The organism is Capnocytophaga sp. G1920 (assembly GCF_051417515.1).
Genome location: NZ_JBPRKH010000010.1, coordinates 57,672 through 106,191 on the forward strand (window position 1 = coordinate 57,672; position 48,520 = coordinate 106,191).

A 48,520-nucleotide genomic window follows, 5' to 3' on the forward strand; every position below is an offset into this window, starting at 1 on the left:
GTTTATCTCCATTTTAAATCACTTGCGTGAAAACCAACTTACCTCTGAGGATATCAAACAGTTAGAAAACTATGTACAGCCAGATTTCCCTAAAAAACACCTGAAAGATTATATCACCCTCACCACTCACAACGCCAAAGCCGATGCAATGAACCAACGCGAAATGAGTAAGCTCACCTCTCCCCTATTCTCTTACGAGGCTGATATTGTTGATGATTTTCCTGAATACCTCTACCCTATCGAAAAAGTCATTCAGCTAAAAGAAGGCGCAAGAGTAATGTTCATCAAAAATGACATTTCAGGAGAACATCTGTTTTTCAACGGAAAGATGGGTACAGTAGTCTCTCTTTCCGAAGGTGAAATTACCGTGAAATTAGACGGTGGAAGGGTCATAAACGTCGAACGCTACGAATGGGAAAACGTGCGATATAAACTGAATGAAACAACCAAAGATATAGAAGAAGAGCGCCTGGGCTCGTTTACCCAATACCCATTGCGCTTGGCGTGGGCAATTACCATACACAAAAGTCAAGGGCTCACTTTCGAGAAAGCCATCTTAGATTTGGCAAGCGTATTTGCCTCAGGTCAAGCCTATGTAGCATTTTCGCGCCTGCGTTCGTTAGAAGGCTTGATTTTGCTTTCCTCAGTAAGTACTAATGGTATCAACAACAATGGTGAAGTGATAGGTTATGCCGAGAACAAAGCCTCCGAAAAAGAAGTACAAACCGCTTGTTATACAGGAAAAACCGAATTTTTACAGGAGAATATTCTAAACACTTTCCAATGGAATACTCTTTTAGAAGAATGGGTGTTACACCGCAATAGTTATTCAGGTGAAATTGGCAATAAGAACCTATATAAAGATTGGGCATCACAGCAGTTAGTAAGAGTGCAAGAACTCGTTACCGTCTCCGAGAAATTCATCAAGCAACTCAAAACACTTTTCAATAATGCAACCGATGTTCAGCATATTTTCGAACGCGTAGCCAAAGGTATCACTTATTTTACACCACTCTTAGAACAATTGTGGTATGAAGTGCTATTAGTTGAAGGCAAAATAGCTAATCAGAAAAAAGTTAAACAATTTTTCACCGAACTAAAAGAGTTAGACAATAGCCTTTCCGAAACGCTAAAGAAGCTCTTCCGCTTAGAACAAATGATACAATTAGCACAATCCGACCAACCTTTTGATAAAGAAAAGATACATTCAGCCAAATTAGAAACTTTGTATACTGAACTCACCGGAAAAATTAATAATATTTTAAAGAACGAAAAACTCTTTATAGGCGAATATACTCTCTCCAAAGACGATAAGCCCAAGAAGGAAAAACACTCTACTTATGATATTACACTTCAGCTTTGGAAAGAAGGTAAAACAGTAGCCGAAATAGCTAAAGAGCGTACGCTATCACAGGCTACTATCTATTCTCACATAACCAAATGCATAGAGCAAGATAAAATTGCTATTACTGAGGTACTTCCTGAGGAAACCATCAATGAACTGAATACAATTTTCAAAGAAAACGAAGAACTTACTACCCTGAAAAGTCTTTATGAAAAGACAGAAGAAAGATACAGTTGGGACGAACTGCGTTTATTCAGAGCCTACTTACTAAAAGAAGCTAAAAAAGCATAATAAAAAAGGGACTTCTGAGGAAGTCCCTTTTTTCATTTTTTAAGTTATTAAAATCTATAAGTAACACCTGCTTTAAAACCTCCTGTTGCAAAAGAGTTGTGTTCTACAAACAACTCAGCATTCACACCGAAGTTTTCTGTAAAGAAGTAACGCCCCCCTGTTTGAAGACGCACTGCAAATCCTGAGTCATAATAAGGATCCCAATTGTCATATTTATAATCATTATTCCAATTGTAATATCCCAAACTTAAACCACCGTACAAATCTACGTTTGAAGGAAGTCTTCTTATAAGTTTATTGAAGTGGTAATTACTCGTAGCTAAAACACCTATATTATTGTATTTTACGCTATTGTAGTTTCTACCACGGTAAAATAACTCACCTCCTACAGTTATTTGGTCGTTAATCCCAACGTCCACTGAACCATATATCATAGCTCCTGGACCTGAAACACCAAGACCTCCATTAATTTGTACATCACCAGCTCCAAACGACTGTGCTGAAGCTACTCCTGCACTGAGGAGTAATCCAAAAAGTAAAACGATTTTTCTCATAAATAATTACTATTAACTTGTTTTAATAATGCAAAGGTAATATTTTTATTGATAATAACAAAAAAAGACTACCCTAATTTTTAAGGTAGTCTTTTTAACACAGAAATATGTTTCTTATTTATTTTTGATTCAAAGGAGAACCTTCACGAGCGATATAAGTCAATTTCAAGGCATTAACATCTTGTAATTTCTCACGAATATCACTCACTAATCCCATATTGGTATCAGCATCTACTTTCAAAGCGGTCATAAATACATCTTTTAGTGCATCGCGTAAACCTTCTCTATAATTCAATATATAGTGGCTTACCTCTGAAACATCAATGAATTTATCGTTCACTTGGATTTTAGCGTTTACACCAAACTTAGCCTGATACTTAGGAAGTGGTTTCCCTGCATAAATGTACACAACTGGGTCTTTCTTGTCCAATTTTTGTACCTGGTCTGCCACTGGCAACTTATTTTGTACCATCAAATCACTATCTTTAGATTCTGTTACTGTCATAAAGAAGAACAAAAGCATAAAGATGATATCTGGCAAAGAAGCCGTAGAAACAGCGGGCGTTTCGCCACTTTTCTTTTTTGTAAATTTTGACATATCCTTCTAATTTTAGTGTTTCTTAGGTGCTGTTTCAAGCAATTTTCTTGGGAATAGCTCCTGTAATTTCACGATTTTAGGTTCTAACGCATCTTTCCTATCTTTAGGAGTTCGAGCTGCGTTAAATTCTTCCTCTATCTGAACGTAAGGTACTTCGTTAGGGAACAAACGTCTGCGTTCACGCTCACGTAACTCATTATATGCCTTAATCAATTCATTTTGTACAGCTATATAAGTGTGATATGAAGTTTCACGGTCGTTGCGCAAAGAAATAACTGCTTTATCTGGGTTGTCTGATGATAGAGGGTCTCTTTTACCTTTACAGTAAGTACAAGAACCATCTCCATTGTTATCCAAGAAATTAAGCGCTGTTTCTTTTACGTCTTTAAGTTCCTTAACTTCGTTGTTTATTAACAACTGGTTGTACTTGTTCACTACCACTACCAATACGTTTTTCTCTTTTACTGGTGGAGGTGGTGGCGTATTTTCTTGTGGTTTAGGAGGTAACTTTACAGTAATCCCTGAGTTGCTCTCAATAGTTGTTGTTACCAAAAAGAATATCAACAACAAGAAAGCAATATCAGCCATTGAACCTGCATTTACCTCGGGTGCGGAACGTTTTGCCATAATTTCTTATTTCATTAGTGCTTTTTTCACATTGGAAGCTATAAGAGCTACTACGGCTACCGCTACCAATATGTACAAAGCGATTAAACCTGTGCTTACCCATCTTCTTACAGATTCGCTGGCTTTCTTCACTTCGTCACTGGCATTAGCTTCTACAGCTCCTGATGAGAAGATATAAGCTAAAAGAAGAACTACCACAAATCCTCCTGTATAGATAAGCGTTTTCTTAAGTGCTTTTGGTGAAGCTAAAATGTTTTGTGCCGCTGATATGATTACTGCTAACAAAGCTATTCCTAAAAGAACATATGTGAGCACAAACAAAGCTTGCATAGTACCGTTATTGGGATCCTCTGCGTTTGTAAAGAAAGACAAAACAATCCATAGAATTACCCCAATTACGCCCAAAGCAAGAGCTCCATATTTTGCTATTTTATACATACTTAAAGTTGTTTAATGGGTGAATAAATTATTTCATTTTTCTTGCTACTAAAAGGTCTATCAATGAGATAGAAGCATCTTCCATATCATTTACGATAGCGTCGATTTTAGCAATGATGTAGTTGTAGAATACTTGTAGTATCATCGCTACAATCAAACCAAACACTGTAGTAAGCAAGGCAACCTTGATATCACCAGCAATCAATGATGCGTCCAAACCACCAGCTGAACTAATCTTATCGAACGCTTCAATCATACCAATTACCGTACCCATAAACCCTAACATCGGTGCAATAGCAATAAAGAGCGAAATCCAAGATACGTTCTTTTCTAATTGTCCCATCTGTACACCTCCGTAAGATACTACTGATTTTTCAACCATATCAATACCTTCTGATGAACGGTCAAGACCTTGATAGAAAATAGAGGCAACAGGACCTTTTGTATTACGGCACACTTCTTTAGCTGCCTCAATACCTTTGCTATCCAATGCCTCTTCAATATCGGCAATTAGCTTTTTAGAATTGGTAGTCGCCATATTGAGGTAAATAATTCTCTCAATAGCTACTGCCAAACCAATAATCAAGCAGAGCAAGATAGGAGCCATATACATAGGACCCCCTTCAATAAAACGCTCTTTAAATACTTGGTGGAAGCCTTTGCTTTGTTGCATCGTTTCAGTTGCTTCCTGAGCGCTAACCATAGCCACGTTTAAAATTAACATTGCTACTAGAAGTAGCTTAGATGACATTTTTTTCATTTGTTTAATCTTTTTAAATTGTTAGTTGATAATTTAATGTTTAATAATTATTCTGTTTTTTTTTAGAAAGAAGCAGAGAGGAAGGGATTCGAACCCTCGATACGCTTGTGGCGTATATACACTTTCCAGGCGTACTCCTTCGACCACTCGGACACCTCTCTCTATGCTGTTTCTGAATGCCAAAGTAACAAATTATTTTTCTATCCCACAAGTTTTTTCTTAATTTTTTGCTAAATTTCTCCAGCTATATTTTCTTCAAACTTGATTTTGAATAGTTTATGAGAAATATTTTTTTTAAGCAAAAGCATCAATTTTGTGATTGCCGACTCGGTTGTGAGGTCTTTTCCGTCTATCACTCCCATCTTTTTGAGGGCTTCACTCGCTTCATATTTGCCCATCATCACACTACCTCCAGAACACTGGGTAACATTCACTATATGTATTCCTTTATGAATAGCACTCTGCAAACTCTCTACAAACCACGCATCGGTGGGGGCATTACCTGAACCGTAGGTTTCTAACACTACCCCTTTCAGATTTGGGATATTGAAAATACCATTCAGTATAGGTGCAGTAATGCCTGGGAACATCTTGATAATCGCTACATTAGTTTCAAAATCTTTCCACACTTCTAAGTGTTGCTTTTGCTTGCGGGGTAAAAGGTTCTCTTTCATTACCTTTAAATGTACACCACTTTCTACTAACAGAGGGTAGTTCAGCGAGGCAAAAGCTTGAAAGTGCTCGGCGTTTATTTTGGTAGTACGGTTGCCTCGGTAGAGTTTGTACTCGAAATAGAGTCCTACTTCTTGTATCACTGGCTCACCATTTTCTTTTAGGGCTGCCAGCTGTATAGAGGTAATGAGGTTCTCTTTGGCATCGGTACGCAAATCGCCTATCGGCAGTTGTGAACCGGTAAATATTACAGGTTTAGTAAGCCCTTGTAGCATAAAGCTTAAAGCAGAAGCAGAGTAGCTCATCGTATCACTGCCGTGGAGCACTACAAAACCATCGTAGTGATTATACTCTCTTTCAATCACCTCAGCAATTTCAATCCAATGCTGAGGGTTCATATCCGAGGAGTCTATCACTTTCTCAAACGAGTGCACCGAGATTTCACAATCTAAGTGCGAGAGCTCAGGAATACGCTTGTAAAGATTATCAAACTCGAAAGCTCGCAAGGCTCCTGTTTGGTAGTCCTTTATCATCCCGATAGTCCCCCCCGTATAGATGAGGAACACTTTTGAATTATTGGTTTCCATCGAATTTGTTCTTTACAGGATTGGCGTACATCTCTAAGAACTTCTTTTGTGAAAGGTCTTCAGAATTGCTTCGGTTGTTCATTCGGCGTTCAAAACGTCGAAAATCTTTTTCGTTGTAGTATTCCTTATATATAGAGGTGTCGTTCAGCAAATCATAAGCAATATAATTCGCAGGAAACAACTTGTACTGTTGATGAATAGCTCTGTCCAAACATTCAGCTAAGGCTTGCAATTGCTTATTAAGATGCTGATGTGTGGCTTCTATAGTGTCTATCTGGTCGTACAACGGTTGTCCTACTGAAATATGCACACGTCCTTTTTGTCCCAACAAGCCTTGAATGATGTTCTCAAAATCCTCTTTTTTAGATTTCACGTATTCTACCCCGTTATGTTGGGCAATAAGTGCGGGCAACTTCAACACATCAGTGGGGTCAAACTCATAGGAAATCGACATCGGTACTAAATTAAGTGTCTTCAGGTACTGCAAAGGTGATATATCTTCGGGAGCATTAAGGGTGAGCATCTTCAAAACCCCTTGCTGGGTACGGTCGTCGCCGTTCTTAGTGCGCCCTTCTCGTTGCGCAATCCACACATTGCGATGCTCTTCTGTAATGCAGTGGTAAATATATTCCGATACCAATTTAGAATGCTCCAAAGCCTCTCGTGGGGGCAAACTCCTATATATAATGATATTTCTGTTGAGCATCGCCAATATCTTCAAATACTTTTTCCTGAGCAAATTGTCACCCATAGCCGAAGCCGTCATCGAAAGGTGATTATCGTATAGGGCAACGTTTAATAAGGAAGTATCTAAAACAATATCGCGGTGATTGGAAACAAATACATAAGCTTTGCGCGGGTCTAAACCGTCAAACCCATCACAGGTAAATTCCGAAATACTTTTCTCAATCGCCTTAGTAACCACTTGATACATTATATCCTCCTGAAAATCTGACACCTTTTGGCAAGCAAGCAGTCGTCGCTCTCGCTCCTCGGGAGTTTCATCAGGAAATGCATAAGCCATCATCGCTCGAATCAAAGGATTATCTTTAATTTGCGACAAGGCACGTGCTACTTCGTTGTCGTTAAACGGACGTATGGACTTGAAATAATCGGTCATTTCAGATACTCTATATTCTCTTGTTTTGGATAACGAAAGGCAAAGTAACGAAATATATTTGATAATACCTAATTAAATCTTAAATATATTTGTAGCATTTTCGTCAGTAAGGCGTATAATCTCGCTTTCGGGCAAAGCATATATATCCGATAATTTCTCTACAACTTTCACTATATAAGCACTTTCGTTGCGTTTCCCGCGGTAAGGTACTGGTGCCAAATAAGGTGAATCGGTTTCTAAAACGATATGCTGTAAATCTATATTTTTTAAAAACTGGTCTATCTTTCCGTTCTTAAAAGTTACCACTCCGCCGATACCTAAATGTAAGCCGTAGCCAATAGCGCGCTGAGCTTGCGCTTCTGTACCCGTAAAGCAGTGAAAAATGCCAAAAAGGTCGTCGCTTTTTTCAGTTTCTAAAATCTCAAACACTTCGTCGAAAGCCTCTCGACAGTGAATAACAATAGGCAACTGATGCTTTTTAGCCAACTGTATTTGCCACTGGAAAGCCTCTTGTTGCTCTTTGAGAAAAGTTTTATCCCAATAAAGGTCGATGCCTATTTCGCCAATAGCACAAAAGAAATGCGATTGCATCAAATTCTCAACGTGCGCAAGTTCCTCCTGATAGTTTTCTTTCACGCTACAAGGGTGCAGACCGTTCATTAGGAAAACGTAGTCAGGATAATCGTTTTTCAGCTGAAACATTCGCTGGGTATAGCTCGCATCAATAGCTGGAATAAAACAACGGGTTACGCCAGCTACTTTGGCTCGTGCGATCATCTCGGTACGGTCAGCGTCAAATTCTTCTGAATATAAGTGTGTATGTGTATCTATCATCAGTTGTCAGCCGTTAGTGTTTAGTAGTTATTTACAATTATATAGGTTAAATACATCACAAGTGCAACTCCTTATAGCCAATATTTCTATAACCTTTCTTCGCCTTATCTTCGGTATAGATTCGTCATTTGTTCGTCTTTCCTTCGTCTTTTGTTCGTCCTTTAGCCACTGTAGACCCACTGTAGACCCACTGTAGACCCACTCTTCGTTCACCTTTCCTTCGTCTTTTGTTCGTCATTCGTTATTCCTGTACTTCCCTTTTACCTTTTATCTTTTACCTAAATAAAACGCTACTGCCGATGTTACAAACCTCTCAAAAGCCTCGGTTACTTGGGGAGCATTCTTGGTAGTGAGGGCAAACGGACTCATATGGGTATACGGATAAGGAAAATCTTCTATTTGCACCTCTATATTGATATTTCTGTAACCTCCTTTAAGGGTGTTGAGTGCCTCAATAGGAGGTGTTACCTCGTCCTTCTCCAATACTAAAGCTTTGATTTGCTTCTCCAACTGCAAAAAGCGCTGTTCACGTTCTTTCTGGTAATAGTTGTAGCGCAACATCGTTTTGAACCAACCTTCACCAAAATGAAGGTCACTATCTTGATAATGTCTTAGGCGGTCGTCGTTCTTGAAATTGGTGCTGAGCAGTTCGGCAAAGGTTTTCTGCATTGTTATCGCTGCACGCCCGTCCATTATGTATTTAGAAATGGGGAACATACGGTCGATAGTCATACCTCCGCAGAAGCAAAAGAGTTTGGAATTAGTAAAATAGTCTTTGGGATTTGCCATCATCAATATTACAGAAAGGAAAGAGCCTATGGAATACCCAAAGAGGTCTACCGTAGCCGTAGGTGCAATGGTAGGGAGCAAGCCCGCTTTCAGGTCGGTGATGAGCTGTACTATATCGTTATACGTTTGCAAACCCGACCAAAAGAGACGTTGAGGAAAGGCATCTAAACGCGTAGAAGTCGCCGCATTCACATAAGAGGTTTCCGAATTATCCGGAAACTCATTCATACGCTTTTGTGCAATAATGTACATTTCTTGGCGAGAGCTCCATCGCTCAGGGGCACGACTCATATGGAAGGCTATTGGGAAGAGCATTACTGCCTTACCTGTTTGTGTTGCCAATCCATAAGCCCACGGTAAGTATTTATCCCATTTCTTTTCGTTGAGTCCGTGGAATACAATAATCACCCCTTCAGCTTTTGGAGTTCCCAAAGGTTGTATTATATGATACTGGAAATGAATATTACAATCCACATCATAATCAGCCCAATGAAGGTCGTCTTGCGCATCATTAAGCTGAGAAGGGAACGATAAGTTATGCTCTTGGCAAAACAAATGCGGACTTCCTGGCAAGTAATACTTAGCCCCTTCGGAGAAAAAGCTATTATGCAAAATACGAATACCCAGCTCGGGTAATTCGGTATCGCGCTGGGTATCGAAAACTGTTTTTAGTTTTTTGTATAATTCGTAATATTCCATATTTTTATAAATTAGATAATTAGCAAATTAGCAAATTTTCTCATTTACTAATTTGCTAATTATAGGATTACCAATTAGGATTTTGTTTCCAATTGCCTTGTTCGTAGTCTATATCATCTACTGGTATAGGCCATACTATTTTATAATAGTAATTACTTCCTACCTGAATATTGAGTTCACTATAATCAGAGGCAGGAGTATTCCTGATAGCCGTTACATCCTGAGGAGTACCTCTTTTTACAGGCAATCCCCAGCGATTAAGGTCATACAGGCGGAAATCTTCAAAAGCTAACTCTCTATTGCGCTCGTTTTGTATGTCGGCAAAAAGGTTGCTTCCTGAGGTAGTAATAGCACTGAGCCCTCTTGCAGCACGTAATAGGTTTAAGTACTTTTTAGCATTAGTTTCATCATTGTTTTTATAGGCAGCTTCGGCTGCTATAAGGTAAGTCTCAGCTATGCGGAAAAGCTTAGCCTTATGCCCATAATAAAAATTATAACTATCAATAGGTTCTAATTCTCTATTTCGAGGGTACTTGTTTACAGCATAAAGAGAGCTAAACCCTACGGTTACTTCTTTCAAGAAAACATCTTTTCGCCAATCGTCAGTAGTAAATAAATCTATAAAATCCTGAGTAGGCAACACATTAGGATTTGCGTCTATCTGTCCTGGGAAAAAGAAACTTTCACTTTCGCCTAAATAGAGCTCATTGGTATTATCAGAAGTTTCATAAACTCCTGCATTGACAGCTGCGTATAACTGGATAATACTCTCGGTATTATCATCTTCTGTCCATATTTTCTTGAAAGCATCGGCAGAGGTAGCCAATGGATAGCGATTAGTACTGATAAGTGCTACTGCTACTTGGTAGGCTTGTGCCCAATCATTTTTATAGAGCAAGACTCTTGCTTTGAGAGCTCTGGCAGCATCGAGGGTGAAAGTATCAGCTCCTGCTGCTCCTGTTTGGTTTGCCAATAAGGTTTCGGCTTTCTGAATATCACTGAGTATAAAATCATAGGTTTCGGCTACACTACTGCGCGGAGGAAAGTTCTTGAGCGTAGGAGCTGTAAGCAGAGGTAAACCTAAATCGGTAGTTGCTGTACTACTGTTATAAGGTTTGCAGAAGTGCGTAACCAAATAGGTATAGCAATAAGCACGCCCTAAGTAGAGGGCTCCTGTAAGTTCTTGTATTTCTGATTGCTCAGGTATATTAGGGAAGCCCTTAATACCTGTGTTTATATCTTGAATGATAAGGAAGCGTTCTTTCCATATAGAGGCAGTAGCGTGCTCTGAAGAAGCAAACGTAGACCACCGATGCATATCGGGCAACTTTTCCATTGCTCCCGCAGCTGCATTGAGATAATCGGCTTGGAGGTCTGAGGCATACATCTGTTGCCCCTGATTGTAATCACGCAAAGCGTTATACATCCCGTTTACCCACATTTCAGCATCGCGCTTATTCTTAAAGCTGGTATTCTCACTGGCGTAATTATAGGGGTCTAAGTCCAAACGAGCACAACCCGTAGGCAACGACACCAAAAAAGAACATAAAAGTGCTATATATATTATTTTTTTCATTTTCCCTTTTTAGAATTTAAGTTCTACACCTATAGTAAATTGACGAGCAGGCGGATAACCTCCTCTTGATAACGTATTAGAAAACTCAGGGTCGGCTCCTGAATATTTGGTAATGGTGAAAATATTACGTGCCGATGCATATAGGCGCACTCCTGAAAAGAATCTCATTTGGTCTATTACCTCCTGAGGAAGCGCATAACTTAAACTTATACTCTTCAAGCGCATATAAGAAGCATTTTCGAGTAAGCGAGTATCTTTGCGCATATAATAAGCACTACTGAGTTTAGGCAACTCTGTATCATCACCTTCTTGTTTCCAATAGTTAAACAATTCTCTATTGAAATTCTTACCTCCAAAAGTGCTTTGGTTTAAAGTATAGTATCGGTCTTCATTGATGAGCCATTTGCCCAAAGCATAAGAAAATGCCAAATCGAGTGATACATTCTTATAAGTAGCACTTAGCCCAAAACCACCATTGATAGGTGCAAACATTTTCTTACCTGTAGTTTGTATTAGGTCTTCACTGAATTGGGTCGTAACTTTGGAGTCGTCTTTTTGTTGTATCATAGGGTTATCTTCGTTTCGTTGATACCATTCGGCATCTCCGTCTTTATTGATACCCTTAAATATTGGCAATGCCCATTGTAATGGTTCATTTAGCCTATATCCATTATTAAAAAGTCTATTTACAAAATTATCTTTGCTCAAGAATAGCGAGGTTACCTTCTGTTCATTGTAATTCATATTGAAATAAGGACGTATGCTAAAATCATTGTTCTTACTTCTATATGCAATCGTTGAAATAGTAAGGTCAAAACCTCTATTTTGCATATCACCTATATTATCCGGAATAGAAGTAAAGCCCGACGCTGAGTTTATATAACGTTGTGCAAGAGTTTTATGGGTATTGCGCTCATACACTTCAAAATTGATAGTAGTACCTTTGGCGATACCGATATGCAAGCCGAGTGTTGTTTTCTGTTGTTCTTCCCACATAATATCGGGATTACCGAGCATTGCAATAAAATAACCTGGGGTTTGCTTATATAATTTTGAAGCATCTACCAAAGTTCTATTGCGATAATCACCAATAGAAGAGTTGCCCGAAATACCAGTGCTAAAACGCAAATCTAAGCTGGTAAGCCAATTTACCTTTTGCAAAAACTTCTCTTCTTTGAGTTTCCACATCCCTCCTATCGCCCAGAAATTGGCATAGCGATTATTTGAGCCGAAAGCCGATGAACCATCACGGCGTGCTGATAGGTCTATAAAATAACGGTATTTATAAGAGTATTCTAAGCGAGTAAAATAGGAATTAAATCCTGATTCAGACTGACTATCTCCTACATTATATTCTTTAGTTCCGTGGCTGAGCATTGATAAAGCATCAGAAGGTTGCCCCTTAGACGATGCGTTGAACGAGCGCCACAGCGTTTCGATAGATTCTTGCCCCAATAAAAAGTCAAAATCGTGTACGTTCTTTATATTCCACTTGTATTGCAATAGGTTAGTATAAGTACGCTGTATGTATTTATTGAGATAGCGAAAGGTTTGTGCTACCGTTTTGCTACTATCATTACTATAACGATAATCTATATAAGAAGGCAGAGGCCCTTTACTTTCTGTTTCGTTTACATTATACTGTATCCCTACTTGGCTTTTAAATGTTAAGTTCTTGATAGGTTCTATTAATAAATACCCTATGGGCAATATATCCTCAGTATAATCAATAGAAGGGTATTTTTCAGCCATATAATCAGGGTGAAAAAAGCCATTTTGACGATTAATAAAAGAAGGAATGTAATTTTTTCTCTTCCCATCGCTCTCTTTGGGAGAATAAATAGGAAGCGACAATATATCGGTTTCACTACCAGCATTCGATACTCCTTCGGCAGTGGTAGTTCCTAAGGAGATTGAAAGTCCTGCTTTAAGCCAATCGGTTATTTGTGTGTCTAAATTAGTATTGAGATTATAGCGTTTGTAGTCCGAACGCGCCTTTATACCCTGTTGGTCTAAGTAGCCCAACGAAATGTAATAAGAAGTAGTATTACTTCCTCCCGAAATAGACACATCGGTACGTGAGATAGGAGCAAAATCGCGAAAGAAAACTTTATCCCAACGTGTATTATAAGGATTTGCCGCCAAGATACTATCGGCGATAGCTCTTGCCGTAGTTTGAGTGTAGCCCGAACGCCTACCGAAAGCTACAATAGCATTGGGGTCTTTTTTTACCCAAAAGTCCATATACTCTTGTGGGCTGGCCATATTATCAAAGAATTTGCGAGTTACATTGGTGCGCATTGAGAAGCCCAACTGATGATTAATAGTAATATGAGTGCGCTCATTGCGTTTACCTCTTTTGGTAGTAATTAAAATCACCCCATTGGCAGCACGAGCTCCATAGATAGAAGTAGAAGCAGCGTCTTTGAGTACTGTTACGCTCTCTATATCGGTAGGGTTATACATCGTCATTATATCGCCACTTACAGGGGCACCATCTATTATATACAAAGGTTCTGAGACTATCGTCTTATCAAAAACTGACATAAACGTATTGAGCCCGTGAATGAGTACCGAAGAGCTTGCTCCTGGTCTTCCCGACTCGGTAGTTACCACCATACCTGCCACTTTACCTTGTAGCGCATCGGTGATATTAGCATTAGGAGTTTCGGCAAAATCTTTGCCTTTTACAGTAGCTACCGAAGCCACCGTGCGACTGGCTATTTTTTTTCCTCCATAGCCAGTTACCACTGTACCCTCTAATTGCTGAATATCGTCTTGAAGGACGATATCTATTTGGGTTACACCTGCCGTTACTTTCTTTTCGACGGATTTCATTCCCAAGAATGAATATTTGAGTACATCGCCTACTTGGGCATTGAGAGTATAGTTGCCATCAAAGTCAGTAGAAGTACCGTGTTGGGTGCCTTTTATAAAGACAAAAGCGCCCATCATAGGTTCACCCTTCGTGTCTTTCACCGAGCCCTTAATCGTTACATTTTGCGCTAAGGAAGGTAATACCCAAAGGAAAATACCTACAAAAACTAATAAATTTTTCAAATTCATAAATCGCTTTATTTTTCAGTGCAAAGTTTTCTAAAAAAAAATGAGAAAAACAAACAAAAGAAAAAAGAGATTCCTCTTTTAGAATATTTTTCTAAAAATATACTCTAAAACAGAAAATTAATATGTTTCATAGCCTCTTTATTGACAAAATGGTGTTTTTAGAACTTTGAGAGTTTATATACTGAAAATGTGATGAATATATTTTTTATGAGCGTTTTTTTGGGTAAAAAAAATTTTATATGGAGCTTATAGGAAGCTTATAGGAAGCTTGAACGAATCTTGGACGATAGATATAGGAATGTTACTGAAAGCCTTTGTACACCTTGGTTGAGCGCTATAAGGTAGTTACACTTATGTTCTGTTATTGGTTTTTCTAAAAAAGTGTTATCTTATAGAAAAATACGCCATTGCTTATTGATAAGGTAAGATTTGGCTATTTGTAATTATTTATTATCTTTGCCGAAAAATATAAACATATGAATATGAAGCACTTTTTATCAGCTATCACACTCCTTGTTATGAGCCACTTAGCTTGGTCACAAAGTCCTAACATTTTAGACCCTGATTACCAAAACAGCCGTCCTAACCCTTGGACTTATGGGGGAAATATAGGCATTGGCTACTCTACTTATGGATTGGGGATTGATATATCGCCACGCTTGGGGTACAAAATCACTGAGGATTTAGAGCTTGCTGCTGTGGTGAATGGTTCTTTTCAAAACTCGGAATACTACCGCAGTTTGTTAGTGGGCGTAGGTCCTGCTTTAACCTATTACATAGGTAGGGTGGCGTATGTGAGTAGTTCTTATCAGCATTATTTTATCTCTCAGAAGCATAAAAGCACCAATTACAAATACAATACTGAGGAAGACGCCTTGTATGTGGGAGCTGGTTATATGCAAAATGTGGGGGGTAATGTGTATATACAGATAGGTGTGAGCTACAATGTGCTCTACAAGAAGGACAAAAGTGTTTTCAGCAGTGGTTTTATACCGAGTGTTGGGATAGTGATAGGACTTTAGTGTGAGCCACACAGTGAAGTGCGAGCCACACAGGCAATTAGCACGACAAACAGGTGTGAGCGAATGAACAGTAGAGAAATTTATTTATTTATAATTGTTCATTTATAATTATTTTATACCTTTGCACCGAAAAACATAACAAGAGGACAAATTTGTACTGATTGCAACCTCTTGGGGTACTCCCCGAAAAATGCTAAAACAGTAATCTTTACTTGCTTTTCACGTCGGTTCCCCATTCTTCTTTACAATTGCGTCCTCTACTAAATCATAATTACCAATGGGATATTTATTCACCTCTGAGTCCGTTTCTGAAGGACACCCCGACAAAATCGCAGACCAAATAAGCGATGCTCTAATCGACAACTTTCTTGCTTTCGACCCTCATTCGAAGGTGGCGTGCGAGACTTTAGTTACTACCGGTCAGGTAATATTGGCTGGGGAAGTAAAATCGAACACCTACATAGATGTACAGCAAATTGCGCGCAACGTGATTGAGAAAATTGGCTATACTAAAAGCGACTATATGTTTGAAGCCAAATCGTGTGGTGTGCTTTCGGCAATTCACGAACAATCGCCCGATATCAATCAGGGGGTAGACCGCGGTAACCCCGAAGAACAAGGGGCTGGCGACCAAGGAATGATGTTTGGTTATGCGGTAAACGAAACCGAAAACTATATGCCTCTTGCCTTAGACCTCTCGCACGCTTTGCTGAGAGAATTAGCCGATTTACGTCGTGAAAACAAAGAGATTACCTATTTACGCCCCGATGCGAAAAGCCAAGTAACCCTTGAATACAGCGATGATAACAAACCGGTGCGCGTAAATACGATTGTGATTTCTACCCAACACGACGAATTCGACACGGAAAAGAAGATGCTTCAAAAGATAAAAGAAGACATTGTGAACATTCTCATACCGCGTGTGATTAAAAAGTATCCTCAATATGCGCCATTCTTTGACGACAAGATTATTTACCACATCAACCCTACGGGTATCTTCGTGATAGGAGGCCCTCACGGCGATACGGGCTTAACTGGTCGTAAAATCATCGTAGATACGTATGGCGGTAAAGGAGCTCACGGCGGAGGCGCTTTCTCCGGCAAAGACCCAAGCAAGGTAGACCGCAGTGCAGCTTATGCTATGCGACACATCGCTAAGAACTTAGTAGCCGCAGGAGTAGCCGATGAGATATTGGTGCAAGTGAGTTACGCCATAGGGGTAGCCGAACCTACGGGCGTGTACGTAAATACTTATGGTACAGCTAAGGTAAACCTCACCGATGGTGAAATAGCGAAGAAGATACAAGAAATCTTCCCTTTGCGTCCGTATGATATAGAACAACGCTTGAAACTACGCAATCCTATCTATAGCGAAACAGCATCTTACGGACATATGGGACGTACACCTAAGGTGGTAACCAAAGTGTTCTCGTCTCCTTATCACAAGACAAAAACGATAGAAGTAGAGCTTTTTACTTGGGAAAAGTTAGACTTTGTAGAGAAAGTAAAAAACACTTTTTTTAATGATTAATGATTAGCAGTTAATGTTAATATTAATATAAAGAAGGCTGTCTGATAGAAAACAGACAGCCTTCTTTAATTTTTTAGAAGGTGATATACAATGCAAATTAAATAGTTAGAAGGGAGAATATATGATAGAAAAACGACTTTTCACTATCCAATATTCTCTCTTAAAGCTCTATTTGGTATTGCAATACAAAAGTACCTAAGCGAGTACTTACCTTTTTATCAGTAGCATCGAAGATAGGGCGGTTCTCATAGCCGAAGGAGAGTTTGCTCTTTTGTCCGTTAAAATAAGTATTCACGCCTACTGAATAGATATTCACGTTGCTGTTGAGGGCTTTATAGTTAGCAAATCGCCAGCCTGCATTGGGTTGTACACGGATATTACAATTTTCCCATTTAGGGAGCAAATAGCCTAATTGCAAGAATAAGGTACTACCTGTACCTATGGCGGGAGTAGCATTGCCAGCCCCATTAAGAGAGGTTCCTCCTCCAAAAATGCTATTAGCACCCACACTTCTTACATAATCACTACCAAAATGAGTGCTGTTAAAGCCTAAATAAGCGGTAATAGCGTCGTTGCGTTCAGAAATAGGAGTATCTATAAAGAAGTCGATTCCTAAATTGAAGTAATCGCGATAGGAAGTATTAGTTCCATCAGTAATTTCTCTCATTTTAGCTTGATATTCATAGCCAATACCGAGATTCATTATGTGTTTAGTTCCTAAATAAGTGCCATTACCTCCGCTAGTAGGCAATTTGTTGCTCTCATCGTCCCAAAACTCATATTTTAGGTAAGAGGAAGTAAGCACTTTGGGTTGCCCTTTGCTATAATTAAAAGCTGTACGAACATTATCAGAGGGGGCAGGTGAATTTTGCAAAGACACAAAATAATCAATCTTTCCTAACTGACCTTTGGCGTAAACACCTATCCTACGCCCCATATCATCGAAATGATTAAGGGTGTTAAGATAATAAACGGAAGGGTCGAGAGTGAGCATAGAGCCGTTAGAGAAAGCGTTGGAAAAGCGCCCAGCTCCTGCAAAGGTGGTCTTGGCTACCCCAATGCTCAATTTTTCGCTAAAAGTATACTGACCGAGCACGTCAAGCAGACGGAAATCGGAGCTTTGGAGGGTACTTTGGTTGAGATTATTATTTCCCATTAGGATATAGAACAACCATTTCTTTTCTACTTGGGCGAAGAAGCCTAAGCGATAACGCCGTACAGAAAGGTCGAATACCTTATCGGCAGGTTCACCTTGTACGGTAGTACCAGGGTTTGTTTCGGTAAGACGAGCCCAAAACTGTCCACGTACAATACCTTGAATAAAAGTGTCGCCTTCTTCGTCGAAATTATGACGAAGCAACTGAGCTGAGGCAGGAATTGCCATCAATAAAGCTACTAAAAATAGAATTCTTTTCATTTTATGTTATGTTTATGGTTTAAAAAAGTTACTTGGCTTTGGGATTGTTAATAGCCATCAAATGGGTATCTATGAGTTTCTTTAAATTCTCATCGGAAGGCATTGGTGCATTGCTGTTGATGATATTACCCTGCGCATCGATAAGCATATAGCGAGGGATACTTCGCAAGTCGTACAAAAACTTATAAGTATCTTTCACTTCTGGGGTGGTATACAGATGAATACCACTTAGTTTATCATTCTTTACCATCTCTTTCCACGCCTCTTTATCACGGTCTACTGAAATACTGAGAAAGACAATAGGCTTACCTTTATAGGATTGCTGTAAGGCTTCTAAGGCGGGCAACTCTTTACGGCAATCAGGGCAATAAGTAGCCCATATATCTACAAATAGCAATTTGCCTTTGAGGGGTAAACTCTCATATTTCACTTCTTTATCGTTCAAGTCGGTAAGACCTTTAAAAAGAGGGAAAGGTTGTCCTGCTTTAAGTCGGTTTACTGTAGCAATGCGTCCTGAAAGAGCGTTTAACAGTTCGTTATCTTTTACTGCCTTTTGCACTAAGGCTATAATCTGTTCATTGGTAGTCTCAGCCGAGGTTGCCGATACGCCTTCGATGAGCAAAGGGGTGAGGTCTTCTTTAATATTTTGTGATTTGAGCGTATTGAAATCGGCTAAAATCTTACCCCACGGGTCGTTGAACTCATATTGCACTTGATAGCGATAGATTTTCAGTTGGAAGCAATTATGCACTAAGGTTTTATAAGCATTATACGCATCGAAATCGGTAGCGTTATCTAAATCTACATCTTTAAGAGATTCTTCCAAGGCTTTGATAGCAGGAGCTTCTTCTTCGGTATATTTGCGATGATTTAGTAAATAAGCAGAAGTAAGAGACAAGAGTTCGTATTGATTCTCTTTCTCTTCTTTAACTATAAAATCAGAAGGTAATCCTTTAGCGTTAGCTAACACCTCAGCGCATTGTTTACTTATCGCTTGTAGGTTCTGCTGAAAAGCAACGGGGTTCTGCCCTAAAAGTTCATTTTGCTTTTCGGGAGTTTGCAACCCTATAGCTTCCTTTTGTTGCTGATACGCTTTTATAGCTTCTTCAGGATTGGTACAAGCACTCAATCCTAACACAATGAGAAATGCAATAAATAGTTGTTTCATAGCTTTAGAATTTAAAATAATGACAAAGGTATAATATTTTTTTGGAAATAGGAACTTTTTTTATGAATATTTAAATAATGGTTAATGATTAATGGTTAATGATTAATGACGAATGACGAATGACGAATGACGAATGACAAAAGCGGTGTGAGCCACACGGGCAAATGAACAAAGAACGAACAAAATATCCTCTCCCCAACCCTCTCCCAAGTAGAGGGAGTGTTGTAACGGAAAAGTGAGACGAACAAATGACGAACAATGAACGAACAAAAGACGAACAATGAGTGGTCTTTCAGTGGCTCTACAGTAGCTCTACAGTAGCTCTACAGTGGCTCTACAGTAGCTCTACAGTGGCTCTACAGTGGCTCTACAGTGGCTCTACAGTGGCTCTACAGTGGCTCTACAACGAACAAAAGACGAACAATGAACGAACAATGAATGGAGATAAGATGAAGATAAGGTGGAGATAAGATGTATATTGATTGTATTTCAGGGTAATATTGAAATAATTTTAATAGGTTTAGGCTAAAAAATATCATTGATTATTTATATTTCAAAAATATTTTGTACCTTTGCACTCAATTTAAGGAAATAGCACAATGAAGTATCAACAAAAGAAAAAAGCGGTATTACTCCTTGCTGATGGCACTGCCTTTTATGGTAAAAGCGTTGGCTATGAAGGTACTGCTTTTGGCGAAGTGTGTTTCAATACGGGTATGACGGGCTATCAGGAAATATTTACTGACCCTTCGTACTTTGGTCAGATTATGGTGATGACCAATGCTCATATCGGCAATTACGGTATCTGTGAAGACGACAACGAATCGAATGGTATGAAAATTGCAGGGCTGGTATGTAGAAATTTTAGTTATGATGCCTCCCGTGCTGTTGCCGAGGAAACCTTGAAAGACTTTTTAGACCGTAACCACTTGGTAGCCATTTGTGAAGTAGATACTCGCGCTTTGGTGAGTTATATTCGTGATAATGGCTCGATGAACGCTGTTATTTCCACAGAAACTGACGATTTAGCACTGCTCAAAGCTCGCTTAAATGAGATTCCTAATATGAAAGGTTTAGAATTGGCATCGAAAGTGTCGGTTACTGAACCTTATTTTTTTGGCAATCCAGAAGCGAAGTACAAAGTAGCAGCACTCGATTTCGGCATCAAGAAAAATATCTTGCGCAACTTAGCAGCCCGTGATATGTACATCAAAGTATTTCCGTACAACACACCTTTGGCTGAGCTTAAAGCGTGGAACCCCAATGGCTATTTCTTGTCTAATGGGCCTGGCGACCCAGAGCCACTCACCGAGGTGATTGCCCAAGTAAAGCAGATGATAGCAGAAGATTTGCCTATTTTCGGTATCTGCTTAGGACATCAGATTATTGCACTGGCAAACGGCATTAGCACTTACAAAATGTACAACGGTCACCGTGGTATAAATCACCCTGTGAAGAATTTGCTTACAGGTAAGGACGAGATTACCTCTCAGAATCACGGGTTTGCTGTGAATAGAGCAGAGGCAGAAGCTAATCCTAATGTGGAAATCACGCATACCCACCTAAACGACAATACTGTGATGGGTTTACGAGTGAAAGGCAAGAAGTGTTTCAGTGTGCAGTATCACCCTGAAGCCGCACCTGGTCCTAATGATGCGACGTATTTGTTTGACCAATTTGTGAAGCAATTGGAGAATTAGAAAATGTGAAAATTAGAAAATTACCCCCGAACCCCCGAAGAGGGACAAGCCGTGAAAAGGATAAGAAGAGTATAAAATATAGGCTAAAAACTAAGGACTAAACACTAACAATTAATATGAAAGAATTACTTACACCCGAAGCATTGCTCACTAATTTAAAAGATGTACGTGCCCTCACCCGTAAGGTGATTGAGGCTTTTCCCGAGAAAGACCTCTTTGAGTTCAACATTGCAAACTTGCGTCCGTTTTCAGGAATGGTAGAAGAGTTTTTGAGAGTTATGGACTATCTTTTTAAAGAAAGATTTCAGGAGCAACACACGCTTTTCTTAGAAGGAGCCTTTCCTACTACCAAAGCGGAAGTATTGGCTTTGTGGGATAGAGCTACTGAAATTCTCGACCGTGAATGGCAAAAAGTAGGTGATTATACCCAACCATTTACTATTTATCAAATGACTTTCAGCTTTGCCCAATGGATATTATACTTCATTGAAAACGAGAGTCACCACCGCGGACAAGGGTATACCTACCTCCGCGCTTTGGGTATTGAACCGCCTTTCTTTTGGGGAAGAGAAAGCTTTAACAATTGATAATTGACAATTGACAATTAGCATTATAAAGTCAGATAAGTCCGATATCCCTAACCCCTAAACAAAGTAAATAATTAAATAACAAAATATATGAGTATTATTGTAAGCGTGCACGCACGTCAGATTTTGGATTCAAGAGGAAATCCAACCGTAGAAGTAGATGTAATGACCGAGAATGGTTTCCTTGGTAGAGCTGCTGTTCCATCAGGAGCATCGACAGGTGAATACGAAGCCGTTGAATTGCGCGACGGTGGTAAAAGTTATATGGGTAAAGGCGTACTCAAAGCCGTTGCTAATGTAAACGATATCATCGCAGAAGAAATCGTAGGTATGGACGTTTTCGAACAAAACCTTATCGACAAAACAATGATTGAGCTCGACGGTACTCCTAACAAATCTAAATTAGGAGCTAACGCTATTCTTGGAGTATCATTGGCAGTAGCAAGAGCCGCTGCTGAAGAACTCGGTTTGCCTTTGTATCGTTATGTAGGTGGGGTAAGTGCTCACACTTTGCCTGTACCAATGATGAACATCATCAACGCTGGGGCACACTCCGATGCGCCTATCGCTTTCCAAGAGTTTATGATTATGCCTGTGAACGCTAAGAACTTTTCACAAGCTATCCAAATGGGTTCAGAAGTGTTCCACAACCTTAAAAAGGTATTGCACAAAAAAGGATTGAGCACTGCCGTAGGTGATGAAGGAGGTTTTGCTCCTAACTTTAAAGACATCGAAGACGCTCTCGATTCTATTAAAGAAGCTGTAAAAGAAGCAGGCTACAAATGGGGTGAAGATATCAAAATCGCCTTAGACTGTGCTTCTTCTGAGTTCTACAAAAATGGCAAATACGATTATACTATCTTTGAAGGTGCTAAAGGTAAAGTACGTACTTCAGCTGAACAAGCTGAGTACTTGGCAGAATTGGTAGCTAAATACCCTATCATCTCTATCGAAGACGGTATGGATCAAAACGACTGGGACGGATGGAAACTCCTTACTGACAAATTGGGCAAAAAAGTACAATTGGTAGGTGACGATTTGTTCGTTACTAACGTATCTATCCTTGAAAGAGGTATTGCCAAAGGTATTGCCAACTCTATTCTCATCAAAGTAAACCAAATCGGTACTTTGTCTGAAACTATCGCAGCCGTAGATATGGCAAACCGCGCTGGTTATACTGCCGTAATGTCTCACCGTTCAGGAGAAACAGAAGACAACACTATTGCCGACTTGGCAGTAGCTTTGAACACCGGACAAATCAAAACAGGTTCGGCTTCACGTTCTGACCGTATGGCGAAGTACAACCAATTACTCCGCATCGAAGAATCTTTGGGTTCAGTAGCTTACTATCCCAAAGAAAAAGCCTTCAATGTAAAGAACTAATGTTTTAATATGATTAGGGTGTTCGAGGGCACTCCTCGAACACCTATTTTTTTACCCTTAAAAGAAGTAAGTATGATGAAGAAGATATTATGGTTTTGTATGTTTTTATGTGTGACGACACTTGTAGCTCAGGAAACAGTGTTGCATGGACATATTTACAGTGTGCAAAACAATAAACCAATGCCTAATGTACACATCTTGAACCTCAATAAAGTAAGAGGTACTACTACCAATGACAAAGGTGATTTTAGTATCAGAGTAAGTGCTAACGACACGCTATACATTTCTTTTTTAGGGTATAAATCTACCAAGATACGCATAACAAACGATATGATAAAATATCAAGGGTTGAAAATAGGAATGACAGAGCTTGCTTATACTTTACAAGAAGTGGTTGTAACTCCTTATAAACTTACAGGCTATTTGGATATTGACGCTAAAAATGCACCTATCAATGACAATACGCGTTATAGTATTTCGGGGTTAGATATAGGTTATGAAAGTAGAGCTAGTGCAAGTGCTGTGGGTAGAGTGCTAAGTGCTGTAATGAACCCTGCCGACTTGCTGAGTCGCTCGTTTGGCGCCAAAGGGAAAGAAATGCGCAAACTGAGAGAGATGCGCAAAGACAACGAATTGAGCGATGCTCTTTCCACCCGTTACGACCGCGAAACCCTATTAGAACTTTTGCAAGTAGACCGTAGTGAATTAGAAGATATCATTCGCTCTTGCAACTATTCTAACGATTTTATAATGACGGCAAACGACCTGCAAGTGCTTGAAGCCATCAGTCAGTGTTACGAAGAATATAGGGTTTTACACAAGAAAAAATAAAAAATATTTTGTCATTCCAAAAAATTGACGTACTTTTGCCCCGCTATTGATAAAATAGAGAGATAAAGTATCATTTTTAATAAGATTTTAAAGATTAACAAGCAATGAAAAGAACATTTCAACCTTCAAAGAGAAAAAGAAGAAATAAACACGGATTCAGAGAACGTATGGCAACTGCCAATGGTAGAAAAGTATTAGCACGCCGTCGCGCTAAAGGACGTAAAAAACTTACTGTATCCTCTGAGCCAAGACATAAAAAATAACAATTTTAATTGTTTAAAGATTAGTGGTTAATGATTAATGACTTGTGAAATTAATCATTAACCATTAATCATTTATCATTATTATGAAGATTACTTTCCTCGGTACAGGTACTTCACAAGGGATTCCCGTAATAGCAAGCAACCACCCTGTGGGGAAAAGTACCAACCCCAAAGATAAACGGTTGCGCACTTCGGCACTTATCAGTTGGGAAGACACTAATATTGCAATAGATTGCAGTCCTGATTTTAGACAGCAAATGCTCACCAACGATGTACAGCATTTGGAGGCTATACTGTTCACTCACGAGCACGCCGATCATACCGCCGGAATGGACGACATACGCCCTTTTGTACGCTTGCAAGGCGATATGCCTATCTACGGACTAAAAAGAGTAATCGATGAGCTGAGAGTACGTTTTGGTTATATCTTTGCCACTGAAAACCGATATGAAGGAGCTCCCTCGGTAATACCTCAAGAGATAGACGAAGCGCCTTTTACTTTGTATGGTAAAACAGTTGAACCTATACACATAATGCACGGTAATTTGCCGATCGTAGGCTATCGGATAGAAGACTTAGGTTATATTACCGATGCCAAATATATAGACAAGAGCGAAAGAGAAAAACTACGAGATTTAGATGTTTTAGTATTGAATTGCCTAAGAGATGATGTGCACCCTACACACCTCAATTTAGCGGAAGCTTTGGAAATTATAGGAGATGTACAACCTAAGCGCACCTATCTCACACACGTGAGCCAAACCTTTGGTTTTCACGATGAGATACAAAAAAGATTGCCTAAAAACGTATTTTTGGCATATGATAACTTAGTAATAGAATGTTAATATTTAGTTAATTATTAGGTGGGCGAGAAAAAAAAGTTTATTTTTGCCCTCGTAATCAAAAAACAATTAAAGATGAAAAAAATTGCACTTTTACTTGTAATGGCAGTATTGGTAATGGCTTGTAAGAGTTCTTCAGGCTCAATGACTGCAAAACCCAAAGAAACAAATATAGCTAATAAAGCTATTAAAGGTGAATGGACATTGCAATCCATCACATATAGTGAAAAAGGTAAATATGAAGTTACCTTGTTAAACGATACTTCCAAAGAATGCTTTGAAGGCAGTACTTGGAAATTCGTCCCCAATAACAACCGCGGACACTATACTATCAACGCGAGTGGTTGTTCAACAGGACAAAGAAACTTCATTTTTATTGTACAAGAAGTAGATAAATCAACAGGATACTATGATTTTCTGTTGAAACCTACTAATGAAAAATATGTTTCAGAAACTAAACAAGGTATTCGTTTGCACTTAGCAAGCATTTCTGACAACTCAATGGTGTGGGAACAAACCGTGAGAGTAGATGGCAAACCTTTTGTTATCTCAATGAATTTTGTAAAATAATTAAAGATTAATACAAACAGAAGATGAAAAAAATCGTAGTTTTAGCCTTATCGGCAGCTGTATTGCTTACCGGTTGCGAGGCATACAACAACTCTAACAAAGCACAACGCGGAGCTGTAATTGGTGCTGCTGGTGGAGCTTTATTAGGAGCTATTTTAGGGAACAACGTAGGTAACGGACAAAACAGCGAACTCGGTGCTGTACTCGGTACAGTAGTGGGAGGTGCTGCAGGAGCTGTTATCGGTAACCAAATGGATAAACAAGCTAAGAAAATAGAAGAAGAAATCCCAGGTGCCGATGTTAAACGTGTAGACGATGGTATCGTGGTTACTTTCGACGAAAATAACGGAGGTGTATACTTTGATACTAATAAGTATAACATCAACAACAAATCAAGACAAACACTTGATAAACTATCTGCTATTCTTAAAGAATATCCTGATACTAATGTGATAGTAGCCGGCCACACTGATAATGTAGGTAAAGATGAGTACAACTTAGGTCTTTCACAACGCCGTGCACAAGCCGTTACTAACTATTTTAAAAGTAAAGGTTTAGCGGGTAGCCGTTTTACTACCAAATGGTATGGTGAAAGAAACCCTGTTGCAAGTAACGAAACTGCTGATGGACGAGCTAAAAACCGCCGTGTGAATGTAGTAATTGTTCCTAATGAAAAGATGAAAGCAGACGCTAAAAAACAGGCTGGAAACAAATAAAAATAGTTTGATACTTGGACTATACAAATGAGTGTTGAGAAGTACTTCTCAACACTCATTATTTTTTATCCTTATCCTTTTAATTTATATCTTTGTCTCATAAAATTATAAAATATTTCCAGTAAATAATCATAAAAACGATTGTATCTATTGATTTTATCTTCTATTTTGGCACAATGAATAAGAGTGTTGCTAATTTAATAACACAATAAATAAATAATTAATACTAAAAGGAGTGATATTAATATTTAAAAATTAAAGTTACGTACCCAATTACTGCTAACTTTACCCCATAAAAAAGGGCTTTTGCTTACTTATTGATGAGGGTCTCCAATCCCAATGATTCAAGTAACAAAAGCCCACGCCTTTATAGCGTGAGCATTTCGCATAACTCCCTGAATCATTTTTCTGAAATTTGGAGATTTAACACGTAGGTCTGTTAGCATAAACGCAATTATGTTTGATATGTTATATTTGTTTTATCTCTATAGCTTGTTTTTTTAATGTTAATATGGGACAAACGATCCCCATTGTAATTTGTTGTCGCAAAGGTAACACATATCTGCTAATCACACAAGTTTTTACTACTAAAAGTTTTAGCATAAGGAATAAGGGTTTGGTAATCAGGGGTCAGAGGTCAGAAGTCAGGAAACAAGTGCACACTGCTTTCTGGTCTCTGACCCCTGACCTCTGATTCCTAAAAAATTATACATTATCCATTGTGCATTATAAATTATTTATTACCTTTGTCGGCGAATTTAAAAGTAATTTTATATGAAGACACTTATTCTTTTGGCGCACCCTAACTATGGTGCATCAGTGGCTAACAAAGCCCTATTAGAAGTCTTTAACACAGGCGAGGTAACCGTTCACAACGTATGTGAAGCCGCTAAAGGCGGTAAGATCGACGTGGCAGCGGAACAAAAGCTCTTAGAGGCACACGACCGCATCATCTTTCAGTATCCTACCTATTGGTTCAACGTGCCTGCCTTCCTTAAGCAGTACCTCGACGAGGTGTTTGCTTACGGCTGGGCGTACGGTGGCGGTGAGGCACTTAAAGGCAAGGAGTTCGGTATTGTAACCACAGTAGGACAGCCTGTAACGAATTACAGTAAGGAGGTTTTAGGCTTTACTATTGAAGAGATTGTACTTCCAATGAAAGCTTCTATAAGCTATGTAAAAGGTAAGTTTATAGGGCTGGTTTATTTAGGAAGGGACAAGACCTTCCAGGCGTTTATTCCTGAGGAACTCAAAAAAGCCAAAGAAGCCTATCGCAAATTGGCACTTTAGTGATTAGGGATCAGTAGTCAGAGGTCAGGGGTCAGGTGTGTGTTGCACAAGCTGACCCCTGACCTCTGTTTTTTAATCGCTGACTACTAACCACTCTCCCTCTTGTCTTCTTATCATCTTATACGGTTTGTGTAGGGTTTCTTCGATAGCGATCCGTTACCGCTCCGTTGTGGCTCCGTTTGGGATAGGGGAGGGCTGCCCTTTGGTTTCTGCTCTCTGAGCTCCTGACTTTTGATTGCTGACCTCTGCCCTCTGCTTTCTGACTTCTATTTCCTGCTTTCTGATTTCTATTTCCTGCTTTCTGATTTCTTTATGATAGTTTAATCGTTGGAAAGTGTTATCTTTGCGCCGTGATTTAGGTTTAGAGCGTATGTTTGATTTTATCATCGTGGGAGGTGGCTTGGCTGGGGTGAGCCATACCTCATCGTTCATATCTTGTGAACCGATTTTCACAATCTGTTCACCACTTATATTGGCTATATTCTTCACTTCAGGTACTGCGTCTAAGAGTTGGTAAATACCGAGCTCACCAGCTTTATAGTTGGTTTCAGTATTCGATTTACTTACTCCTGCGATAGTACCGCCAGTAGCTAAAATACGAATCTTTGGTAAATAATATCAGTTCGACATAAATTGCACAAAGAATTTGAAAATTGACAATGATAGGATTTGAAGTTATTATTAATAAGGAAACTTTTGTAGGAGGAGTTCAAGATGGTGTCATTTCTGTTATTATAGACAGATTACTCTTAGGTTCTCGTAATGAATTAACCATAAGTTTTGGAGGATATGATGTTAAAGCTAATAACTCTATTCATTGGTTAAAAAATGAATTATTTTTAGGAGATAAAATAACCATAAAAGTTATAGAAGTTATGGATAATATTTCTATTCCTATTGAAACCAAGAGTCATAGAGAAACAAATTTTAAGCACCCTTCAAACATAGGTCTTCAGCTTTCTGTTAAAGGAGAAGTTATACCTGCGAATATAACTAAAGAAAGTATCCACTTGATTGCAACAGTTCTAAATGATAAAAATAAATCTGAAATAGAATTAGATTTTATAATCGTTGAGCATATAGACAATGAAGATACCTCTAAACATTGCTATAAAAATACTTTAGCGTTAGGTGATGTTCTTACGATTGAAGTAAAAGAATAACAAAAGACTATATTTTTAATTCATTATATTATGGAACCTTTTTTAGTTACAACTTTTCTGATACTGCTTTCCGTTTTAATACTCTGGGGACTGTTAGATGTTTTCTATCGTCATTATAAGAAAGACCCTACCGTAGAAATGTATTGGATATTTATTATCTTATTATTTCCTTTTTTAGGTGCGCTCTTATATTTTCATAGAAAACACAGCCAAAGACGGAAAAGCAGTCTTTTCTCACAACGTATTTAATTGACCTTTAAAACAAGCCCTTACTCAAAAGCAGGGCTTTTTCCTCTCTTTATGAAATATTTTTTATGTTCTTACTCCTCTAAAAACAATAATTTTAAATATCAGAAAATAGTATTTATTTCGCACAATAACGATAATCTTATTAAAAAAGGTGATGTATATAAACTTTTCTATAACAAGTGGTATTAAAGGTTCGGTGTCATTTGAGGAACAAAAAGGAAGAACAAATATTCATCTATAAAAACAATCAACAAATATTTTTTACTTTTGAAGAATTTAGAAAATTAATATTATCTTTGCACTGTTAATCTCGGTATTTTGGGTATTTAGGTTTATTACTTACCTCTTACTCACATACTCTGCAGTCGCAGACTTTACCTCATATCTAAAAGAAATGCAGATATTTAAATTTGGAGGCGCCTCAGTAAAAGATGCTGCAGGTGTGCGCAATGTCGCTAAAATATTAGAAACGGTAGGCTATGCTAATACGCTCATCGTCATTTCAGCAATGGGAAAAACCACTAATGCTTTAGAAGTAGTGGTAAATAGCTATTTTAAGGAACAAGAAAAACTCACGGAAAGTGTTCAGCTGATAAAAGACTTTCATTACCACATCATTCGCGAACTATTTACCGATGAAAATCACCCTGTATATTGGAAAGTAGATGGCTTGTTTGCAGAGCTCACTTCGTTTTTAGAACGCAACAAATCGCCGAAACACAGTTTTGTATATGACCAAGTGATTGGCTTTGGTGAACTCATTTCTACTACTATTATCAGTCAATATCTGAATGACAACGGTATTAAAAACACGTGGATAGATGTCCGTAATCTCGTAAAAACAGATAGTAATTACCGTGATGCCTCTATCGACTGGGAAGAAACACAAAGTAACATTCGCACGCATATTAACAAATCATTGCTGAACATCACACAAGGTTTCTTAGGAAGCGATGCAAATTTCTTCACTACTACCTTAGGGCGTGAAGGTTCAGACTATACAGCGGCTATTTTTGCCTATTGTTTAAACGCTGAAAGTGTAACGATATGGAAGGACGTACCTGGCGTTCTCAATGCCGACCCTCGATATTTTCAGCATACAGAGCTCTTGCATAAAATCCCTTATAAGGAAGCTATAGAACTCGCTTTTTATGGCGCTTCAGTAATACACCCAAAAACCCTACAACCACTCCAACAAAAGGAAATCCCTCTCTATGTACGCTCGTTTTTGAATCCTACTGCTGAAGGAAGCGCTGTGTGTAATGTAGCTGAATTATCTCCAAAGGTACCTTGCTTTATCCTCAAGAAAGAACAAATACTGCTTTCTCTCTCTTCACTTGACTTTTCATTTATAATGGAAGAGGGTATTAGCTATATCTTCAAGAATTTGCATAAGACTAAGATGAAAGTAAGTGTGATACAGAACTCGGCTATTAGTTTTTCAGTATGTGTAGACAACAAATTCGATACCTTAACTGAACTTTTAGAAAAGTTGGAAGAACGCTTTAAGGTATCGGTAACTGAGAACGTAACACTTTATACCATTCGCCACGCTACGGAAGAGGCTATTAAAGAAGTGGAAATGAACAAAGAAGTGCTACTTAAACAAGTGGCTTCAGATACGGTTCAGATAATAGTGAAGTAAATCTATCTTCTTATTATCCGTTATTGTTTAAGCAACAATCAAGCAAAGCATACAATAAAAAAGGGACTGATAATATATCAGTCCCTTTTTATATACTCTATGATTCATATTATTGAAATAATGCTTCATTTACCTCATTAAAATTATATTCTTTTTGAGTGCCATTAAGCATATCTTTCAATACAAAAGTATTTTTGGAGAGCTCGCTTTCCCCAATCATCACTACAAACGGAATGCTTCGTTTATTAGCATATTCCATTTGCTTTTTAATCTTAGCTGCATCGGGGTAGAGTTCTGCTCTTTTTCCGAGTTTACGCAACTCTTTCAATAGTTTCATACTCTGTAAAGCTTCGTTATTGCCAAAATTTATACAAAGCACTTCTATGCTATTGCTCAGTGATTCAGGAAAAAGATTCAGTTCTTCCATCACCAATCCTATGCGGTCTAAACCAAACGAGATACCTATACCACTTATCCCCTTCAATCCAAAGATGCTCGTAAGGTCGTCATAACGTCCACCTCCACCAATAGAACCCATTTGCACTCCCGCTGGAGCAGTAACCTCAAAGATAGCTCCTGTGTAATAATTCAGTCCACGTGCGAGAGTGACATCGAGGTCTAAAATAGCTGTTTGTAAGGTAAGCCGCTCTATTTGTTGTGCTATAAACTCCACCTCTTCAATACCTTTCAACCCCGTTTCAGAAGTTTTTAGTATCTCTTTCAGAGCCGTGAGCTTTTCAGCAAGAGCTCCTTTAAGTGCAAAGATAGGTTGTAACTTGCTAATAGCTTCGTGGCTGATACCTCTTTCCATCATTTCCTTGATAACACCCTCTTCGCCTATCTTATCGAGCTTATCGAGAGCTACGGTAAAGTCGATGAGTTTATCACTCTCCCCTATCACTTCGGCAAAACCGCTGAGAATTTTGCGGTTGTTAATCTTAATAGTCACCCCTTTAAGATTGAGCGCTGTGAACACGGTGTCGTAGAGCTGTACGAACTCCACTTCCTGCCACAAGCTGGTACTGCCTACCACATCGGCATCGCATTGGTAAAACTCTCTGAAACGTCCTTTTTGCGGACGGTCGGCACGCCAAACAGGCTGAATTTGATAACGTTTAAAGGGGAAAGTCAGTTCATTTTGGTGTTGTACTACATAGCGTGCAAAAGGAACTGTAAGGTCATAACGGAGTGCTTTTTCTGATATTTGGGGAGTGAGCTTCTGAGTATTCTTAGTTTCCCAATCGTCTTGTTTAACTCCTTGTGTAAAATCACCTGAATTGAGTATCTTGAAGATAAGACGGTCGCCTTCTTCGCCATATTTACCCATCAATGTATCGTAATTTTCAAAGCTGGGCGTTTCGATAGGCTGAAATCCAAAAGCGTTAAAAGTATTTTTAATAGTGTTAATAATAAAGTTGCGTTTGGCTACTTCGGCTGGTGAAAAGTCACGAGTGCCTTTAGGTATGCTTGGTTTTTGTATTGCCATTATCGTTATTATATTAGGGGAGTGTTTTTCTTTAATAAGTCGTTATAAACTGTTTCTATATTCTCTTTGATGGTGTCCCAATCTTCATCTTTAAGACTAATTACATCATTATTTTTAAACTCTTTGTCATCGGCATCATCAAAATAAATAAGAGAACGCATTATCATTTGCATATTATCAATATGATATTTTTTCTTATACAACTCAATTAGTTCATCAAGGGTATATTCTTTCAATAATTGATGCAAATCATAAAAGTCTTTTCGGCTACCTCTTCCTATGATAGCATTCATTTTCATCGCACAAATATCTTCTTTTGAAGCCAAACGTATGCCGTCAATAGTCTCTATGTTAAAAAAAGAATAGGGATATTCTATGATATCCACTTTAACATCGTCGATATACATAAAAATACCTATTTTAGAGATATCATTCAATATAACTAAATCACCAAAAACATCTTTTATCTCACCAAAAAGAGCCATATTGGCATCTTTATTAGAGTTCTTATTGAACCTAAATATATCTAAATCTATTGAAATGCGATGCTGATACCGAAAAGCTAAATTAGTACCTCCTGCTAAACAATAATCATCAGATAAGATATCTAATGTCATTAACTCTCTAAGCAATTTTTTCTGAGGTTCTCCTATCGCTTTGCTTTCTTTTAGTAACATAATTATAAATGTATCTATAATAATTTCTGCATACGGCATCAGCTTCGGGAGACTTCTCTACTGCTTTTAAAATATCCTCTAACGAAAAATGAGTTTCGATGAATTGTATTTCTTTATCTGTACCTCGCATTAGGGTACGAGCAATCATAAAGTACTTACTTTCTTTAAGACTTAACTTATCGAAATGGCAGTCCCAAAACACTCTTGAGTGTACATTTGCTTTGAATTCTTTATCTAAATCAGTATTCATAGTTTAGTTTTTTCTTCACAATACAAAGATAAGATTTATTAACAATCATAGAATGCTCAATCACTATTCTTAGCGTCTTCTTTAGCTTCTTGCCAATAAGTTTCCATTTCTTGTAAGGTCATATCTTTGAGTGATTTTCCCTTTTCATTGGCTCGTTGTTCCAAGTATTGAAACCGAGTTATAAACTTACGATTAGTGCGCTCTAAGGCATCTTCAGGATTTACTTTCAAAAATCGGGCATAGTTAATAAGACTAAAAAGAACATCGCCAAACTCACTCTCAATATTTGTCTGTTTTTGCGCTTTTACTTCGGCGTGTAGTTCATCTATTTCCTCTTTTATCTTCGCAAAAACATCGTCTATATTATCCCAATCGAAGCCTACACCTGCCACTTTGTCTTGTATACGAGTAGCTTTTACTAATGCAGGCAAACTTTTAGGCACACCTCCCAGTACGCTCTTGTTACCTTCTTTGAGTTTTATTTTTTCCCAATTGCGCTTTACATCGTCTTCGTTGTCTACTTTCACATCTCCATAGATATGCGGATGCCGTTCAATGAGTTTTTCACACACACCATTTGCCACATCAGCAATATTAAAATCACCCGTTTCACTACCTATTTTGGCATAAAAAACGATATGAAGTAACAAATCACCGAGTTCTTTTTTCACTTCTTGCAGATTGCCACTGAGGATAGCATCGCCCAATTCATAAGTTTCCTCAATAGTGAGATGGCGCAACGATTGTATTGTTTGTTTCTTATCCCACGGACATTTGGCACGCAGGTCGTCCATTATATCGAGGAGTCTCCCAAAAGCCTGAAGTTGTTGCTCTCTCATATCAATCCTATAAATTTACTACGGGCGAGGAGACTTGCACCTAATAGACCCGCCTTATCACCTAATTTTGATACTTTTATCGAAGAGTCTTTATTCACTAAATTCAAAGAATACTTCTTGATAGCACTGCGCAAAGGCAATATCAAATAGTCGCCTGCATTGGCAAGAGTACCACCAATAATCACCAATTCAGGATTAAATAGGTTGATGAGACCCGCCACGTGTTTACCTAACGTATTTCCCACCTCTTCAATAAGTTCTATAGCCAATATATCTTCCTGCAAAGCTACATCTATGATATCGTTGAGTGTAATTTCGTCTTCATTTTCCTTCTGTTGAGTAAGTAAAGACGATTGACCGTTATGAAGTTTTTCCAAGAATTTACGATAAAGAGCAGAGCCCGAAGCCTCTGTTTCTAAGCAACCTTTCTTACCACAGTGGCATAATATCTCGTTTTCAAAGGCAGTAATATGCCCAAACTCACCTGAAAAGCCCGATTTCCCATAATATAGCTGCCCATTAACGATGATTCCTAAGCCTAATCCCCAACCTACATTCACGTAGATGATATTTTTTTCAGCCTGTACGCGTCCTTTAATATATTCACCATAAGCCATCGCACGCGAATCGTTATCAATAGAGACATCTATACCCAATTTTTCTTCAAACATTTCAGTAAGCGGACGTTCATCGAAATAAAAGAAACTATAACTATGCCCCGTTTGAGGGTTCACACGTCCTGAAATATTAATGCCAATACTCAGTATTTTGTCCCTAGGAACCACTGTATGGCTCATAAAATCTTCAATTATTTCACATAAACGTTCAAAACGCTCGTGAGGATGCGCTTCCTCAAAAGAGATATCCATCTGTTCATCTATCAAATCTCCCTTAAAGTTGATAAGCCCTATATGAACGCGTTTTTGAGAGATATCTACACCTATAAAATATCCCGAACTTTGGTTCAATCCATAGATATTAGGACGTCTACCTCCTGGGGTTTCCATCTTCCCAAAGTCCATCACTATACCATCTTCTATCAGTTCGCCCACCATTTTAGTAACGGTAGGCACACTGAAGTTCAGTTCCTTACCAAGGTCGGCAAGTGTATCATCTCCGTTATTGATGTAATAACAGATAATATCCTTTTTCAATGAGGCGCTTCTGATGCCTTGTTTAATTTCTTCTAAAAATTTTAGTCCCATAGCATTTTAATCTTAATCATTATTGTAAAGGTAAGGCAAAATTACTAAAAATATTTTAATAAAAATGCAATAATAAAAAATAATTGATGTTTGTAATTAGTATTTAATGCTTTTCTCTACGGATTAATAGTAACGATTTTACCCTCTTCCCAGATTATTATTTTCTGCTTATTCTCCCGCTTTTCGGCAATCATTCGCTTGTAAGCAACGTCTAAACCTTTTAAAAGTTTGTATCGAAATAACTTTTATTTCTGTATTTCTATCTCCCATAGCTGTTTTTCATTTGATTATAGGTAGCATAAAGATGCATAATCAAGACTATTTCTTAGTTGCTCGTTTAGGTTTTTCAAGTGTTTTTATTTCATCACCTAAAACCGTAATTACTTGATTGTTAGAAATAGGTCGCAAATCTACTTTCTGTGAATATTCGTTTACTATTTTTTGAGTAACTTCCTTATATGGAAAGTTCAAATAATGAGGTAAAAAATAAAAATCTACCAAATGTAAGCCTGAATAATCAGTGAGTTCAGGAACTTTTTTGGTCTCGTCCATATCGCTAACAAATTCAATATTAGGTGAAGCAATAACAGAACCTGCCGAAGTGCCTATGTACAATTTTCCGTTATTAATTTGTTCTATAAGTAGCTTGTCTGCTCCTTTCTTTTTTAGTTCCTGCATTAGGTAGAATGTATTCCCTCCAGAAATAAAAATATAATCATTCCGCTCTAATGCTTGGGCTACCTCTTCGGTAGTAGCGGTAGAAACTTCTAATTCTTCTATGATAAGACCTAATTTTTCAAAGGCTTTTCTATCGTCATCGACATAAAAACGCACTTTTTCTACCAAACTTGCTGTTGGAATAAATGCTAGTTTCTTTCCTTTTACGGGTTCACCTGTAAAATCTTCAAATAATTTTGCTACTGAACTAAATGATGAGGTTAAAAATAATTTTTTCATTTGTGTTAATTTTTTCATTTGTGTTAATTTTTTCATTTGTGTTAATTATCCTAATTTTTTGGCGTCGTCTAAAACAAGTGTTTTTATTTCATTACCTAAAACGGTAATTACTTGATTGTTGGAAATAGGTCTTAGATCTATTTTCTGTGAGTATTCGTTTACTACTTTTTGAGAAGATTCCTTAAAAGGAAAGTTCAAATAATGAGGTAATAAATAAAAATCTACCAAATGCAACCCCGAATATTCTGTTAGTTCAGGGGCTTTTTTGGGTTCGTCCATATCGCTAACAAATTCAATAGTAGGAGAGGCAATGATAGAACCCGCCGAAGTACCTATGTACAACTTTCCGTTATTAATTTGTTCTATAAGTAGCTTGTCAGCTCCTTTCTTTTTTAGTTCCTGCATTAGGTAGAACGTATTCCCTCCAGAGATAAAAATATAATCATTTCGCTCTAATGCTTGGGCTATTTCTTCGGTAGTAGCGGTAGAAATTTCTAATTCTTCTATGATAAGCCCTAATTTTTCAAAGGCTTTTCTATCATCATCGACATAAAAACGCACTTTTTCTACCAAACTTGCTGTTGGGATAAAGGCAAGTTTTTTCCCTTTTACGGGTTCACCTGCAAAATCTTCAAATAATTTGGCTACTGAACTGAATGATGAGGTTAAAAATAATCTTTTCATTTGTGATAATAATTGCTGTTATTGGACGAATAGGATGAGGGAGGCACGAGCTGCAAGCTCGCGCCAGCGAGGAGTTCAAAAGGACGCAACAATTTCTCTATATAAGGGTGTGTTACTATAATGAGTGTTTTCATTTTCTAATCTTATTAGGCAATGCTTCTCAGTGCCTTTTTTACAATATACTTGGTTTCTTTGTTAGGACTTTCACTTTCCCAACGCTCACATAGTGCTGTTACGAAATCAGGGCGAGTTTTGCTGGCATCGTTCAGCCAATTTCCTACACTATCTTGCACGTACTTTGCCCTATCGGACTTCAATTTATCTAATATAGGCAAATATAGTTCTGGCTTTTCTTTCAAAGCCTCTATATGAGCACACCAAACACCCCGCGGGCGCAAGGCTTCTGTACTAAACCTTCGTATATTTTCATTCTCACTCTCTGCCCAATGAGAAAGAAAAGCAATTGAAAAGTCTAAATGCTCGCTCATTTCCGGACGTAACGCCATCCAAATCACCTCACGAACGCCAAAATGACTATCGGCTACCAAGGGTTTTAATTTGTGTAACTTGTCTTCCAAAGGGGTATCAGTATGCAATGCTACCAAATAACACGCATAACAGCGGACAGAGTCGGATGAATGAGTGCTGAGTTGCTCAAACAAAGATTCATAGAGGTCAGTATTTGCATATTTTTTGTATAGCAATGCTCCTATGAGCTTAATAGTATTCATTGTAGAAGGTTTCTTTTGCTGATTGATTTGGCAAACCGATTCTTCAATAACATTTTTATCAATCCCCAAAGTAGGAAAAACAGACTTTACAAGCTGTGAATGGTCTACAGCCAACCATTCGGTAAGGTTTACCGTTTCTATACTCCCTGCATTTAATAGTGAAAGCACTTCGGAAGGGATATCAACAGCCTTTTGAGCTCCTTTTCTGTTTTTGATAATTTCTATGTTCATTGTATAACTAAGTTATAGTTATATAGGCACAAGCTATAAGAAATGAGATAGCAAGAGTTTTCTGAGCTTTCTGACGGTTCAGATTTTTAGAGCAATGGCAATTTATAAATCGCTTTTTTAACTTTAACAAAGTGTGCAAAACCTATGCTCTTTTTCCTACCTCCAACCGCCACCAAGGGCTTTATACAAGGTAATGCCATACTGCATACGGGTAAACTGTGCGTTGGCTACACTAAGCTCGGCGTTGAGGCGATTTACTTCGGCTGTGATGACCTCTAAATAATTCACCATACCGCTATCGAACAGTTGTTTGGAATAATCGGTAGCTTCTTGATAAGCTTTCATTTCTTGGGTTTTAAGCTGAATGAACTCGTCTTGCGAACTGAATTGACGCATTGCATCGGATACTTCTTTGCCTGCTGAAAGAATTGCTTTTTTGAAATTCAGCAAAGCAGTTTCTTGAGCAGCTTTCTGCACTTCGTATTGAGTGCGTATTTGTCGGCGATTGAGAATAGGTTGTGCCAATCCTGCTATAAAATTAGCAAACATCGATTTGGCAGAAAACCAAGTATCGAGTTCGGTACTACTGATACCTCCACGAGCGGAAAGAGTAAGCGTAGGATAGAAATTGGAACGCGCTACATTCGTAAGTTCAAAGGCGTTGCGTAAGTTCAGTTCGGCACGTGCTACATCGGGACGATTTTCGAGCAGACTTACCGCATATCCTTGATGAAACTGTGTGGGGAATTGTTGTTCAGCAAGCGTGCTTCGCTCTATCGTATGAGGCTCTTCACCCAAGAGTACGCAGATAGTGTTCTCTAATGCCCAAACGCTATTGTTGATGGTAATAAGTTGCACCTGTGCGTTGTACACGAGTGCTTCGATTTGTTTGGTCGCTACTTCGGTAGTAGAACCTGCTTTTTTGAGTTGTTTGGTAGTTTCTAAGCTCTTTTGGCGGAAATCAATCGTTTGTTCAAGTACCTTTTTCTGTTCATCGAGCATCAGTAGTTGGTAATAAGCCGTTGCTAAGGTAGCTACCACTTCGGATTGTACTGCTTTTTGGGCTTCCAAAGTTGCTAAATAAGAGGCATAAGAAGCACGTTTTTGGGCGGATAGCTTGCCCCATATGTCGGCTTCCCACGAAGCACTACCCGTGATATCGAATAGATTGTTGTAAGTACGGTCGGGAGCACCACCTCCGGCGTTCAATGATGAGGTGCTACGAGTATAGTTAGCTCCTACCGAGAGGGTAGGAATAAAAGCAGCCTTACTTTGTTTGAGGTAGGCTTGTGCTGAAACTACACTTTGCATCGCTACACGCACATCGAGGTTATTGGAAAGTGCCTTGCTGATGTGTTGTTGCAAGAGCGGGTCGGTGAAGATATTGCGCCACGAAAGGGTAGCATCGCTTTGGGTATCGGTAGCGGGACTTTCAGTACGGAAGAGTTTTTCGTCTATGGCTTGTGGACGCTCATAGGTTTTGCGTCCTGCACAAGCGGTAAGGGTAAGGGCTATGGTTACTATAGCCAGTGATTTATAAATGATTCTGTTCATACAGTAATGTTCAATTGACAATTAATATTTAACATAGACTTTTGCCAAAGGTCGTAGCACGACAAGCAAATCGTAGCACGACAAGCACTAAAATTTTAGCAAGGTTTACGATGCAAAGGCAACTTTTCAGTCTTCACTAAAATATCGGTTGTATTTTCTTGACAAGGCTATCCATTGAGATAGGTTGAGGTTTGATAACAGTACCCGTACGCACTTTGTTAAGTCCTTGCGCGAGAATGACATCACCGTTTTTAAGTCCGCTTTCTACCACAGCATAGTTATCGGCACGGCTTTTAAGGGTGATGATAGCTTGTTTGAGGGTGTCGTTCTCTACTTTGTACACAAATACCTTTCCTTGTTGCTCAAAGGTAGCAACTTCGGGGATTACAAGTGAGTTACTAAAATGTTGTGGTATCTTGATAGTCCCACTGTTGCCATTGGTAAGCAACTTGTTAGGGTTAGGGAAGGTAGCGCGAAATTGTATGCTACCGGTAATAGGGTCTATTTGTCCGGTTACGGCTTGTATTTTGCCTTTCTCGGCATATTCTTGTCCGTTAGCTAACACCAAAGAAGCCTCAGGTAAGTTTTTGAGTTTCTCGGCAGTGGTTTTGCCTTGGGTATTGTCTAAGAAGTCGAGGTATTCTTTTTCGTTCATTGAAAAATAGGCATACACCTCTTTCACGTCGGATACCGTAGTGAGCACAGTGTTATTGGCAGTTACCAAAGCACCTTCGCGGTAGTTAATCGCACCTACCACGCCGTTTACTGGTGCTTTTACTACGGCAAAACCAATGTTGCTGGCTACCTCGTTATAAGTAGCTTGGGCGCGTTGTAAGTTGGCTTTGGCTGTGGCGAGCTGGATAGGGCTCACAATATTTTTCTGTACCAAAGGCACGAGTTTATCTACCTCTACTTTAGCGACCTCTACGGCTGCTTTGGCTGAAGCAGCTGACTGGTTAAGGGTTTGAGTTTCTAACTTGAAGAGCGGTTGCCCTTGGGTAACCACCTGACCTTCGTCTACCAATACTTTGGTAATATAGCCTGATATTTTGGCTTGTACGGCGCTGTTCACCACGCCTTCGATATTCACAGGGTAAGAAAGGTTAGACACGGTATTTTGTTCGCCTACGATAATTACAGGGTAAGGCACAGCACCTTGTGGTCGCTGTTGCTGTTGGTTTCCATTATTACAAGCTACCATTGCGATAGCGGTTGCTACTAAAAAGATTTTATTCATAATGTTTGTTATTTTAGATGTTAGAGGTTTTAGTTATCAAACAGGTCGGATAGGTCTGAGAGATAATTTTATTAAAAAATAATACACTAAAAAGGAAGCGTTTGCAAAAAACACTTCCTTGTTTTTGTGGCGTTGTGAGGTCTGCTTTTACAGTGCAAAAGTACACTAAAAAAATTTATAGACAAGTGTCGTGAGGCGTTAATCTTTTGTTAAAGTTAGCTTTTAATGATTGATAGTTAGTGATTAATGGTCAATATGGTTTATCTGGTCGTATTCCACATTTGTTACGCCTTTAAGATTAGAAAAATAGGCTTTTGCCTGACGAATATCTTTATCTTGGGGTACTTTGATAGCTATTCCTTTGATAATTTTGTATTCATAAAGCATCTCTGCACCATATTTTTGCACTTCTTTTTTCAAATGAGCCAATGTTTTTTGATTTTGATAGCTAATAATAAGATTATGCGTAATATTTTTAAGCATTTCTTCTTCAGAAGAAGAAGATTGCGCTACTTTTTGTGTGGTGCGACAGGAGAGCGTAAGGAGGCTCAATCCTACGAGAATTATCTTTTTCATAAGAAATAACAATTTTAAAATCTTCTACAAAATAAAGATTACGATTTATATATTATAACTTTCGTGAACTTTCGTTAATAGGTTATGTTTAAGTAACTAATACCTTTGATAATCAGTACTTAGATATAGGAAGCTTATAGGGAGCTTATACGAATCTTGGAAGATTGGTATAGAAAAGACGAATGTATGCTCTACTAAAAGCATAGGTGAAACGAAACTAAAACGAAACTCAGGTAGTGAACTATGCAAAGCAGACAAGACTGTATATGGTTTTTAAAGAGGTGGCTCAGCGGTAAATGGCAGTATAGAAAGGGCAAAGATAACGATTATAAATTAATTCTACAAATAATTTTGACCTTCTTTATTTGTTATTTGATAAAATATTGTACTTTTGCCGCGCAATTTAAACAAGTGTTTTTTATAGAATGAAAAAAGTAATTTTATCAGCATTGTTTCTAACAACAATGGCAGTAGAAGCTCAGCAATCGTATGCAGGGCTTCGAGAAAGCAATTATTCGGGTATTTTTCCTGTAACTTCTAATCCTGCGAATATGATTAGTAGTAAGCGTTCTTGGGACGCTAATATTGCTACAGTGAACTTTGGTTTTGGCAACAACGCTATTAAACTCACGCCTAATATCACTGATAGCTTTAACGAGTACACACGCGTTGATACTCAGAATGCTATTTTTGGTTATAACAATATCAAAGCGAAGATAAACGTTGATGTGTTAGGACCCTCGGCTTTTGTGAAGATAAACGACCAGCATACAGTAGGGATTTTCTCTCGTGTGCGCCTTCTGGGCAATGTACGTAACATAGATGCAAAAATGTTACAATCATTTGTTAGTGATTTAGATAAATTGGAACTCAAAACCCCTTACCAAGTGAACCTTAACGACCAAGAGATAGTGGTAAATGCTTTTTCGGAAGTAGGTTTCTCGTGGTCAGGTGAAGTGTATTTTGACGGTACTAACACGGTGAAAGTAGGAGCAAGTGCTAAATTGGTACAAGGCTCTGGTAATGTTTACGTAGGTTTTAAAGACTTTGAAGGTTCGGCTACACTAACGCCTAACACTGATAAGGACAAAGTAAACTTGAATATCCAATCGGCTAACGGAACTTTGGAAGTGCTTAACGGTGGAATGGACTTGGTTGATTTCGACAATGTAAAGGTAAACAAGTTGTATTTTAATTCAGAAGCTACTACTTTGGCTTTCGATTTAGGAGCTACGTATGAGTTTCGCAAGGACGGTTGCCCTCGTTGCCACAACAATCCTCACGATTTGCGTGTAGGGATTTCACTAATGGATCTCGGGCGTTTACAATACACTGCCAATAAGAACTCTTACCGCTACAAAATGCCTGCAACACAAAGCACGACTTTAAGTCTAGACGACCTATCAGAAGAAAATTTGAAGAATCACTTTGATGGAACAAAGGCTACAGGCTCTAAATTGAGGTCTTCACTACCTTCTACTTTTAACCTCAGCGCCGATTATCGCGTAGTTGATGCGTTCTACTTGAACTTATCAGGACAAGTGAATATAGCTTCAACAAAGGACAAAGAGCTTTACAACGCTACTTATGCCAATGAAATTTCACTCACTCCTCACTACGATACTAATAGTTTTGGGGCTTATTTGCCTATTTCATACAACCAAGTATCAAAAGCTAATGTGGGAATTGCCTTGCGCTTAGGCCCATTAGTATTAGGGTCAAGCACTATTTTAGGCAATGTGCTTACCCGCTCAGCTAAAGAGTTTAACTTCTTCTTTGGGCTTCGTTTCGGTCACCAATCTTACCCCGTAGACCTTTAATTATTAATTTAATTTTACAACTTCATAATGGAAAAGGCTGTTCAGCATTTACTGAACAGCCTTTTATCTTTAATTATTAAGCATTAACTATTAAAATTCAAAACTTCCTACTTCAATAACCTCCTTGGCATTACTGAGGCGTACAGTGGTTTCTTGCTGTTTTTGCTGAGGCGTACCATAGTGAGTATAGAAAGTAATACGCAAGTTCACAGGCATCAGTTGCTTTTGTGAGCGAGTACCAAAGTAATCCACTTGCACTTTGTACTTGCCTTTTTCGGCTTTCTTGAGCATAAATTCTTCAGGTCCATAGCCTTGAGTAACATCACGTGAGATTTTACCACCAAGGTAAGTAAGAGTGTTTTGGTAGTAACACTTCTCGTCTTTGGGGTCGGTTACCCATAAGTCCATATCGCAGCTATCAGTATCCCAACTGAGCACTACTCGCACATCTACGGGTTCTTTTTTGAGCAAACGCTTGTCGATATAACTCACGTCTATACCCTTGTGGCGTGTGACAAGGCTATTGATATCGTTCATTGTTACGATTTGTACATCGCCAAAACGACTGCTCCACTCGCTTGTAACTACTTTATAAAGGTTTTTCACGGCTTCGTTATAGGCACCATCATCGGCAAGTGCTAAGCCCAAATCACGAAAAGACTGTGGTTCTTCTTCACGCAAAATTACCACCTTACGGAATACCCATACCGCTTCTTTCTTAGCATTGTAGTTGCTGAGCTTGTAGCCTAACATACGCAACAACTGAGGGTCGTCTAAACCGAGTTCTGCCAAATTGGAAACTACCAAGATAGCTTGCTCACGATTACCTTTCTTAAAGAAATAGTCGGCTACATCTACATAAAAGGAAGGTGTGTTACCGTATTCTTTTTTGAGTTTGTAATAGGTTTCTACCGCTTTAGCTTCCTCAGTGTACTCCATTACCTTTAAATAAGGTGTATCAGGGTTATAGGCGTTGAGCTCTATTTTTGAGGTAGGTACAGGAACAGGACTTGCTGGTTTGCGTGATAAAGAAACACTTTTTTTAGCAGTAGCATTACCACTAGGAGAATCAGCAACTCTACTATTTATAGCTCCCGTCATAGCTGCTTTTCTTTGTGGAGAATAACCTACTACAACTACTTCATTTAATTCTGCACCTCCGTCAGCTTCTATAGCAGCAACCTCCTCACTTCTAACTTCTTGTGCTACCCCAGAAGCCACCCCTCTTATTCTTACAGGAGTATCATTAGAGTTATTAACATTTTTCTTAGGTTCAGTGCCTTTCACAGGATATTCGGTATGCCACCATTTACTTTGCTTTTCCGATTGCTCTACGACTCTATCCAAAATACGCTTAGCAGTATCCTCTTTTTGCTTTTGCTCATTTGCTAAGCGTTTGGAGTACTCCTGCTGTAATTCGGTAGGTGGCGTAATACGGTAACGTACATAATCTTCTACGGTTTCTAATACTATCAGCGAATTGCCTTCGGTTACAATGCCGTACTCACGTCCTACGGCATCTATTTGTTTTTGTTCAACACCTTCTCGTTGCAGTTGTGCAATTTGCTTCTCTGCCCATATACGGCGCAAAAGGTTGAACTCACTTTCAGAAGCATCGGGGTTTGCTACAAATTTTATTTCTTTTTGCACCATTACCTTTTTAGGGTAACCAAAACTAAGTACTAAGGTTGCTTCCTCACTTTGCAATTCACCTGCAAGGGTAAAATTACCTTTGCTAATAGTAGCTCCTTTCTGTGGGAAGATTTTGGTTACTTTACCGCTTTTCACTTCTATATCTAGCAGTTGGAAAGGTACAGTGCGTGCTACTTTTATTGCTTGCTCAGTAGTGAGGGTTGTCAAATCTATAAAGCTACCACCCGTAGCATTGGCGAGGTATTGCATTTTTGGAGTATTAGCAACTGCCGAAGCATTGACCACTATTATAGGGGTTTTAGCTTGTTTCACTACTTCGTTTACAGAAAATTCTTTACTGCCAAAGTTGAAAATACCGTCGCTAAAAAGTAATATTTCATCTGTTTTGAGGTTGAAATCAATAGCATTACCATCGGTAGCTCCATCATATTGCAAACTTTCTAAATGCGATTTCAGTGCTTGCCAATTGCCGTTTTTCACCTCAAAAGTAAGCGGTTTAGCAGAACGAATATTAAAAGTACTAAGCACTACCTTAGTGTCTTTGAGTTCCTTAAAATAAGCATCTAAGAAAGCAAACTCTTTTGCTCTATCGCGTTGGATTGCTGAGTGCGATGCGTCCCATAAGAGTCCTATTTCCTTAGGAGTGGGGCTACTTTTAGCTTTGGTATCGCTCAAAGCTATATTGCCATAAAAATAGCTTTTACTGCCTTGGGTAGCGCTAATGGTTTGTGGTTTCTCTATTTTCGGGAAAGTAAGTGCAATGTTCTGGTTGAGCGTGAAGTTTTGCTTGCTCACCTCACTGATATAGCTATTGCGCGCTTGTTTGAAGTCTAATTGCAGACTGTTCTGAATATCTGCCTTTACAAAACGTGATACTACCTCAGTACGCACCTTGAAGTTTTTAAGGGTTACGTTAGCCGTGATAGGCAAGAAGTAGTAATCTTGTCCGCCTCGTTCGTGTAGTTCTTGTTCAAAGGCGATGAGTACACGGCGAGTACCTTTGGCAGGCATAGGGTATACACGTGCTTTAAAATTGTTACCCTCAGTTTTTTCTAATAAGCCTGGGTCTACACCCCTGCGAACAATATCCTCAAAGGCTTTGCGCCCTAAGGCTTTGTCTACTACCACACCTTCACGCAGTTTGCCATTGATATCTAAGGCAAAACGCGACACCTGCTGTCCGTCGGCAAGCGGGAACTGAAACTCGCCTTCCATTACGCGGGTGTTGGGGTTGTAGAAGGTCATTTCCATAGTAGTAACAGCCGTTTGTCCTACCACTAATATATCTACCGAAAGGTCTTGCAATACCATCGGGTTGGCATTGCGCTCATTCACTACCTTCACCTCTGGCACTACCGATTTCTGTGCGGTTAGCAGTAAGGGAAGTAGTAAAGCTGTTGCTGATAAAAAATGCTTGATTCTCATTACTAAACAATGGTTTTGATGAAACTACTGTCTGTAAATCAAAGAGCATACCAAATTCACTAATCTACTAATTTTTACATTTGCTCATTACCTGAAAAACGTCAAAGTCCCATTCTCTCTAAACGCCCCAAACGGCACTTCAAAACCTTCTATTTTCTTGCCGTTCAGTTGTACGTACTCTACTAAGTTGTTATCCGAATTGCGAGCCACACTCTTTATTAAAAACTTCTTGCCCTCAGGCAGTTGCAAGCTCACCGTTTTAAACAGTGGGTTACCGAGTATGTAGTTATCACTGGCAGGGGTAACAGGGTAAAAGCCTAAGGCTGAAAACACATACCAAGCCGAGGTCTGTCCGTTATCCTCATCACCGCAATAACCGTCGGGTGTAGGAGTATAGAGTTTCTCCATCACTTCCCGTAGTTTAGCTTGTGCTTTTTGGGGTTTACCAGCGTAGTTATATAGGTAGATAAGGTGCTGTATGGGCTGATTGCCGTGTGCGTAGTTGCCCATATTTATGAGTTGCATCTCGCGTATTTCGTGTATGGTAAAGCCGTAGTACGAATCGTCAAACAGCGGTGGCATCTCAAACACTTCATCTATCTTCTTTTCAAAAGCCTCTTTGCCTCCCATTAGCTGTATAAGTCCTTCAATATCCTGAAATACCGACCACGTGTAGTGCAAACTGTTCCCTTCGGTAAACGCATCGCCCCATTTTAGCGGATTAAATGGCGACTGGAACTTTCCGTCCTTATTCTTGCCTCGCATCCACTTAGTTTCGGGGTCAAACACATTCTTGTAGCGTTTCGATTGTTCGTAATACTGTTTAGCAACTTCCGCCTTACCCATCTTTTCTGCCATACGAGCAATGCAATAATCGGCGTAAGCATACTCCAATGTGCGGGCTACATTCTCGTTAATCTTCACATCATAAGGTACATAACCCAAACTATTGTAGTAATTCACCCCCTCACGCCCTACCGATTTCACTGGTCTGCCATCGTTTTGGGTAGCGTTCTTCAGCATCGCTTCTAAAAGAATTTCAGCATCAGCCTCGTCTATATTCCCTTTCAGGTAAGCATCAGCAATGATAGAAGCCGAGTTCGACCCTATCATACAATCCCTATGCCCCGGACTTGCCCATTCGGGTAACCAGCCCGATTCTTTATAAGCGTTCACCAATCCCTTCATCATCTGTTGATTCATCTCAGGATACAACAGGTTGAAAAGCGGAAATACTGCCCGGAAAGTATCCCAAAAACCGTTGTCAGTAAACATATAACCCTTTTCCATCTTGCCGTTATACGGACTGTAATGCACCATTTCACCTTCTTTGTTGTATTCATAGAAAGTGCGTGGGAAGAGCAGTGTGCGGTACAAACAGGAGTAGAAAGTGCGCAAATGGTCTATATTCTCATCTTCCACTTGTATCTTGCCGAGTTCACTCTCCCAAAGAGTAAGTGCTTTTTGTTTCGTCTGTTCAAAAGTGTCATTACCCAGTTCCGTTTGCAAGTTCAATAGGGCTTGTTCGGGCGAAATAAACGACGAAGCTACCTTCACCGTTACCTGTTCCCCTCTTTTCGTACGGAAACCTATCACTGCCCCTGTGTGTTCGCCCTTGCTTTCAGCATTTTTTGTCAGCTTAAAGCCGTTGCTCCACGTCTGTACGCTCTCAAAATCCTTGTCGAAAGTAAGCACAAAGTAATTGTGAAAATTCTCAGGTACTCCCCCACTGTTGTTGCGGGCATAGCCTATAATTTTGCGTTCTTTGGGCAACACTTGCACCATCGAGCCTTTAAAATAAGCATCTAAAACCAAATAAGCCTTATCGCTCTCAGGAAAGGTAATGCGGAACTGTGCTGCTCTACTGGTAGGGGTAATCTCCACCGATGTATCATAATCGGCTAAATATACCTTGTAGTAGTGAGGCTGAGCCGTTTCTGCCTTATGAGAGAACCACGAAGCGCGTTCTTCTTCTTTAATTTTCAAGTCGCCTACTACCGGCATCAGTGCAAAAGCTCCATAGTCGTTAATCCACGGACTCGGTTGGTGAGTTTGCTTAAAGCCCACGAGCTTATCAGCGTGATATTGATATGCCCAGCCGTCGCCCATTTTGCCCGTTTGAGGTGTCCAGAAGTGCATACCCCAAGGCACCGCAATAGCAGGATAAGTATTCCCATTCGATAAACTAAACTTCGAGTCCGTACCCATCAGTGGGTTTACATACTCAGTGTAAGAGGTTTCGGGCACTGCGGAGGTAGTGTCCTGTTTAGTTTCTTCTTTTGAAGTGTTTACCTGCTTGTTACAAGCCACCATCAAACACAAAAACACAAAGTATAATATCTTTTTCATCTTAATAATTATAATTTTCATTCAATTAGATGTTATTTTATAATATGAGTCAAGGATTAAAAATTAATAACATCTGGTTTATAGTGAGTTATGATAACCGTTATACATCTCCTCTTTACCTTCATTTTACCTTCACTTTCCCCGTCACCACACTCCCCCTCTCCTTCATACTTCCCCCTAGTGTCTATGACCTAAGACCCCCACACTTCCCCATTTACTAATTTTCTAATTTGCTAATTCTCTAATTTCTCTTCCCCATTTTCTCATTTCCAAATTTGCTAATTCCCTAATTATCCCTTCTCCTTTCCGTCGCTACATTCCCCCTCTCTGAGGCAGGGCTGTTACAAAGTTTTGTAAGTTATTTTAAATTACTATTTTTGCATTCTAATAAAATGTAAAAGTCTATGACACTGATAGAAATGTTATCTAGTATAGAGGATACTAGAAAAAGACGCGGTATCCGCCATAAAATGCCTAACTTCCTGATTATGTGCCTAACAGCAATAATGTCAG

At 38.9% G+C, this 48,520-nt stretch carries 43 protein-coding genes, 1 tRNA gene and 2 pseudogenes (1 of these 46 running past the window's edge); 17 read left to right on the forward strand and 29 right to left on the reverse strand.

Annotation, left to right across the window (positions count from 1 at the left end; genetic code table 11):
• Positions 1-1,636 (forward strand): annotated as a pseudogene (locus ACSQ7D_RS07270) (helix-turn-helix domain-containing protein); its annotated part reaches 611 nt to the left of the window's first position; the annotation flags it as partial.
• Between the two features lie 47 nt (positions 1,637-1,683).
• On the opposite strand, the gene ACSQ7D_RS07275 reads toward ACSQ7D_RS07270, so the two are convergent.
• The 12 genes from ACSQ7D_RS07275 to ACSQ7D_RS07330 all read right to left on the reverse strand — a co-directional run bounded on the left by ACSQ7D_RS07275 (position 1,684) and on the right by ACSQ7D_RS07330 (position 13,956).
• A complete protein-coding gene (locus tag ACSQ7D_RS07275; RefSeq protein ID WP_009410900.1) occupies positions 1,684-2,190 on the reverse strand; it encodes an outer membrane beta-barrel protein in 507 nt (168 codons plus the stop codon).
• Between the two features lie 118 nt (positions 2,191-2,308).
• Positions 2,309-2,788, reverse strand: coding sequence for an ExbD/TolR family protein (locus ACSQ7D_RS07280; protein WP_002673265.1), 480 nt, complete (start codon positions 2,786-2,788; stop codon positions 2,309-2,311).
• A gap of 12 nt (positions 2,789-2,800) precedes the next feature.
• Positions 2,801-3,415 (reverse strand): ExbD/TolR family protein, encoded by a 615-nt coding sequence (locus ACSQ7D_RS07285; RefSeq protein WP_002673266.1) that lies wholly within the window; start codon positions 3,413-3,415, stop codon positions 2,801-2,803.
• Positions 3,416-3,421: 6 nt separating this feature from the next.
• Positions 3,422-3,853, reverse strand: coding sequence for a hypothetical protein (locus tag ACSQ7D_RS07290; protein ID WP_111972718.1), 432 nt, complete (start codon positions 3,851-3,853; stop codon positions 3,422-3,424).
• Between the two features lie 28 nt (positions 3,854-3,881).
• Positions 3,882-4,613, reverse strand: coding sequence for a MotA/TolQ/ExbB proton channel family protein (locus ACSQ7D_RS07295; protein WP_009418843.1), 732 nt, complete (start codon positions 4,611-4,613; stop codon positions 3,882-3,884).
• Positions 4,614-4,686: 73 nt separating this feature from the next.
• A tRNA-Ser gene (locus tag ACSQ7D_RS07300) sits at positions 4,687-4,774 on the reverse strand.
• Between the two features lie 69 nt (positions 4,775-4,843).
• Positions 4,844-5,872: an asparaginase gene (locus ACSQ7D_RS07305; RefSeq protein WP_437135781.1), complete on the reverse strand. Its 1,029-nt coding sequence runs from the start codon at positions 5,870-5,872 to the stop codon at positions 4,844-4,846.
• Entirely contained in the window at positions 5,859-6,992 is a 1,134-nt protein-coding gene (locus ACSQ7D_RS07310) for a 1-acyl-sn-glycerol-3-phosphate acyltransferase (RefSeq protein ID WP_002673277.1), read from the reverse strand. The genes ACSQ7D_RS07305 and ACSQ7D_RS07310 overlap by 14 nt, the downstream gene beginning before the upstream one ends.
• Positions 6,993-7,064: 72 nt before the next feature.
• Positions 7,065-7,826 carry a TatD family hydrolase gene (locus ACSQ7D_RS07315; RefSeq protein WP_437135782.1) on the reverse strand — a complete coding sequence of 254 codons (762 nt, stop codon included), beginning with the start codon at positions 7,824-7,826 and terminating at the stop codon, positions 7,065-7,067.
• 267 nt (positions 7,827-8,093) lie between these two features.
• Entirely contained in the window at positions 8,094-9,314 is a 1,221-nt protein-coding gene (locus ACSQ7D_RS07320; protein WP_437135783.1) for a DUF6051 family protein, read from the reverse strand.
• Positions 9,315-9,381: 67 nt separating this feature from the next.
• Complete coding sequence (locus tag ACSQ7D_RS07325; RefSeq protein WP_437135784.1) at positions 9,382-10,890, reverse strand: RagB/SusD family nutrient uptake outer membrane protein; 1,509 nt, start codon at positions 10,888-10,890, stop codon at positions 9,382-9,384.
• Positions 10,891-10,899: 9 nt separating this feature from the next.
• Positions 10,900-13,956, reverse strand: a complete 3,057-nt coding sequence (locus ACSQ7D_RS07330) for a SusC/RagA family TonB-linked outer membrane protein (RefSeq protein WP_437135785.1) — start codon at positions 13,954-13,956, stop codon at positions 10,900-10,902.
• A 482-nt stretch (positions 13,957-14,438) separates the two neighbouring features.
• On the opposite strand from ACSQ7D_RS07330, the gene ACSQ7D_RS07335 reads away from it, so the two are divergent.
• Together ACSQ7D_RS07335 and metK are read left to right on the forward strand one after the other, a co-directional pair.
• Positions 14,439-14,978: a hypothetical protein gene (locus ACSQ7D_RS07335; protein WP_437135786.1), complete on the forward strand. Its 540-nt coding sequence runs from the start codon at positions 14,439-14,441 to the stop codon at positions 14,976-14,978.
• A 277-nt stretch (positions 14,979-15,255) separates the two neighbouring features.
• Positions 15,256-16,509, forward strand: coding sequence for a methionine adenosyltransferase (gene metK, locus ACSQ7D_RS07340; RefSeq protein WP_009418001.1), 1,254 nt, complete (start codon positions 15,256-15,258; stop codon positions 16,507-16,509).
• A 160-nt stretch (positions 16,510-16,669) separates the two neighbouring features.
• Here metK and ACSQ7D_RS07345 read toward each other — a convergent pair whose 3' ends face one another.
• Both ACSQ7D_RS07345 and ACSQ7D_RS07350 read right to left on the reverse strand, forming a co-directional pair.
• The gene (locus tag ACSQ7D_RS07345) at positions 16,670-17,926 is read right to left on the reverse strand and encodes a hypothetical protein (RefSeq protein WP_437135787.1); all 1,257 of its coding nucleotides are present in this window, start codon (positions 17,924-17,926) and stop codon (positions 16,670-16,672) included.
• Between the two features lie 28 nt (positions 17,927-17,954).
• Entirely contained in the window at positions 17,955-19,094 is a 1,140-nt protein-coding gene (locus tag ACSQ7D_RS07350; protein ID WP_437135788.1) for a TlpA family protein disulfide reductase, read from the reverse strand.
• A gap of 284 nt (positions 19,095-19,378) precedes the next feature.
• Between ACSQ7D_RS07350 and ACSQ7D_RS07355 the strand changes: the two genes are divergently transcribed.
• The 10 genes from ACSQ7D_RS07355 to ACSQ7D_RS07400 all read left to right on the forward strand — a co-directional run bounded on the left by ACSQ7D_RS07355 (position 19,379) and on the right by ACSQ7D_RS07400 (position 27,276).
• The gene (locus ACSQ7D_RS07355; RefSeq protein ID WP_437135789.1) at positions 19,379-19,564 is read left to right on the forward strand and encodes a hypothetical protein; all 186 of its coding nucleotides are present in this window, start codon (positions 19,379-19,381) and stop codon (positions 19,562-19,564) included.
• Between the two features lie 129 nt (positions 19,565-19,693).
• On the forward strand, positions 19,694-20,794 hold the full coding sequence (carA, locus tag ACSQ7D_RS07360; protein WP_437135790.1) for a glutamine-hydrolyzing carbamoyl-phosphate synthase small subunit: 1,101 nt from the start codon (positions 19,694-19,696) through the stop codon (positions 20,792-20,794).
• Positions 20,795-20,910: 116 nt separating this feature from the next.
• Positions 20,911-21,381, forward strand: a complete 471-nt coding sequence (locus ACSQ7D_RS07365; RefSeq protein WP_048745922.1) for a DinB family protein — start codon at positions 20,911-20,913, stop codon at positions 21,379-21,381.
• A gap of 90 nt (positions 21,382-21,471) precedes the next feature.
• Positions 21,472-22,764: a phosphopyruvate hydratase gene (gene eno / locus ACSQ7D_RS07370; protein WP_016479086.1), complete on the forward strand. Its 1,293-nt coding sequence runs from the start codon at positions 21,472-21,474 to the stop codon at positions 22,762-22,764.
• Between the two features lie 72 nt (positions 22,765-22,836).
• Positions 22,837-23,595 (forward strand): carboxypeptidase-like regulatory domain-containing protein, encoded by a 759-nt coding sequence (locus ACSQ7D_RS07375; RefSeq protein ID WP_009421677.1) that lies wholly within the window; start codon positions 22,837-22,839, stop codon positions 23,593-23,595.
• 104 nt (positions 23,596-23,699) lie between these two features.
• Positions 23,700-23,858, forward strand: a complete 159-nt coding sequence (gene rpmH / locus ACSQ7D_RS07380; RefSeq protein WP_002669412.1) for a 50S ribosomal protein L34 — start codon at positions 23,700-23,702, stop codon at positions 23,856-23,858.
• A gap of 83 nt (positions 23,859-23,941) precedes the next feature.
• Positions 23,942-24,703 (forward strand): MBL fold metallo-hydrolase, encoded by a 762-nt coding sequence (locus ACSQ7D_RS07385; protein ID WP_437135791.1) that lies wholly within the window; start codon positions 23,942-23,944, stop codon positions 24,701-24,703.
• Positions 24,704-24,775: 72 nt separating this feature from the next.
• Positions 24,776-25,270, forward strand: coding sequence for a lipocalin family protein (locus tag ACSQ7D_RS07390; RefSeq protein WP_002673313.1), 495 nt, complete (start codon positions 24,776-24,778; stop codon positions 25,268-25,270).
• A 23-nt stretch (positions 25,271-25,293) separates the two neighbouring features.
• Entirely contained in the window at positions 25,294-25,986 is a 693-nt protein-coding gene (locus ACSQ7D_RS07395; RefSeq protein WP_009410919.1) for an OmpA family protein, read from the forward strand.
• A gap of 774 nt (positions 25,987-26,760) precedes the next feature.
• Positions 26,761-27,276, forward strand: coding sequence for an NAD(P)H-dependent oxidoreductase (locus ACSQ7D_RS07400; protein WP_437135792.1), 516 nt, complete (start codon positions 26,761-26,763; stop codon positions 27,274-27,276).
• A gap of 399 nt (positions 27,277-27,675) precedes the next feature.
• Here ACSQ7D_RS07400 and ACSQ7D_RS07405 read toward each other — a convergent pair.
• Positions 27,676-27,879, reverse strand: a pseudogene (locus ACSQ7D_RS07405) (asparaginase domain-containing protein); the annotation flags it as partial.
• Between the two features lie 56 nt (positions 27,880-27,935).
• On the opposite strand from ACSQ7D_RS07405, the gene ACSQ7D_RS07410 reads away from it, so the two are divergent.
• From ACSQ7D_RS07410 to ACSQ7D_RS07420, 3 genes are all read left to right on the forward strand, one after another.
• Positions 27,936-28,439: a hypothetical protein gene (locus ACSQ7D_RS07410; RefSeq protein WP_437135793.1), complete on the forward strand. Its 504-nt coding sequence runs from the start codon at positions 27,936-27,938 to the stop codon at positions 28,437-28,439.
• Positions 28,440-28,469: 30 nt separating this feature from the next.
• Positions 28,470-28,688 carry a PLDc N-terminal domain-containing protein gene (locus ACSQ7D_RS07415; protein WP_083477069.1) on the forward strand — a complete coding sequence of 73 codons (219 nt, stop codon included), beginning with the start codon at positions 28,470-28,472 and terminating at the stop codon, positions 28,686-28,688.
• Positions 28,689-29,082: 394 nt separating this feature from the next.
• Positions 29,083-30,333: an aspartate kinase gene (locus ACSQ7D_RS07420; RefSeq protein WP_009418865.1), complete on the forward strand. Its 1,251-nt coding sequence runs from the start codon at positions 29,083-29,085 to the stop codon at positions 30,331-30,333.
• 109 nt (positions 30,334-30,442) lie between these two features.
• Here ACSQ7D_RS07420 and hisS read toward each other — a convergent pair whose 3' ends face one another.
• From hisS to ACSQ7D_RS07480, 12 genes are all read right to left on the reverse strand, one after another.
• Positions 30,443-31,819 (reverse strand): histidine--tRNA ligase, encoded by a 1,377-nt coding sequence (gene hisS / locus ACSQ7D_RS07425; RefSeq protein ID WP_437135794.1) that lies wholly within the window; start codon positions 31,817-31,819, stop codon positions 30,443-30,445.
• Positions 31,820-31,827: 8 nt separating this feature from the next.
• Positions 31,828-32,496, reverse strand: a complete 669-nt coding sequence (locus tag ACSQ7D_RS07430) for a nucleotidyl transferase AbiEii/AbiGii toxin family protein (protein WP_437135795.1) — start codon at positions 32,494-32,496, stop codon at positions 31,828-31,830.
• Positions 32,444-32,746 carry a DUF6922 domain-containing protein gene (locus ACSQ7D_RS07435; protein ID WP_002673333.1) on the reverse strand — a complete coding sequence of 101 codons (303 nt, stop codon included), beginning with the start codon at positions 32,744-32,746 and terminating at the stop codon, positions 32,444-32,446. Before ACSQ7D_RS07435 ends, ACSQ7D_RS07430 begins: the two co-directional genes overlap by 53 nt.
• Positions 32,747-32,802: 56 nt before the next feature.
• The gene (mazG, locus tag ACSQ7D_RS07440; RefSeq protein WP_002673336.1) at positions 32,803-33,585 is read right to left on the reverse strand and encodes a nucleoside triphosphate pyrophosphohydrolase; all 783 of its coding nucleotides are present in this window, start codon (positions 33,583-33,585) and stop codon (positions 32,803-32,805) included.
• The gene (locus ACSQ7D_RS07445; protein ID WP_009421688.1) at positions 33,582-34,790 is read right to left on the reverse strand and encodes an ROK family transcriptional regulator; all 1,209 of its coding nucleotides are present in this window, start codon (positions 34,788-34,790) and stop codon (positions 33,582-33,584) included. The genes mazG and ACSQ7D_RS07445 overlap by 4 nt, the downstream gene beginning before the upstream one ends.
• Positions 34,791-35,108: 318 nt before the next feature.
• Positions 35,109-35,747 (reverse strand): peptidase E, encoded by a 639-nt coding sequence (locus ACSQ7D_RS07450; protein WP_437135796.1) that lies wholly within the window; start codon positions 35,745-35,747, stop codon positions 35,109-35,111.
• Positions 35,748-35,792: 45 nt separating this feature from the next.
• Positions 35,793-36,431 carry a peptidase E gene (locus ACSQ7D_RS07455; protein WP_437135797.1) on the reverse strand — a complete coding sequence of 213 codons (639 nt, stop codon included), beginning with the start codon at positions 36,429-36,431 and terminating at the stop codon, positions 35,793-35,795.
• A complete protein-coding gene (locus tag ACSQ7D_RS07460) occupies positions 36,428-36,565 on the reverse strand; it encodes a hypothetical protein (RefSeq protein ID WP_437135798.1) in 138 nt (45 codons plus the stop codon). Before ACSQ7D_RS07460 ends, ACSQ7D_RS07455 begins: the two co-directional genes overlap by 4 nt.
• 12 nt (positions 36,566-36,577) lie before the next feature.
• Positions 36,578-37,393: a DNA alkylation repair protein gene (locus ACSQ7D_RS07465; protein ID WP_437135799.1), complete on the reverse strand. Its 816-nt coding sequence runs from the start codon at positions 37,391-37,393 to the stop codon at positions 36,578-36,580.
• 156 nt (positions 37,394-37,549) lie between these two features.
• A complete protein-coding gene (locus tag ACSQ7D_RS07470) occupies positions 37,550-38,947 on the reverse strand; it encodes an efflux transporter outer membrane subunit (RefSeq protein WP_437135800.1) in 1,398 nt (465 codons plus the stop codon).
• A 136-nt stretch (positions 38,948-39,083) separates the two neighbouring features.
• The gene (locus ACSQ7D_RS07475) at positions 39,084-40,184 is read right to left on the reverse strand and encodes an efflux RND transporter periplasmic adaptor subunit (protein ID WP_437135801.1); all 1,101 of its coding nucleotides are present in this window, start codon (positions 40,182-40,184) and stop codon (positions 39,084-39,086) included.
• A 243-nt stretch (positions 40,185-40,427) separates the two neighbouring features.
• The gene (locus tag ACSQ7D_RS07480; RefSeq protein WP_437135802.1) at positions 40,428-40,760 is read right to left on the reverse strand and encodes a hypothetical protein; all 333 of its coding nucleotides are present in this window, start codon (positions 40,758-40,760) and stop codon (positions 40,428-40,430) included.
• A gap of 425 nt (positions 40,761-41,185) precedes the next feature.
• Between ACSQ7D_RS07480 and ACSQ7D_RS07485 the strand changes: the two genes are divergently transcribed.
• Complete coding sequence (locus ACSQ7D_RS07485; protein ID WP_437135803.1) at positions 41,186-42,580, forward strand: DUF5723 family protein; 1,395 nt, start codon at positions 41,186-41,188, stop codon at positions 42,578-42,580.
• 90 nt (positions 42,581-42,670) lie between these two features.
• On the opposite strand, the gene ACSQ7D_RS07490 is transcribed toward ACSQ7D_RS07485, so the two are convergent.
• Together ACSQ7D_RS07490 and ACSQ7D_RS07495 are read right to left on the reverse strand one after the other, a co-directional pair.
• Positions 42,671-45,658: a VIT domain-containing protein gene (locus ACSQ7D_RS07490; protein WP_437135804.1), complete on the reverse strand. Its 2,988-nt coding sequence runs from the start codon at positions 45,656-45,658 to the stop codon at positions 42,671-42,673.
• A gap of 87 nt (positions 45,659-45,745) precedes the next feature.
• Positions 45,746-48,028: a GH92 family glycosyl hydrolase gene (locus ACSQ7D_RS07495; protein WP_437135805.1), complete on the reverse strand. Its 2,283-nt coding sequence runs from the start codon at positions 48,026-48,028 to the stop codon at positions 45,746-45,748.
• Between the last annotated feature and the right edge of the window lie 492 nt (positions 48,029-48,520).

Bases quoted from the DNA above. Each gene is read 5' to 3' on its own strand.
- ACSQ7D_RS07275 (WP_009410900.1), bottom strand. From the start codon at position 2,190: ATGAGAAAAATCGTTTTACTTTTTGGATTACTCCTCAGTGCAGGAGTA.
- ACSQ7D_RS07280 (WP_002673265.1), bottom strand. From the start codon at position 2,788: ATGTCAAAATTTACAAAAAAGAAAAGTGGCGAAACGCCCGCTGTTTCT.
- ACSQ7D_RS07285 (WP_002673266.1), bottom strand. From the start codon at position 3,415: ATGGCAAAACGTTCCGCACCCGAGGTAAATGCAGGTTCAATGGCTGAT.
- ACSQ7D_RS07290 (WP_111972718.1), bottom strand. From the start codon at position 3,853: ATGTATAAAATAGCAAAATATGGAGCTCTTGCTTTGGGCGTAATTGGG.
- ACSQ7D_RS07295 (WP_009418843.1), bottom strand. From the start codon at position 4,613: ATGAAAAAAATGTCATCTAAGCTACTTCTAGTAGCAATGTTAATTTTA.
- ACSQ7D_RS07305 (WP_437135781.1), bottom strand. From the start codon at position 5,872: ATGGAAACCAATAATTCAAAAGTGTTCCTCATCTATACGGGGGGGACT.
- ACSQ7D_RS07310 (WP_002673277.1), bottom strand. From the start codon at position 6,992: ATGACCGATTATTTCAAGTCCATACGTCCGTTTAACGACAACGAAGTA.
- ACSQ7D_RS07315 (WP_437135782.1), bottom strand. From the start codon at position 7,826: ATGATAGATACACATACACACTTATATTCAGAAGAATTTGACGCTGAC.
- ACSQ7D_RS07320 (WP_437135783.1), bottom strand. From the start codon at position 9,314: ATGGAATATTACGAATTATACAAAAAACTAAAAACAGTTTTCGATACC.
- ACSQ7D_RS07325 (WP_437135784.1), bottom strand. From the start codon at position 10,890: ATGAAAAAAATAATATATATAGCACTTTTATGTTCTTTTTTGGTGTCG.
- ACSQ7D_RS07330 (WP_437135785.1), bottom strand. From the start codon at position 13,956: ATGAATTTGAAAAATTTATTAGTTTTTGTAGGTATTTTCCTTTGGGTA.
- ACSQ7D_RS07335 (WP_437135786.1), top strand. From the start codon at position 14,439: ATGAAGCACTTTTTATCAGCTATCACACTCCTTGTTATGAGCCACTTA.
- metK (WP_009418001.1), top strand. From the start codon at position 15,256: ATGGGATATTTATTCACCTCTGAGTCCGTTTCTGAAGGACACCCCGAC.
- ACSQ7D_RS07345 (WP_437135787.1), bottom strand. From the start codon at position 17,926: ATGAAAAGAATTCTATTTTTAGTAGCTTTATTGATGGCAATTCCTGCC.
- ACSQ7D_RS07350 (WP_437135788.1), bottom strand. From the start codon at position 19,094: ATGAAACAACTATTTATTGCATTTCTCATTGTGTTAGGATTGAGTGCT.
- carA (WP_437135790.1), top strand. From the start codon at position 19,694: ATGAAGTATCAACAAAAGAAAAAAGCGGTATTACTCCTTGCTGATGGC.
- ACSQ7D_RS07365 (WP_048745922.1), top strand. From the start codon at position 20,911: ATGAAAGAATTACTTACACCCGAAGCATTGCTCACTAATTTAAAAGAT.
- eno (WP_016479086.1), top strand. From the start codon at position 21,472: ATGAGTATTATTGTAAGCGTGCACGCACGTCAGATTTTGGATTCAAGA.
- ACSQ7D_RS07375 (WP_009421677.1), top strand. From the start codon at position 22,837: ATGATGAAGAAGATATTATGGTTTTGTATGTTTTTATGTGTGACGACA.
- rpmH (WP_002669412.1), top strand. From the start codon at position 23,700: ATGAAAAGAACATTTCAACCTTCAAAGAGAAAAAGAAGAAATAAACAC.
- ACSQ7D_RS07385 (WP_437135791.1), top strand. From the start codon at position 23,942: ATGAAGATTACTTTCCTCGGTACAGGTACTTCACAAGGGATTCCCGTA.
- ACSQ7D_RS07390 (WP_002673313.1), top strand. From the start codon at position 24,776: ATGAAAAAAATTGCACTTTTACTTGTAATGGCAGTATTGGTAATGGCT.
- ACSQ7D_RS07395 (WP_009410919.1), top strand. From the start codon at position 25,294: ATGAAAAAAATCGTAGTTTTAGCCTTATCGGCAGCTGTATTGCTTACC.
- ACSQ7D_RS07400 (WP_437135792.1), top strand. From the start codon at position 26,761: ATGAAGACACTTATTCTTTTGGCGCACCCTAACTATGGTGCATCAGTG.
- ACSQ7D_RS07410 (WP_437135793.1), top strand. From the start codon at position 27,936: ATGATAGGATTTGAAGTTATTATTAATAAGGAAACTTTTGTAGGAGGA.
- ACSQ7D_RS07415 (WP_083477069.1), top strand. From the start codon at position 28,470: ATGGAACCTTTTTTAGTTACAACTTTTCTGATACTGCTTTCCGTTTTA.
- ACSQ7D_RS07420 (WP_009418865.1), top strand. From the start codon at position 29,083: ATGCAGATATTTAAATTTGGAGGCGCCTCAGTAAAAGATGCTGCAGGT.
- hisS (WP_437135794.1), bottom strand. From the start codon at position 31,819: ATGGCAATACAAAAACCAAGCATACCTAAAGGCACTCGTGACTTTTCA.
- ACSQ7D_RS07430 (WP_437135795.1), bottom strand. From the start codon at position 32,496: ATGTTACTAAAAGAAAGCAAAGCGATAGGAGAACCTCAGAAAAAATTG.
- ACSQ7D_RS07435 (WP_002673333.1), bottom strand. From the start codon at position 32,746: ATGAATACTGATTTAGATAAAGAATTCAAAGCAAATGTACACTCAAGA.
- mazG (WP_002673336.1), bottom strand. From the start codon at position 33,585: ATGAGAGAGCAACAACTTCAGGCTTTTGGGAGACTCCTCGATATAATG.
- ACSQ7D_RS07445 (WP_009421688.1), bottom strand. From the start codon at position 34,790: ATGGGACTAAAATTTTTAGAAGAAATTAAACAAGGCATCAGAAGCGCC.
- ACSQ7D_RS07450 (WP_437135796.1), bottom strand. From the start codon at position 35,747: ATGAAAAAATTATTTTTAACCTCATCATTTAGTTCAGTAGCAAAATTA.
- ACSQ7D_RS07455 (WP_437135797.1), bottom strand. From the start codon at position 36,431: ATGAAAAGATTATTTTTAACCTCATCATTCAGTTCAGTAGCCAAATTA.
- ACSQ7D_RS07460 (WP_437135798.1), bottom strand. From the start codon at position 36,565: ATGAAAACACTCATTATAGTAACACACCCTTATATAGAGAAATTGTTG.
- ACSQ7D_RS07465 (WP_437135799.1), bottom strand. From the start codon at position 37,393: ATGAACATAGAAATTATCAAAAACAGAAAAGGAGCTCAAAAGGCTGTT.
- ACSQ7D_RS07470 (WP_437135800.1), bottom strand. From the start codon at position 38,947: ATGAACAGAATCATTTATAAATCACTGGCTATAGTAACCATAGCCCTT.
- ACSQ7D_RS07475 (WP_437135801.1), bottom strand. From the start codon at position 40,184: ATGAATAAAATCTTTTTAGTAGCAACCGCTATCGCAATGGTAGCTTGT.
- ACSQ7D_RS07480 (WP_437135802.1), bottom strand. From the start codon at position 40,760: ATGAAAAAGATAATTCTCGTAGGATTGAGCCTCCTTACGCTCTCCTGT.
- ACSQ7D_RS07485 (WP_437135803.1), top strand. From the start codon at position 41,186: ATGAAAAAAGTAATTTTATCAGCATTGTTTCTAACAACAATGGCAGTA.
- ACSQ7D_RS07490 (WP_437135804.1), bottom strand. From the start codon at position 45,658: ATGAGAATCAAGCATTTTTTATCAGCAACAGCTTTACTACTTCCCTTA.
- ACSQ7D_RS07495 (WP_437135805.1), bottom strand. From the start codon at position 48,028: ATGAAAATTATAATTATTAAGATGAAAAAGATATTATACTTTGTGTTT.